Raw genomic sequence first — 43,864 nt, forward strand, 5'->3', positions numbered from 1 at the left:
CCTGGAGCTGTTGGGCGACAAGGACATCATGCCGGGCAGCGGCGAACGCGGCCAGCCTTACAGCGTGTCGCGCATGCGCAATGTGCTGAAGGAAGTGGCGGAAAAGTCGGGCTGGGGCAAGAAGAAGTTCGCCAAGGGGCAAGGCGCGGGCGTGGCCTTCCACTTCAGCCACCGCGGCTACGTGGCCGAGGTGGCCGAGGTCACGGTGTCGAAGGAAGGCCAATTGAGGGTCGACCGCGTGGTGGTGGTCACCGACATCGGCGCCCAGATCGTCAACCTGAGCGGCGCCGAGAACCAGGTGCAGGGTTCGGTGATTGACGGTTTGTCGACCTTGATGCACCCGGAGCTGAACATCGAGGGGGGCCGCGTCGTGCAGAGCAACTTCCACGACTACAATTTGCTGCGCATGCCGGATACGCCGGCGAAGATCGACATCCACTTCCTGAAGACGGATTATCCGGTGACGGGCCTGGGCGAACCGGTGCTGCCGCCGCTGGCGCCGGCCGTGTGCAATGCGATCTTCGCTGCGACCGGCAAGCGGGTGCGTGAGCTGCCGCTCAGCAAGACGGACCTGAGCTGGAGCTGATTGCGTAGGGTGGACCGGCCACGAGAGGCGGCTATGCCGTCCACGCGTTCAAGCGACGTACACGGTTCGATCCAGTTTTATTTCGCGAATTGTCGAGCGATCGTTGAACGCGTGGACGGGGAACCCGTCCACCCTACAACTGCGTACCGCTACGCTGCGCCGCCGCGTGCGCCGGATCGTTGTCCTTCGCCCCGTGGTGCTCGAGAATCTGGGCTGCGCGCGCCGCCTGCGCGGCATCCAGCGTGGTGACGGTGATGATGCACTTGCCGATCTCCAGTCCCGGCGTGTACACATCCTTGTAGTCGGTGCCGCCTTTCACCGCAGGCGAGTCGCCGACCGTGAAATTCGCTTCCGACGGGCCGGCTTCGTCGCCGGTATGGCTGATCTCGATACCGTTCGGATCGAATCCTTCGGCCAGCAGCCCGGCACGGGCGCGCTCGGCTTCTTCGACAGTTTCCACTACACGTACGATCTGGTTCATGGTCGCTCCATTGTTACGGTTACAACAACCGTACCAGAATCGGCGCGCCGACGTCGCCCAGTCCAGGACTGCGGCGACGCGGGCCGCGGCCGGCCCCTTGTCTTCCTTGTATTGATAGACGTGCGCCCGCAAGCAGCCGTCTTCGGTATCCTCGGACGCTGCGCCCGGCCCCGCCGACCTGGTGCTCCGGCCGGTCCTGCACCAGCGGCGCGGCGGCATCCAGGCTGGCCGGTCTTCTTCCCCCGCACACGCTCGACATCGCGGCGCCGGTCGTCGAATCCGCAGCAAACCGGATGAGCACATCGTTCAGGCAGCAAATACCGATAGGTACAGCGGCAGGCTGTCCGATTGGCGCTCTCCACCAGCCTGGAATTTAGTACAATCAGGAAATGTTGTGACGGCCGACACACTGGGACACATTTGCAATCGCCTGAAACCTCTATAAGAACGATGAAGATCTCACAAAGGATTGCCCATTCCCGGCCACTGGCGACCACCGCCATGCATGGCCGCGTCGAAAGCATGCGCCACGCAGGCCAGCAAGTCATCGATTTCTCGATCGCCATTTCGCATTTCCCCGCCCCGGCGAGCGTGCTCGACGCCGTCGGCACAGCCGTCGACGACGTGCGCACCATGCCCTACACCAGCGTGGTCGGCGCCCATGACGTGCGCGCCCGCCTGTGCGGCAAGCTCGCACGCGAGAACGGCGTCAGCGCCCGGCCCGACGAGATCATCGTCACCAACGGCGCCAAGCAGGCCCTGTACGAGGCGCTGTACGCGATGAGCGACCCGGGCGACAGCGTCCTGGTCTTCAAGCCGCACTGGCCGGCCTACGTCGCCACCTGCAAGCTGCTCGGGCTGCGCCCGGTGCTGGTCGACCTGCCCGACGAAGTGACCCCGGCCTTCCTGGCCGCCTGCGAACCGGCGCGCATCGTCATCATCAACAACCCGCACAACCCGACCGGCAAGGTCTACAGCCGCGCCGAACTCGACGCGCTGCGCGACTGGGTCCAGTCCACCGGCGCCCAGGTGATCGTCGACGAAAGCTACGAGCACCTCTCCTTCGGCCCGGCCCACACCAGCCTCGCCGCCTTGTGCGACTGGCGCGCGCTCGGCGTGGTGACCATCTTCTCGGCCTCGCAAAGCTACGCCATGATGGGCTGGCGCATCGGCTTCGCGCTGGCGCCGATGCCGCTGGTGGCGGCCATGCAGACCCTGCAGGGGCCGATCACCGCCGCCGCCTCGCACCTGGCGCAGGTGGCCACCGTCGCCGCGTTCGACGCCGGCGTGCAGCGCCACATGATCGACGACTACCGCGAGCGGCGCGACCTGGTCGTGCGCCAGTTCCGCGACCTGCCCTGGATCGTCATGCACAGCCCGGATTCCGGCCCTTACCTGTGGGGCGACGTGCGCGCCCTGACCGAGGACACGGTCGGCTTCTCGGAAGCCCTGATCGACGAGGAAAGCGTGGCGATCATGCCCGGCGATGCGCTCGGCGTGCCGGGCTTCATCCGTATCGGCTACATCTCCGACGACATCGCCACGCTGATGGAAGGCGTGCGCCGCGTGATCGCCTTCGGCAACAGGCGGGCCGCGCAGCGATGAACCGGCCCCGCCCATCCTTGCGCCTGAACAGCCTGCGCAGCCGGCTGATGCTGCTGGTCGCGCTGGCGATCCTGCCGCTGGCGATCATGACGGTCATCGGCGGCATGCGCGAGCGCGAGCAGGCGGTCCAGGCTTCCGAGGAAAACCTGCGCCGCCTGACCAATCTCGCCGCCGCCAACGAAGCCCAGTCGATCGAGCGCGCGCGCCAGATCCTGGTCGACCTGGCCAGCGTGCCCGACCTGCTCGGCCCCACGCCCGGCTGCAATGCCCTGCTGGCCGACGTCCTCGACCGCAACGAGGGTTATGTGAACTTCGGCCTGATCCAGCTGAACGGCGAAGTCAGCTGCAGCGCGGTGCCGATGCTGCACCCGGTGAACCTGGGCGACCGCAGCCACTTCAAGCGCGCCGTGTCCGAGCGCCGCTTCATCGCCGGCGACTACGTGTTCGGCCGCGTGATCAGGCGCCACACCATCAACCTCACCTACCCGGTGATCGACCACAGCGGCAACGTGGCGGCGGTGGTGTTCGCGGCCATGGACCTGGCCGGCCTCGACACCTTCGTCAACGACATCAACCTGCCGCCCGGCTCGGTGCTGGTGACGGCCGATGCCAACGGCACCATCATCTCGCGCCGCCCCGACCCCGAGCGCTGGTTCGGCACCCGCGTGCCGGCGCGCCTGCGCGAAGCCATGCACAGCGCGGGCCGGCGCGCCCTGGTGATCCAGGACGACGACGGCGTCGAGCGCCTGCACACCTTTGCCCGCGTCGGCGCCGCCACCCTGTCCGACTACACGGTCACGATCGGCATCCCGACCGACATCGTCACCGCCGGCGCGCGCCGCGCCCAGCTGATGTCCCTGGTCGGCCTGGCCGCCACCACCATGCTGGCCCTGCTGGCGGCCTGGCTGGCCGGCGACGTGCTGATCGTGCAGCGCGTGCGCAAGCTGAAGGACACCGCCACCCGCATCGCCGCCGGCGACCTCGATGCGCGCTCGGGCATCGCCTACGAGCGCGAGGAGATCGGCCAGCTGGCCGAGGCCCTGGACGGCATGGCCGCGACCCTGCAGAAAAAGGAATCCGCGCGCGGCTTGGCCGAGCGCGAGCTGCGCGCGGCGGACCAGCGCAAGGACGAGTTCCTGGCGATGCTGGCGCACGAGCTGCGCAACCCGCTGGCGCCGATCAGCACCGGCGCGCACCTGCTCAAGCTGCTGCACTCGGATAACGCCCAGATCACGCAAACCTGCGCCATCATCGCGCGCCAGGTCGAGCACATGACCGGGCTGGTGGACGACCTGCTGGACGTGTCGCGCGTGACGCGCGGCCTGGTCTCGCTGTCGACCGGGGTGCTGGACCTGCGCAAGGTGATCGACGACGCCGCCGAGCAGATCCGCCCGCTGATCGCCACCCGGCGCCACACCGTGGTGCTCGACCTGCCGCTCGACGCCGCCACCGTGAAGGGCGACCACAAGCGCCTGGTGCAGGTGGTGGCCAACCTGCTGAACAACGCCAACAAGTACACGCCCGAGGGCGGCCGCATCGAACTGCGCCTGAGCCAGGAAGACGGCGACTACGTGCTGCGCGTCAGCGACGACGGCATCGGCATGGAGCCGCAGCTGGTGGCGCGCGTGTTCGACCTGTTCAGCCAGGCCGAGCGCACCCCGGACCGCTCGCAGGGCGGCCTGGGCCTGGGCCTGGCGCTGGCCAAGAGCCTGGTCGAGCTGCACGGCGGCAGCGTCCAGGCCGAAAGCGCCGGCCTGGGCAAGGGCAGCACCTTCACGGTGCGCCTGCCGCGCCATACCCAGGACTTGCCGGTATCGATCGCCCAGAGCCGGGGCCAGGCCACCGCCGCCACGCCCCTGAAGGTGCTGCTGGTCGACGACAACCTGGATGCCGCCCACACCCTGCAGCTGTTCCTGGGCGCGGCCGGCCACACGGTGGAGGTGGCGTATTGCGGCGCCGACGCGGTGGATGTGGCGCGCGTGTTCGAGCCCGACGTCTGCCTGCTCGACATCGGCCTGCCCGACTTCGACGGCAACGAACTGGCGCGCCGCCTGCGCCGCATGCCGCAAGCCACCGGCGCCAGCCTGATCGCCATGACCGGCTATGGCCGCCAGCAGGACCGCGAGGCGGCGATGGCGGCCGGCTTCGACTTCTACATGGTCAAGCCGGTGAACACGGTGGAATTGTCGGACCGGCTGGCGGACATCGCGGCGCAGCAGCATCCGCGCTGACGAGGCATCCGTTCCCCCTGCGGACTGCGCACGGTTTGTTGGCAAGAACATGGCAGACCGACAATGCCGTATCATCGGGTCTTCTTGAATAGGAGACCCGATGGAATCGGTAAGTGTGGTGCTGGCAATGCTGCTGGCGGTAATCGGCAGCGGCTACCTGGTGCGCATGCTGCCGTTCGGCCTGCCGCTGCCCCTGGTGCAGATCGGCCTGGGTGCGGTGATTTCCGGTGTATTCGGGCACGGCGTGACGCTCGACCCGGAGATGTTCTTCCTGCTGTTCCTGCCGCCGCTGCTGTTCCTGGACGGCTGGCGCATCCCGAAGGTCGGCCTGTTCCGCGACAAGGGCACGATCCTCGAACTGGCCCTCGGCCTGGTGATCTTCACGGTGCTCGGCGCCGGCTTCCTGATCCACTGGCTGGTGCCGTCGATGCCGCTGCCGGTGGCGTTCGCCCTGGCCGCCATCGTGGCGCCGACCGACCCGGTGGCGGTGTCGGCGATCACCTCGCGCATCCACGTGCCGCACCGCCTGATGCACATCCTCGAGGGCGAGTCCCTGCTGAACGACGCCAGCGGCCTGGTGTGCTTCCGCTTCGCCGTGGCCGCCGCCATGACCGGCGCCTTTTCGCTGGCCAGCGCCTCGCTGACCTTCCTCTGGGTGGCGCTGGCCGGGATTGCCTGCGGCGTGGCGATCACGGTCGCGGTCTCCTTCGTGCAGCGCGTGATTGGCCAGCGCTTCGGCGAGGAACCCGGTTCGCCGATCCTGGTCAACCTGCTGCTGCCTTTCGGCGCCTACCTCGTGGCCGAACACATCCACGCCTCCGGCATCCTGGCGGCGGTGGCCGCCGGCGTGACGATGAGCTATGTGGAGCTGTCGGGCCGCGCGCTCGCCACCACCCGCGTGCGCCGCGCCGTGGTCTGGGACACGGTGCAGTTTTCCCTGAACGGCGGCATGTTCGTGCTGCTGGGCGAGCAGCTGCCCGAGATCATCGAACGCGCCCTGCGCCAGGCCGGCCCGGACGCCGCGCTGACGCCGTGGAAGCTGTTCGGCATCGCCCTGCTCATCAGCCTGGCGCTGATCGTGCTGCGCCTGGTGTGGGTCTGGGTATCGCTGCGCCTGACGCTGCTGAACGCGCGCCTGCAGGGCCAGAAGACCTACAAGCCGAATTTCCGCCTGGTGCTGGCCACCTCGCTGGCCGGCGTGCGCGGCGCCATCACCATGGCCGGCGTGCTGACCCTGCCGCTGGCGCTGCCGGGTGGCGCCGCCTTCCCGGGGCGCGACCTGGCGATCTTCTTTGCCAGCGCGGTGATCATCGTCTCGCTGGTCGTGGCCAGCATCGGCCTGCCGCGCGTGCTGCGCGGGCTCGAGGTGCCGGAAGAATCGACCGAGGAAGCGCAGGAAGACCTGGCGCGCCACAACGCGGCGGTGGCGGCGATCGCCGCGATCGAACGCGTCGGCCACACCCACCTGGGCGACAGCGAACACGCCGACGTGCACGCCAGCGCGGTCGACCACGTGCGCGGCATCTACGAGCACCGTCTGGGGAGCGGCCTGGCGGCAAACGAGCCGGCGCGCATCCGGGTGGCGGAGCAGGCCGAACGCGAGTACCGGCTGGCGGCGCTGCAGGCCGAGCGCGAGGCGATCCTGGCGCTCACGCACCAGCGCAAGGTATCGGACGATATCGCGCGGAAGGTGCTGCGGGAGATCGATCTGGTGGAAGCGCGCTACCGCTGAATATCAGCAAATAAACAACGGGGGTCAGGTCTGCCATCCGGACACGGACTCATGCGTGGCAGGATCGGCGAATCGTCGTCGGCGGCGTGGCGGCTATAGGGGACCGATCCTGTCCGGCACGGTCCCCCGCTGGCAGGGCAGCCGGGACTGCCCTCGCAACATCTATCGCATCATGGACAAAACGCGAGCACCGTGAAGCAGTTGAGCTCTTCGAAACGGCGGCACGACAGGCTGTTACCAGTCGTCTGGCAGTCTTCCTTCCAGGCTGCGCACAGGCCGCAATCCGGCTTGATTGCCCACGAACTCATGGAAAAACCCAGCCCCAGTCCGAACCCCAGTACGCACAAGGCTTTTTTCAAACTAATCATGACGCTTCCCCTTCGTTTTATTGGTTGAAGAACGACGAAAGACGAGATACGCGGCGAGCCTGCCAATGACGCTTCATCCGAAGCAGGCATCGAAGAGCCACTGGCTGAACTCAGCGCTGAGTGTACATATGAATTTTCTGCAGAAGGAAGATTTATTAACAGATAATGCGTGGCCAATAAAAAAAGCCGAAAAAAATCCTCTGCCTTATGCGTATCAGGTAGAACGCCGTCTCCAAGCGCGCAGCAGGGAGTGAGCCTGCGCGAGCCGTTGCGCAAGCAGCTCGTGCCAGGTATCGCCAAGCGCAGCCGCCGCTTCAGGAAAGCATGGACGCGGCTACGTTAGGCCCCGTACAGTACGCCCACCCCAAACGCGTAACATCGCCCGGTATGCACCACTCCTGACCGGTACAAACGATGAGCGCCGAACAAGCCGCAGACAATTCCCTCCCCCTCGCCGACCCGCCGGCTGCCGCCAAGGCCGCCGGCTTGCGCTACGTGAACGACAGCAAGCCCGGCATCCGCCGCGAAAAGGACGGCGAGGCTTTCCGCTACCTCGACGCCAAGGGCGAGCCGGTCGAGGACGACACCACCCTGAAACGCATCAAGTCGCTGGTCATCCCGCCGGCCTGGACGGAAGTGTGGATCTGCTCCCAGCCCAACGGCCACCTGCAAGCCACCGGCCGCGATGCGCGCGGGCGCAAGCAGTACCGCTATCACCCGAAGTGGCGCAACGTGCGCGACGAGGTGAAGTACGAGCGCATGATCAACTTCGGCAAGGCCCTGCCGACCATTCGCGAGGAAGTCGACAAGGCGCTGAAGCTGCCCGGCCTGCCGCGCGAAAAGATGCTGGCGACCATTGTCTACCTGCTGGAAGCGACCATGATGCGGGTCGGGAACGAGGAATACGCGCGCACCAACAAATCCTTCGGCCTGACCACGCTGCGCAACCGCCACGTGAAGGTCGACGGCAGCGACGTCGAATTCAAGTTCCGGGGCAAGAGCGGCGTGTACCACAAGATCCACGTGCACGACCGGCGCCTGGCGCGCATCATCCGCAGCACGCGCGACCTGCCCGGCCAGGAGCTGTTCCAGTACATCGACGAGGAAGGCGAGACACACAGTATCGATTCCTCGGACGTCAACGAGTACCTGCGCACCATCACCGGCGAAGACTACACGGCCAAGGACTTCCGTACCTGGTCGGGCACGGTGCTGGCGGCGCTGGCGCTGCAGGAATTCGAGAAGTTCGACTCCGAGACCCAGGCCAAGAAGAACATCGTGCGCGCCATCGAATCGGTGGCCGAGAAGCTCGGCAACACGCCCTCGATCTGCCGCAAGTGCTATGTGCACCCGGCCGTGCTCGAGTCCTACCTCGAAGGCTCGGTCGTAGAAGCCATGCGCGAACGCACCGAGCAGCACCTGAGCGAAGACCTGCACGCGCTGCAGCCCGAGGAAGCGGCGGTGCTGGCGATGCTGCAGCAGCGCCTGAAGCACGAACAGGAAAAACCGACGCCGCCGGCGCGCAGCCAGCGCAAGGCGGCTTGAGCCAATCTATCGAAAGGAATCCGCATGAACGCAAACGAGCAGGCAGACTTCAAGCACGGCAGCTTCACCATCGAACAGGTGGCCGCCTTCGAACACCAGGTCACCGGCGTCTCGGTGTCCGAGGACAAGCGCATTTTCGTGAACTTCCCGCGCTGGACCGAGGATACAGAGGTCTCGGTGGCCGAAGTCCTGGCCGATGGCGGCGTCAAGCCCTACCCCGATGAGGAATGGAACGCCTGGCGCAATGCGAAGAAGGACGAGATCTCGCCCGAAGACCACTGGGTCTGCGTGCAGAGCATCGTCGCCGATGGCCGCGGCAGCCTGTGGGTGCTCGATCCGGCCGCACCGGCGCAAAGCCACATGGTGTCGGGCGGCGCCAAGCTGGTGCAGATCGACCTGGCCAGCAACAAGGCGACACGTACCATCGCCTTCGACGAAGACATCGCCCCGCAAGGCTCCTACCTGAACGATGTGCGCTTCGCGCCCGATGGCAAGTACGCCTACATCACCGACTCCGGCGTGGTCGGCGCGATCATCGTGGTCGAGCTGGAAAGCGGCAAGCCGGTGCGCCTGCTCGATGGCGACGATTCCACGCAAATGAAGAAGGGCTTGAACGTGAAGGCGGACGGCAAAGTACTGCGCCGCCCGGACGGACGCGGCGTCGAGTTCTCGGCCGACGGCATCGAGCTCTCCGGCGACGGCGCATACCTGTACTGGCAGGCGATCAAGGGCGACACCCTGTACCGCATCCCGACCGAGGTACTGCACACGACCGGCTTGGCCGGCGGCGACGTATCCGGCAGCGTCGAGGAGTACGGCCGGAACGAGGTGGCCGACGGCCTGCTGATCCCGAAAGGCACGAACGTGATGCTGCTGACCTCCGTGGAAGTCGATTCCATCCGCGCGCGCAACCTCGACGAAGGCCCGCAGGCGCCGATTCGCACGCTGGTGCAGGACGCGCGCCTGCGCTGGCCGGACACCTTCAGCCAGGGCCCGGACGGCACGGTGTACGTGACCACCTCGCACATCCAGGATTCCGCCTTCTTCAAGCCGGACGCACCGCCGGCCCTGCCGACCCAGCTATGGAAGCTGAGTCCGAAGAAGTAATCAGCGGATCACGAATCAGCGGATCAGATAGGTCGTCACCTTCCAGCTGCCGTCCGGCAGGCGCATCGGGACCACGGTCTCGATGACGCCGGCGCGGTTGGCGAAGTCGGTGGCGTACTGGATCACCACGTATTCGCCGTCCGGCACGCCGGGCAGGGTCTTGGTGAAGTTGGCCGAGGTCTGCTTGCGCGACTTCACGGCGCCCAGGGGCGCACGGGCGTCGGTACCGACCTTGTTCCACATGTCGCGCGTGATCGCGGACTGCATCACGGGCGCGCCCGCGTCCCAGGCTTCGGCGGCCTTGCCGGCGTCCATCACGGCGAGCCAGCGGGTAGCTGCTTCCGTGGCGGGGGCGATCTGCGGGGCTTCCTGCGCGTACACGCTTGGGGCGGCAGCGGCAGCGACGGATAACACGAATGCGGCGATGGCTTTCAAGACGTTCTCCTTTGTAGATAAGCTTCAAGGGGCTTGCAGCGTAACTTGCACGATATGCAAGCATGAGGATAACAGAAGCCGCGCGCCCCGCCGCTCGTCGGTAATCACGCTGTCATATTTGCTACCTAGACTGGCATCTTCGATCCACTCCGTGGCCCCGCATGGACAAGAAGGTGCAACCCGAATCGCCGCCCCAGCCCGCCCTGGACGACGGCGCCCCATTCCTGAACCGCGAACTGTCGCTGCTCGAATTCAACCGCCGCGTGCTGGCGCAGGCCGAGGACGAACGCGTGCCGCTGCTGGAACGCCTGCGCTTCCTGTGCATCGTCAGCAGCAACCTCGACGAATTCTTCGAGGTGCGTGTGGCCAGCCTGCTGGCGACCCAGCAGCTCGAAAGCGGCCCCGACTCGGTCGCCGACAACCTCGACGTCACCCTGGGCCGCGCCAGCGACGAATGCCGGCGCCTGATCGCGCGCCAGTACGCGCTGCTGAACGAGACCATCCTGCCGCGCCTGTCCGAGCAGGGCATCCGCCTGCTGCGCCGCAGCGACCGCAACGCCGCCCAGCGCGCCTGGGTCAAGAACTACTTCGACCGCGAGGTGCGGCCCCTGCTCACGCCCGTCGGCCTCGATCCGGCCCACCCCTTCCCGCGCGTAATCAACAAGAGCCTGAACTTCATCGTCGAACTGTCGGGCAAGGACGCCTTCGGGCGCGGCACGGGCATCGCCATCATGAAGGCGCCGCGCGTGCTGCCGCGCGTGATCCGCCTGCCCGACGAACTGTCGGACACGCCGGGCGCGTCCTACTGCCTGCTGTCCTCGGTGATCCAGGCCCACTTGCCCGATCTGTTTACGGGCCGCGAAGTGGTGGCCTGCTCGCAGTTTCGCGTCACCCGCAACAGCGATTTGTGGGTGGACGAGGAAGAAGTCAAGAATTTGCGCCAGGCCTTGCAGAGCGAACTGCACAGCCGCCAGTACGGCTTCGCGGTGCGCCTGGAAGTGGGCCGCAACTGCCCCGCCCACCTGTCCGACTTCTTGCTGGAGCAGTTCTGCATCGACCGTACGCGCCTGTTCCAGGTCGACGGCCCGGTGAACATGAGCCGCCTGCAGGAAATCGCCAACAATGATGGCCGCCCCGAGCTGAAGTTCCCGCACTTCGCGGCGAGCTACCCGGTGCGCCTGGCGAACCACGACATCTTCGCGTCGCTGGCGCGCCAGGACCTGCTGCTGCACCACCCTTTCCAGTCCTTCCAGCCGGTGATCGACTTCATCCAGGCTGCTGCCAGCGACCCGGCGGTGGTGGCGATCAAGCAGACCATCTACCGCGCCGGCATGAACTCCGACCTGATGGAAGCCCTGATCGGCGCCGCCCGGCGCGGCAAGGAAGTCACGGTCATCGTCGAACTGATGGCGCGCTTCGACGAGGAAGCCAACATCAACTGGGCCGAGCGCCTGGAAAACGCCGGCGCCCAAGTCGTGTACGGCGTGGTCGGCCTGAAGACCCACGCCAAGATGGCGCTGGTACTGCGGCGCGAACCGGCCGGCCTGCGCCGCTACGCCCACCTCGGCACCGGCAACTACAACCCGACCACGGCGCGCTTCTATACCGACTTCGGGCTGCTGACGTCGAACGCCGAACTGACCGCCGACGTGAACGAGGTCTTCATCCACCTTACGAGCCTGACGCGGCCGAAAGCCTTGTCCAGCATCTGGCTGGCGCCCTTCTCGCTGCAAAAGGACATCGTGCGCGCGATCCGCAACGAGGCGAGCATCGCGCGCGAAGGCAAGCCGGCGCGCATCATCGCCAAGATGAATTCGCTGACCGACGAAACCGTGATCCGCGCGCTGTACGACGCCTCGAGCGACGGCGTGCGCATCGAGCTGATCGTGCGCGGCGCCTGCGCCCTGCGGCCGGGCGTGCCGGGGCTGTCCGCCAACATCAAGGTGCGCTCGATCGTCGGGCGCTTTCTGGAGCACACGCGCGTCTACTACTTCCGCAACAACCTGAAGCACGACGTGTATCTGAGCAGCGCCGACTGGATGAACCGCAACCTGCTGCGGCGCGTGGAAGTGGCCGTCCCGGTGCAGTCGCCGGCGCTGAAGAAGCGCGTGCTGCGCGAGGGCTTGCATCCCTATTTGAAGGACAATGCGACGGCCTGGGAGCTGGGCAGCGACGGCCACTACCGGCGCCGCAAGCCGCGCGCCGGCCAGGCGCCCTGCAGCGCGCAACAGGTGTTGATGGACATGCTCGGCGCCGCCGCGCCGGCCGAACCCGACAAGGAGAGCAGACATGGAACTGATCCTGTGGCGCCACGCCGAAGCCGAACCCGGCGATCCTGACGCCCAGCGCGCGCTGACGGCGAAAGGGATCCGTCACGCCGCGCGCATGGGCGCCTGGCTCGACCGCCAGCTGCCCGAAGGCTGCCGCGTGTTCGTCAGCCCGACGGTGCGCTGCGTGCAGACGGCCGACGGGTTGGGGCGGCGCTACACGATTCACGAGGCGCTGGGGCCGGAATCGACGCCGGAAGCCATGCTGGCGGCCTGCGGGTGGCCGAATCACCGGTTTCCGGCATTGTTGGTCGGGCACCAGCCGCAATTGGGGGAGACGGCGGCACTGATACTGGCGGGGGAAAGCCAGCCGTGGAAGATCCGCAAGGGGGCGGTGCTGTGGCTGCGCGGGCCGGAGCCTGAAGCGGACGGCGATCCGGCGTTCATCAAGCTGGCGGTGGGGCCGGAGTTGATCGGCAAGCTGCGCTGATTCGCTCATCGCGACACGATCGGGCGGGTGTGATTTGTGGCGACACGTTCCGGCGGACGCATATGCTTTCGTAGGGTGGGCACCTGTGCCCACGCTGTCTCATCGATTGTGACCACGGGACGTTTGGGTCACCGCCCTGCCGGACGCGATCTCGGTTTGCATCGGTACCATACCGCGTGGGCACAGGTGCCCACCCTACGAACCCAAAACCGCCCGCATCACACCCCGCGTAACACGAACTTGCGGCCCAGCTCCTCCCACGCCGCGCGCTCGCGCTCCAGCCACGCGCTCAGCGTGGGATGCCGCTCCAGCCAGTCCACCTCCACCGCCAGCTCGATGCGCGATCCCATCGCCAGCTTGACATCATCGAGCTCCTCGTCGACCCGCGCATGCATGCACGCCACGGCCAGCCGCATCGCCAGCACCATGCGCGCAAACGCCGGTTCCGACAGGGACTCGCGCACCTTGCGCAGGTTGCCCTTGTGCCCCAGCACCAGGGTCGCCATCAGACGCTGCTCGCGCGTGGTGAACCCCGGCAAATCCGCATGCTCGACGATGTAGGCCCCATGCTTGTGCGCCCCCGTATGCGACACCGCCAGCCCGACCTCATGCAGCAAACAGCTCCAGCTCAGGTAATCGAGGCAGCTTGCATCCACCGCCTCCAGCTGCAGGTAGAAGTGGCGCGCGATATCCGCCGCACGCCGCGCCCGCGCCGAATCGACGCCGAAGCGGCGCATGCAGTCGCCGATCGCCAGCGCGCGCCGGTCCTGGTGCTTCGAGCGCAGCTCCAGGTCGGACAGCACGCCCAGGCGCAGCCCCGCATTGATCGCCGTGAGCCGGGTCACGCCGAATTCCTCCATCGCCCCGATCAGCGCACTGGCGCCGCCCACCACCGCCACTACGCGCTCGCGCTTCAGGCCGGCCAGCGCCACCGCGTCCACGTGGCCGAAGCCGATCAGGAGTTCGCGCAGCGCATACAGGCTGGGCAGCGACAGCATGCCGTCGCCGATCCCGCTCTTGGCAATCGTGTCGGCAATCGCGCGCATGGTGCCGGACGAGCCATAGGCCGGGCCGCCGGTGTAGCCGTGGTAGCTGGGCGCGGCGTCCTCGAACACGGCGCGCGCTGCGGTCACCGCGGCGCTGAAGGCGGCGCGGGTGATGCGGCCGTCGCCGAACCATCTCCCGGCCTGGGGCTGGGTGCCGATGCTGAAGGATTCCACCTGAACGATGCTGTCGCCATGGCCGGCAATCACTTCGGTCGAGCCGCCGCCGATGTCGATCACCAGCCGCGCCTCGTGCGGCCTGGCCAGCGCGCGCGCCACGCCCATGTAGATCAGGCGCCCCTCTTCCTCGCCCGAGATGATCTCGATCGGGCGGCCGATGGCGGCCTCGAACTGTTTCAGCACGCTCGCCGCATTCGTCGCCACGCGCAGGGTATTCGTGCCGACCACGCGCACCGCATCGAGCCGGTATTCGGCCAGGATGGCGGCAAAGCCCTGCAGGCTGCGCACGCCGATGCCGATGGCGGCATCGTTCAGGCGCCCGTCGGGCTGCAGGCCGGCGGCCAGGCGCACCGGATCGCGCGCGCTGCGCAGGATGCGTATGTCACCGCTGTCGCCGGCCGGCTCGCCGACGTGCAGCCGAAAACTGTTCGATCCGAGGTCCACTGCTGCGAACATGGTGGGCTTTCAAAAAGTGGTCAATGCAGTATATCGGGCAAAGTCCGAACCGGCCGGACGAATCAGGCGCAGGCGGCTTGCGGCAGCGCCAGGTAGCGTTCGGCCAGGTCTTCGGCGGCGAGCGGACGCGAGATGAAGTAGCCCTGCACCTCGTTGCAGCCGAGTTCGCGCAACACCTGCAGCTGGGCCGCCGTCTCCACGCCTTCGGCCACCACCGCCATGCCCAGCGCATGCGCCATCGAGACGATCGCTTCGAAGAACACCCGCCCCTCTCCGCCGCCGTCGAGTTCCGCCGTAAAGGCGCGGTCGACCTTCAGCACATCCATGCGCAGGGTGCGCAGCTGCGACAGCGAGGAGTAACCGGTGCCGAAGTCGTCGATGTGCAGCTTGACGCCGAGCGCGCGCAGGGCCGCCAGCTCGGCCAGGATCTCGTCGCGGTCGCCCATCATGGCCGACTCGGTGATCTCGACTTCGAGCAGCGCCGCCGGCACGCCGTGGCGCGCGAGGGCTTCCTCGATGCGGGTCTTGACGCCGCCGCGCTCGAACTGGCGCGCCGAGACGTTGATCGACACCGGCACCAGCAGCGCGCCTTCGCGCTCCCAGGCCGCCAGCTGGGCGCAGGCCGCTTCGATGACCAGGTCGCCGATCGGCACGATCAGGCCGCTGGCTTCGGCAAACGGAATGAACTCGCCCGGCGCCACCATGCCCTGCTCGGGATGGCGCCAGCGCAGCAGCGCTTCCATGCTGAGCAGGCGGTTTGACGCCGGGTCGACGCGTGGCTGGTAGTGCAGCACGAACTGCTCCTGTGCGATCGCCTCGATCAGTTCCTGCTTCAGGCGCGCGCGCTTCTGGATGCCGCCCGAGAGCTTCTCGTCGTAGAAGCGGTGTTGGCATTTGCCGTCGTGCTTGGCCGCGTACATGGCGATGTCGGCGTGCCGGATCAGGGTGCCGGCATCCTGGCCGTCGCGCGGGAACATGGCGATCCCGATCGAGGCGCCGACACTGGCCTGCAGCCCTTCCCCCAGCGCGAACGGACGCGCAAAGGCGGCGACGATGCGCTCGGCCACGGCGGCCACCTGGAAGGCATCGCGCGCCGGCCGCATCAGCACCACGAACTCGTCGCCGCCGAAGCGCACGACTTCGTCGCCCGGACGCAGCAGCGCTCCCAGGCGGCGCGCCGCCGCCGTCAGCAAGCCGTCGCCGACCGCGTGGCCGTGGGTGTCGTTCACCTGCTTGAATTCGTCGAGGTCGACGAACAGCAGCGCCAGCCCGCCTTCGTGCGCGGCGGCGTCGAGCAGGGTCGGCACGTGGTTCAGCAGCCAGCTGCGGTTGCGCAGGCCGGTGAGCGAATCCTGGTTCGCCAGGCGCTCCATCTCGGTTTCGTACTTCTTGCGCTCGCTGATGTCCTGCAGCGTCACCGCCAGGCCGTCGCCCACGCGCACCAGGCGGCGCCGGCCCCAGGCGAATGCCAGGCGCGTGTCCGCCGGCATGCGCCGGTCTTCCTCGTAGAAGCCGGTCGCCATCGCGGTGCGGTAGGTGGCCACGATCTCGTCGCCGGAGACGCCGCGGTCCATGGTCGATACCGCGCGCCCGACCAGGTCGCGCCGCGTCATGCCGTAGAAGGACGCGCCGCGCTCGTTGCAGTCGACGATGCGGAAGTCGACGATCTGGCCCTTGCGGTCGCGCACCGGCGCGGCCATGTAGAAGCCGTCGTTGGCGCTTTCGGTGGCGGTGCGGTAGGCCAGGCGCACCGCTTCGTGCTCGCGCGCCCGGCTGGCCGCGCGCAGCGACAGCAGGCTGGCCAGGCCGGCCATCAGCGCCAGCGCGATGCTGCCGGCCACGGCGCGGTCGCGGCTCTCTTCCCAGTACAGCTGGGCGGCGGCGCTGCCGTCGCGCTGCGACAGCGCCACCATCGCCACCACCGGATACACGGCCGAATCGCGCCAGCCCATGGCACGCGCGACGCCGTCGCCGAAGCCTTCATGGCCCACCAGGCGCGGGCCGTCCCGGTGCGCGCCCAGGCTGGTCTTGTTCAGGGTGCGCGGGCCGCCGGGACGCCCGGTCTCGTCGCCCGCCTGCTCGATCCAGAAGCGGCCATCGGTGTCGGCCATCGCCAGCAGGCCATCGGCGCCGAGGGTCGACTGGCCGACGAAGGAAGTGAAATAGGCGGCATCGACCGCCATCACCACGATCCCATCGAATTCCTCATCAAGCCGGTCGAGGCGGCGCGTGAACAGCACCACTTCGCGCGTGGCGTCGAAGCCGGCCGGGGCGATGTCAACCCGCAGCGCGCTCGAATTGCTGTTCTTGTGCCGGGTGAAGAAGGCGGCGTCCAGCAGGTCCTCGGGCAGGCCGTTGCGGCGCGTGCTGGAGCGCACCTTGCCGTCGGCGCCGACGATGGCGACCGAGACAAAGGCGTGGTCGGTGAACATGCCGTCGGCGCGCATGTCTTCCAGCAGGGTCTGGCGCTGGCCATGCTCCCAGCTGTGCTTGAGCTGCATGGTGATCTGGTCCATCTGCGCGATCGAGCGCGTGACGTACTGCTCGTAGGCCTGGGCGTAGGTATCGGCTTCCTTCAGCAGCAGCAGGCGCGCACGCTCGGCGTCGCCGTCGGCGCGCAGGATGGTCACGGCCCAGAGTGCGGCGGCGCAGAGGACGGCGAGGACGGGCCAGACGATGGCCAGGAGGGTGTTGGTGCGGGATGGGCTGGAAGCGGCTGGTATCTTCATGCGCGGTCAAGAGGCTGCGGGTGTCGTACCCGCTGGCCTGTCGGCCGCCATGGCGGGCAGCGCAGCTTAAGCCGTCAATATGACCGCTTGATGACGCTCTACCAAGTCGTAGGGTGGACCGGGCCGCGAAAGGCGGGTTCCCCGTCCACGCGGTGATCGGTAGAAGCTGCGTTTTCGTGCCGGATGATTCAGCCGCAAACGATCACCGCGTGGACGGCCAAGCCGTCCACCCTACGGACTACCTACCGTATCGAGTAGCCAGGTTTGCCCTAGCTGCGCGGCGGCTGCATGCCCTGGAACTCGCTCACCGCTTCGCGGTACTGGCGCGACTCCTGCAGGCGGTTCATGTAGCGGATCGGGCGGCGCGCCTTGCGCTCGATGGCATAGCCGCTCAGCGTGCCGCGCGCGCCGCACTTGGCGCGGCAGGTGGCCAGGCCGGCCGCATCGCGGTCGTCGAGCACGATCTTGCCCCCCTGGACGCTCACCTTCAGCGTGCACGCCGCCTCGCCCCCGGCCGGCATGCTCTGCTGGCGGTAGACGAAGTCCTCGCCCTCGCGCCCGGCGATGCCCCAGACGCTGCAGGTATGGCCATTGGCGAATTCGAGGTAGGCGCGCAGGTACACATGGTCGGCATCCTGGCGCACGATCTCGACCACGTCCTCGGCCAGGTAGCGCTCGGCCGGGCGGTCGGCGCCGGCATTGATCGTGTTCATGAAGCGGCGCTTATAGACACCCTCGATGCTGCCGGCCAGGTCGTCGGCGGCGAAAGACGATGCCGCAGGCAACGCCAGCAACGCGGCGCAGACCAGGCCGAGTTTCGCCATCCTGCGCTTCATGGCTGGCCTCCGCGCTGCTCCGGATGGTTGAACACCTGGCGCAGATAGGCCAGGAAGGTCTCGTCGGTGCACTGCGATTTACCCGGCGTATCGGACAGCTTGGCCACCGGCTGGCCGTTGCAGCGCACCAGTTTCATGACGATGTTCAGCGCCTTGTACGGCGTGTCGTTGGTGAGCTGGGTGCCGATGCCGAAACCGAGCATCACGCGGTCGGCGAAGTGGCGGTACAGCGCCAGCGCCTTCGGCACCGTCAGCGCGTCGGAGAACACCAGACGCTTGGTGCGCGCATCGATGCGCAGCCTGGCGTAATGGGCCAGCGCCTTTTCGCCCCACTCCATCGGGTCGCCCGAGTCGTGGCGCAGGCCGTCGAACAGCTTGGCGAAGTAGAGATCGAAGTCGTTCAGGAAGGCGTCCATGCCGACCACGTCGGTGAGCGCGGTACCCAGGTCGCCGCGGTATTCCTGGACCCAGTCTTCCAGCGCCGCCTTCTGGAAATCGCGCAGGCGCACGCCGAAGGACTGAAAGGCCTGCATGTATTCGTGGGCCATGGTCCCGATCGGCACCAGGTTGTACTTGCGCGCCAGGTAGACGTTCGAGGTGCCCTTGAAGAACTGCGGCAGCTCGCGCGCCAGCGTCTCGACGACTTCGTCCTGCCACTCGCTGGAGAAGCGGCGGCGCACGCCGAAATCGAAGAAGGCGAAGCCGTTGGTGCGCTTCGGCTCCTGGTCGAACGCGCGGAACTGCGCGATCTTCTCGGCCAGGCGCACGCGCGCCTCGCGCAGCGCGTGCTCCTTGTCGAAGCGGCGGAAATACAGCTCGTTGACGATGTAGAGGACAAAAATCTCGAAGCCCATCACGTGCACCACCGGCCCCACGGCGCGGATGCGCAGGTGCGGGCCATCGGTTTCCACGGTGATGAACTTGCGCTGGAAGCGGAACACCGTGAGGAAGTCGGCGAAGTCGCTCTTGATGAAGCGCAGGCTGCGCAAATAATTGATCTCATCTTCGCTGAACAGCATCTCGCACAGGTGGTCGAGTTCGCGCTCGACCTCTTCCTTCAGCTCGGCCAGCGGATAGGCCGGCTCGTTACGGCAGCGGAATTCGTATTCGCCGTGGGCGTTCGGGTGCCGGTGCAGCAGCGCCTGCCACATGGTGAATTTGTACAGGTCGGTTTCGAGCAGGCTGCGAACGATGGGCTTCATGGTGCGATCCTTGGACTTCAGGTTTTCTTTTTTTGTCGGCGTTTCGGCGCCAGCATGGTGCCGCTGCAGCCGGGTGTGCCGCAACGGCATGCGAACTTCTTCTTCAGCGCCGGCGTGTGGCGCTCGTCGTAGATGAGGGCGTAATTGTAATTCAGTTCCTGTCCGGGCTCGATGGGATGCAGCGCATGGATGTAGACGCGCCCGTCTTCCTCGTAGGCTTCGCAGTTCGGGCTGCAGGCATGGTTGATCCAGCGCGCCTCGTTGCCGCGCCGCCCGCCGTCGATCACGCGGCCGTCGGCCAGGCTGAAATAGAAGGTGTGGTTGACCGGCCCGCCGGCTTTCGCGGCGCGCTCGGTGGCTTCGTCCCAGCTGATGCGCTCGCCCTTGTATTCGACGATGCGCTCGCCCGGCTCGATGTGGCGGCGGGCAAAGACGCCGTTGCCGTGGATGGGGGACTGCTTCACTTCATAGGCTGGATCGGCCTTGGCTGCGGATGTGGTCGGCATGTGGGAGGTGTGAATAGGACAGCAACGTGTACGAACAACATTGTTAGTATTATTGTACGGGTTTCGAATCCGTGCCGCACACTCGAGCCGCAGGCAGGCGGTGTCCAACCATCAGGCGCCCGGGAAGACGCCGCCACGGACTGCGCCGCGGCGGCGGCGCGGCGTGCGGTCAAACGCGCACGAGTTCGACGCGGCGGTTCTTCGCCTTGCCTTCTTCGGTCGTGTTGTCGGCCAGCGGCTGGTCCGGGCCCTTGCCGACGGCGCTCAGGCGGTCGCCGGCGATGTGCTTCGCGGTGATCGCCTGGACCACCGATTCGGCGCGCGCCTGCGAGAGCTTGCGGTTGTGGGCCGCATCCCCGGTGGCATCGGTATGGCCTTCGACACGCAGCTTCAGGCCAGGCTCGCCTTGCATCAGTTTGACGATCTCGTCCACCGCCGGCTGGCTTTCCTGGCGCATGACCTGGCTATCGGTATCGAAGTTCAGGTAAAGCGCGACGTGGCCGTCCTTCTTCAGGGCGCTGGAGAGCTGGGCGGCGGGCAAGGCCTGCACCTGCTGTTGCATTGCCTTTTCTTCGACGGTCACGACGCCGACCTCGCCGCCGTGAACATAGAGCGTGAACCAGATGTTCGTCTGCGGCGTGCGGATCAGCCATTGCTCGAAATTAGGCGCATCTGCGTCCGTGCCCGCATCGATATAGGGAAGGTTCATCTTGCCGTACACGGCCTGGTAACTCCCGCCATTGCGCTCGATGAACTTCTCGTCCCTCGGATGGACGGTGTCGACCCGCGTTGCACCGAGCGATTTCAGGGCCGTTTCATAGTTGCGGTGTGCGGCCAGCTCGGACCACTTCATGTCGCTCAGCGAAAATTTTCGGCGCATGACCTTGCCTTCGACCCGGCGCAGTTCTTCGCCGGCGATCACATAGGCACGATCGAAATCGAGATCGCTGTCCACGATCACATCATTTGGTTTCAGCTCCGCAGGCATGGCGACATACGGGAAAGGCGGCAGTTCCTTGGTCGTCACCGGGACCGATTGCAGGTCGAAGGGCTTGGCCGCCGCCGTGGCGGGCGCCGCTTCGGCAGGCGCCGGCGCCGCGCCTGGCGTCTCTGCCGCCTGCGTCGTGGCCGCAGGCGCCTGATTGGCGGCGTCCTGGGCGTCGTTCTGGTGGCGTTTGCAAGCCGTCAGGGTGGCGGCGATCATCAAGGGCAAGGCAAGAATCGAGAGACGCTTCATGGCGGTTTGTTCGGTATAAAAAAGTTAACAGGAACGCCAGAATAGCAGAGTTGGGGGCACATTTGGCGAGTGCATCGGCGCGCCGTACGTGCGACCCAACGACCAGCCGAAAGACATGCCTGGCGCGCCTGATGACAGGCCGCCGGGACAGGGCATGCGGCCGGCCGCTTGTCGGGAGCCGGCCGCGCGTCACACGGGTAGCCGTCCTTGCGCCACCAGCGCGCGGGTGCGACCCAGCGTCGACAGCAAGGCACTCCTGTAACCATTCTCGCTGTCCATCAGCGCCTGCTCCGCCTGTTCTTCCGCGCCGCCCGGTGTCTTGCCGCGCAGGCCGAGATAGCAGTAGAACCGCAACTGCAGCGCGCCGCCGGCGTCTTCGAACAGCTCGTTGACGATCACGCCTTCGCGCGGGCCGCCCGCCTGGAAGAACGAGACTTTTTGCGCATCGTCGAAGCTGATGATTTCGCGCAGCTCCTGTCCGCCGATGGTGGCCTCGCGCACGATGTGGCCGGCGCCCTCTTCCACGACCTCGCAACGCGTGCACAGGCCAGGCGGCAGGAACAGCCGGGCGTCGCGCGCCTTGCGTACCAGGCCGGCCCAGGCCTGCTGCCGGGTCAGGGGATGCTCGCCGTCCGGATTCACGGCGACGGTGGCGGTCGAATAGATCATGGTGTTCTCCTTTGTACGAAGGTGTTCAGGCAGCGGCGGCCATGCCGGCGGCGAATGCGCGGTAGGTATGCAGCGGCCGTCCCAGCATGTCCGTCAGGCGTTCCACGTCGCCAGCCTGCGGCACCATGCCGTCGCTGACGAAGCGCTCGGCCATCAGGCGCATGTCGTAGGCCATCCACGATGGCATGAACCCGCGCAGGTTCTGTTCGAAGCCGGCGCTATCGTCGCCGGCGTAGGCGACCGGACGCCCCAGCACATCGGTCCAGATGGCGGCGACACTCGCGCCGGTGAGCGTGTCCGGGCCGACCAGGTTGATGCGTTCGAGCGGCAGCGGGCCGGCGGCGCGGTCGCGGCGCACCAGCTCGATGGCCGCGATCTCGGCGATGTCGCGCGTATCGACCATGGCCAGTCCTTTCGAACCGATCGGCATCGGGTAGACGCCGTGGTTGACCACCACGTCCTTGATCGTGACGTCGTTGTCGATGAAGTAGGCCGGACGCAGGATGGTGGCCGAGAAGCCCATGGCCTCGATCATGCGCTCGATGCCATATTTGCCGGCGAAGTGCGGTACGTTGACATACACGTCGCTGCCAATCACCGACAGGTAGACCACGTGCTGGACGCCGGCTGCGCGGGCCAGGTTCAGCGCGACGAGCGCCTGGGTGAACTCGTCGGGCGCGACGGCGTTCAGCAGGAACAGGGTCGAGACGCCCGTGAAGGCGCCGCGCAGGGAATCGACATCGAGCAGGTCGCCCTGGACGACCTCGACGCCGGCCGGGAAGCTGGCCCTGGCTGGATCACGCACCAGGGCGCGGGGATGGATGCCGCGGGCGACGAGTTGGTCGACGACCTTGCGGCCGATATTGCCGGTGGCGCCGGTAACGAGAATGGTCATGGTCTGTACTCCTTGAGATGGGTTAAAAAGTGTCGGTTGACGCTTCCCATACTAGGCGTCCCACTGACGTAACGATAGACGGTAGAATTGGACATCCTGTCTCACTGGTGGAACATATGGACTTGCTTGCTCTTGCCGATTTCAACCTCGTTGCCCGTCATGGCGGCTTCGGCCGTGCCGCCCGCGCCAGCGGTCGGCCGAAAGCCACATTGTCGCGCCGCGTCGCCGAACTCGAAGGCAGCCTCGGCGTGCGCCTGCTGGAACGCGGCGCGCGGGTCCTGAAGCTGACCCAGGAGGGACAGGCGCTGTACGAGCGCACCGGCGCCCTGCTCACCGAGATCGACGAAGCCGCCGCCGAAGTGGCCTCGGGCGGCGCCGCGCCGCGCGGGCGGCTGCGCGTCAGCGCCCCACTGTTGTTCTCGCAAACCGCGATGGGCAAGCTGGCCGCCTCCTTCGCCCTGGCTTATCCGGAAGTGCGGCTGGAAGTGACGACCGAGGACCGGGCTGTGGACATGGTCGAGGAAGGCTACGACCTGGCGATCCGCGTGAATCCGGCGCCGGACGCGAACCTGGTCGGCCGCATCCTGCTGCACGACCGCCTGGCCGTGGTGGCGCCGCCGGCGCTGGCGCGGCCGCAGGACGGCACGCCCGTTCCGGCGGTCGTGCGCGGCGCCGCAAGCGGCGCATCCTGGCCCCTGAAGGAAGCCGGCGCACAGCTCGCCATCGACCCCGTGCTGCGCCTGTCCTCACTCATCATGGTCCGCGACGCCGTGCTCGCCGGGGTTGGGGTGGCCTGCCTGCCGGTCTCGTTGGTTAGTTACGATATTAGCGAAGGCAGCTTGGCGCATTGGGGCGACCTGGATGCGCCCGAGATCGCCATCTGGGCGCTGTATCCGTCGCGCCGCCTGCTCAGCACGCGCGTGTCCGCCTTCCTCGACCACTTGAAGGCGGCCTTCCCGCAAGGGGCGCCGGAAGAACTGGCGGCCCATATCGCGCGCTCATGACGCCGGCCGGGCGGCGTCGGCGCGGATGAAGTCGACAAAGGCGCGCAGCGGCGCCGGCAGCAGGCGCCGCCCGGGATAGTAGAGAAAGGGGCCGGAGAACTGCGGCCACCAGGGTTCCAGCACGGGTTCCAGCCGACCGCTTTCGATGTGGGGCCGCAGCCAGTCCTCGAACAGGTAGACGATGCCGCTGCCGGCCAGCGCCGCATCCACCGTCAGGTCGATGGCGCCGCCCACCTGCACCAGCAGCTGTCCGGCGGGGTCGATGGTCACCGTCTCCCCGCCCTGCTCGAAGCTCCAGCGGATCATGGCGCCACTGGCAAAGCGTGCACGCATGCAGGTGTGATCCAGCAGCTCGCGCGGATGCGCAGGCCGGCCGCGCCGCGCCAGGTAGTCCGGCGCGGCCGCCGCCGCCATGCGCTGCACGCGCGGGCCGATCGGCACGGCGACCATGTCCTGTTCCAGCCTTTCCTCATACCGGATGCCGGCGTCGCAGCCGGCAGCCAGCACGTCGACGAAGCTCTCGTCGGCGATCACTTCCAGGCGGATTTCCGGGTAGGCCGCCAGGAAGCGCGGCACGATCGACGGCAGCACCAGCCGCGCCGCGCTCACCGGCACGTTCAGGCGCAGGGTGCCGGTGGGCGTGTCGCGAAAGCCGTTGACGACGTCGAGCGCGCTCTCGACTTCGCTCAGCACCGGCTCCAGGCGCGCCAGCAGGCTCAGGCCCGCCTCGGTCGGCACGACGCTGCGCGTGGTGCGGTTCAGCAAGCGCACGCCGAGCCGGTTTTCCAGGCGGCGCACCGCATCGCTCAATCCCGAGGCGCTGCTGCTGGTAGCGCGCGCCGCGTCGCGAAAGCCTTTGGCACGCGCCACCGCGACAAAGGCGGACAGGTCACCGAGATCGGCTTTCATCGCGCATCCTTATTGTTCGTTTTTACGTACAACCCATCCTGACTATACCGGATTGTCATGCGAGTGTTCCGGATTTATCGTGGCTACACCAACAACGAACCGGAGCACACCATGAACAGCATCGACAAGGCAGGCAGGTATCAACTCGGCGAGCGCAGCGTGCGCCGCCTCGGCTACGGCGCCATGCAGCTGGCCGGCCCCGGCGTGTTCGGCCCGCCGCGCGACCGCAGCGCCGCCCTGGCCGTGCTGCGCGAGGCCGTGGCGCTGGGCGTGAACCACATCGACACCTCGGATTTCTATGGCCCGCACATCACCAATGAACTGATCCGCGAGGCGCTGCATCCCTACGCCGACGACCTGACCATCGTCACCAAGATCGGCGCGCGCCGCGATGCCCAGGGCGCCTGGCTGCCGGCGTTTTCGAAAGAAGCACTGCGCCAGGCCGTGCACGACAACCTGCGCAACCTGGGGCTGGACGTGCTCGACGTGGTCAACCTGCGCGCCATGTTCGACGTCCACGGTCCGGCCGAGGGCTCGCTCGAAGAACCCCTTAGCGTGCTGGCCGAATTGCGCCAGCAGGGATTGATCCGCCACGTCGGCATCAGCAACGTCACGCCGCGCCAGGTCGAGGAAGCGCGCCGCCTGCTGCCGATCGCCTGCGTGCAGAACATGTACAACCTGGTGCACCGCCAGGACGATGCGCTGATCGATGCCCTGGCGCGCGACGGTATTCCGTATGTGCCCTTCTTTCCGCTGGGCGGCTTCTCGCCGCTGCAATCCGATGCCCTGTCGAGCGTCGCCAGGGACCTGGGCGCGACGCCGATGGCGATGGCGATCGCCTGGCTGCTGCGCCGTTCGCCGAACATCCTGCTGATCCCGGGTACCTCGTCGGTAAAGCATGTGCGCGAGAACCTGGCGGCGGCCGACCTGGTACTGCCGGACGAGGCGCTGGCCAGCCTGGAGCGCATCGGCACGGCATAAGCACTGCACCGGCGCGGGCAATACAACGCGCGCTGGGCCAATATCCACATGACGCCAAAGGAAGCCGCGTGCCGTCGAAATCCTGGGCGCGCGCACCCTGCTCAGCGGCCACGCCTGGGACGAACCCTTCGAACGGGCGCTGGCCGCCAGCGAGGGCAGGCCCTTCTGCCTGCTGACGCCGCGCATCGGCGAACCGGTGCGCCTGGAGGATGCGGCGCCGGCGTTCACGCCGTGGTGGGAAGGGATCGAATGAACGCTGCTTCCGCCTGCTTCGCCGGCCGTATTGGTGGGTTCGAGAACCCACCACATCAACGCATGATCATCCTCGGCACGTGTCGATAAAGTACGCGCCGGCATGGTGGGTTCGAGCCGCACGCGGACCTGCCCCCTTCGTCGGCCGTACTGGTGGGTTCAAGAACCCACCCTACAGCGAACCAGCTGGTAGACGTAGGGTGGGTTCTCGAACCCACCACATCACCGCACGATCAGCCGACGTCCTCTTCGCGAAACTCCATGCCGGCCGTCGTATCGTCGCGCGCCGCTTCGGCCTTGCGCAACTCCACGCGGCGGATCTTGCCCGAGATCGTCTTCGGCAGCTCGCGGAACTCGATGCGGCGTATCCGCTTGTACGGCGCCAGCCGTTCGCGCGCAAAGGCGAAGATCTCGCGCGCCAGTTCGCGCGACGGTTCCACGCCCTGGCGCAGCGTGATGAAGGCCTTCGGCACCGACAGCCGCACCGGATCGGGGCTCGGCACGATGGCCGCTTCCAGCACCTGCTCGTGCTCGATCAGCACGCTCTCCAGTTCGAAAGGGCTGATGCGGTAGTCGGACGACTTGAAGACGTCGTCGTTACGGCCGACGTAGAAGTAATAGCCGTCTTCGTCGACGGTCGCCGTATCGCCGGTGTGGTAGAAGCCGGCGCGCATCACTTCCGCCGTCTTCTCGTCGTCGCCCTCGTAGCCGAGCATGAGCGCGATCGGCCTGGCATCCAGCTGTACCGCGATCTCGCCCTCTTGCGCGGGCTGGTCGTCGAGGTCCAGCAGCGCAATGCGGTAGCCCGGCAGCGGCCGGCCCATGGAACCCGGTTTCACCAGCTGGCCCGGCGGATTGCCGATCTGCGCGGTGGTCTCGGTCTGGCCGAAGCCGTCGCGGATGCGGATGCCCCAGGCGCGTTCGACCTGCTCGATCACCTCCGGGTTCAGCGGTTCGCCGGCGCCGACCAGTTCGCGCAGCGGCGGCTGCCACTGGCTCAGGTCTTCCTTGATCAGCATGCGCCAGACGGTCGGCGGCGCGCACAGCGAGGTCACGCCGCAGCGCTGCACGGTTTCCAGCGCGGCCTTGGCACTGAAGCGCTCGTAGTTGTAGATGAAGACGGTGGCGCCGGCGTTCCATGGTGCGAAGAAGCAGCTCCAGGCGTGCTTGGCCCAGCCGGGCGAGCTGATGTTCCAGTGCACGCCGCCCTTTTCCAGGCCGATCCAGTACATGGTCGACAGGTGGCCGGCCGGGTAGCTCTGGTGGCTGTGCAGCACGAGTTTTGGGCGCGCCGTGGTGCCGGAGGTGAAGTACAGCAGCAGCGGGTCGCCGGCGCGGGTGACGCCTTTCGGCGCGAACACGCTCAGCACCTGGCGGCACTCGGAAAAGTCGCGCCAGCCGTCGATGCTGCCGCCCACCGCGATGCGCGTGAAGTTGCCGTTGATGCTTTCGAACTTGTGGGCCTCCGAGACCTGCGCGATCACGTGCTTCACTTGTCCGCGCTCCATGCGGTCCTGCAGGTCGGCGGTCGAGACCAGCATCGTGGTCGGCACCAGCACGGCGCCGAGCTTGATCCCGGCCAGCATGATCTCCCAGAGCTCGACGCGGTTCGGCAGCATCAGCAGCACGCGGTCGCCGCGCCTGACGCCGCAGTCTTCCAGGTACTGCGCCACCTGGCTCGATCGCGCGGCCATGTCGGCGTAGGAGATCTTCTGCTCGCTGCCGTCTTCTTCCACCACCCACAGCGCGGGGGTCAGGTTGTCCCTGGCTTCCTGGTCGAAGAAGTCGAGGGCCCAGTTGAAGTTGTCGAACTGGGGTGGCTGGTAGCCGGCGTAGGCGGTGTCGTAGTCGGTGCGGTGCTGCTGCAGGAAATCGCGCGCCTGCGCGAAACGCTGGTAAGGGGTCATCTTGTCTCCTGTACGCTGATGTCGATAAACGGGTCTTGGCCCGGTGATGCGTTTTTATTGTCTGTTTGCGTACATTGTGCCACGGTTGCGCGGCCGCAGCGCCGGGCCTATTGTGGGCCGCCGAAGGCTGCCATGCAGGTAAAGGAATACCGCGTCGCGCCCGGCGCCACCTTCCCGGTCATCGGGTCCATCCTGCCTTCGGTCACCAGGTACTGCATGTCCTTGCCCACCTTGCCCAGCACCACCCCCGGCATGCCGGCGTCCGGGTCCTTGTCGAGCGCGATGCCGGCGCCGGCCAGGGCCGCAGTGAAATCGTCCAGCCGCTTGTTGCAGATGTCGCCCTGGATCATGGCGACCCCGAAGCCGCCAGCAACCGTGACATTGCGCAGGCATGCCTTGCCCAGCGTGACGGGACCGGCGATGCGCTGGCCTTCGTCGCGCGCGAGCGGCTCCGCAGTCTGGTTGAACCAGTCGACCGCCTCCTTGTACGCCTCTGGCGCCGGGTTTGGCATGTCGCAGGACAGGAAGCGCAGCCTGGCGTGATCCGGGGAAGCGGCTGCGATGCTGCAGGGTCCTGCCAGCAAGCAGGCCAGCAGCGAGCAGGAAAGCCAGGCGCCTGCCGGCTTGGGATTTGTTTCCGTCATCGTGGTCGGGATCCCTGGTTTATTGGCTGGCGCAGGCATCGGCCGGCAGTGGGAGGCTGGCGTCGACCAGGTTCAGTGCGCCCTTGCCGTCGCCGAGCGGAACCGGCATGAAGCGCTGGACCTCGAGCGACTTGTCGCCCGGGTCGGTGGCCCCGTACATGTTGTCGCCCATCGTGCAGACGAAGCCGTCAGGCCGCAGGGCCAGGATGCTGGAGTAAGAGGACAGCGAGGCGATGTTGGCAAGGCTGGGCTGGCGGCGCTCGCCGGGCGTGGGAAACAGCGCGCGGAACCAGGTCACGGCCAGGCCCTGCCGGGTCAGCGCGGAAGGCGCGCGGCCGCCGCCCAGCATCGTCGCCCCGTCCAGCGTGGCGATCCGGCGCGCAACGAAGGCATCCGGTTTGTTGTCGGGATTGTCGTCTTTCGGCGTCGCCGGGTCGCGGCTCCAGCTGCTGCCCCAGGCCCACACGCTGCCGTCGGCGCGCAAGGCATACGTGCTGTCGGCGAAGGCCGCGATGGCGATGGCGCCGCTGAAGAATGGCGTCGGCCCCGGGTTGTCGCAGAGCTTCGCCGAGGGCTCGGGCTGGTACGAAATCGCACCGGCGGACGCACTACCCCAGCCAATGACGACGCCGTCATCGCGCAAGGCCACGCCGTGGAACTGGCCAAGCGCGATCGCCTTGATGCGCTCCAGGCCGGCAACTTTCGTCGGGAACGCGCCCAGGCCCCAGCAATAGACCTCCCCGTCGCGGGTGACGATCGCGCTATGGGAATCGGTTGCCGCAATCGCCACCGCTGGCGGCAAGCCGGGAATGCGCATCGAACGCTCGACGAACATGCGTTCCTTGCGTGCGGCTTCGGCTTCGGCGCAGGGATTTTTTCCATGCCCTCCGGTGAGGATGGCAGCGGCCTCGCACGGCCCCAGTGTGGGCTGCAGCAGGTAGACCTGGCGCACGCGGTAGGGGCTGAAGCCCCACTCGTAGACGCTGCCGTCGCGCGTAATGGCGCTGCTGTGTTCCCAGCCCGCCGCTACCGCCACGGCGGGTGGCAGGCCTTCCACCGGGCGCGGGAAGACGGGCGGCCCGCGCTTCGCGTGGCCGAACTCTGTGCCCCACCAGAGTACGCGGCCGTCGCTTGTCAGACCGAGGTTGTGGTAGCGGCCGGCGGCGACGGCGGGCTGTGCTGCTGCCGGCAAGGCGTGGGAAATCGACGTCATGCAGGTGATGGCACCCGCCAGCCGGCGCAGATGGGGAATCATGGTCATGCCTTTGCCTCCGTGCGCCTGGCCGTGGTGGTGGCTTGTCGTTATTTGTTGTCGATTATGCACATTGTGCCACGGCTCAGCAGCGGTGTGCATATCGCATACCCATGGCGCGAAGGAGATTGTTGACGGTGACCGTAGGGTGGGCACTTTGTGCCCACGCGCAAGCCGACGAGATGCTGGCTCAGTCAGGACTGCGCAGGATGATCATGGTTGGCGTCTCGAATGCTCATTCGAAACGTTTCGACCATCGCCCAATGCCTCATCAAATCGAGCCCACAATGGGCGAGATTTCGCGTGGGCACGGGGTGCCCACCGTACGGTCAACGTTCCGAACACTATCAGGCGGCGCAGGATGCAGCGCCGCCGATACGTCAGTTCGGCGGCACCGGCGTGCGCCGCATCTGCACCGCGAACTCCCCTTCCGGCTGCATCATGTCGATCACGCGGCAGTCGCCGCACATCTTCAGGCGATCCAGGTTGCCGGCAAAGGCGCTGTGCTGCGACAGGCGCGACAGCATGTTCTCGACCATGTGCAGCGTGCCGAAGGGCTTGCTGCAGCGGATGCAGTGGAAAGGCTGGGACTCGTTCAGGACGACGGTCTTGCGGCGCGCCTCGCCGAAGCTCATGCGCGGCACCAGGGCGATCGCATCCTCCGGGCAGGTGTTCGCACACAGGCCGCACTGCACGCAGTTCTGCTCGACGAAACGCAGCTGCGGCGAATTCGGCGTGTCCATCACCGCCGACGCCGGGCAGACGCCGACGCAGGCCATGCACAGGCTGCACTTCTTCGTGTCGACGGCAATCGCGCCAAACGGCGCGCCGGTCGGCAGCGCTACCTGCTCCGGCTGCCGGGGCGCATGGCGGTGCAGGTGGTCCAGCGCGTAATCGAGGGTATTGCGCTTGTCGGCGGCCAGGTTGAAGGTCGCGCGCCGGGCCGGGGCTTCGCCGCGCGGCGCGTAGCCGAGGGCCACGCCCAGTTCCCCTGGCGTATTCACGCGCAGCAGCTGGAAGTGCGGGCCGGCATAGCCCAGGCCATCGAGCACGGTGTGGGCAATGCCCATCTGGTGGTCGAGGGCGGCGCCGTACTGCGGCGCTTCCTCGCCCGTCATCAGCACCGTGACGCCGGCCGCGCCATAGGCCAGCGCCGAGAACCAGACGTCGATGCCGGTCGATGCGGTATGGTGCAGCGCCAGCGGAATCACCCGCCCGGACAGCATGCCCTCGCCCTGCACGGCTTCCAGCAGCGGCAGGCCGGCTTCGCTGTGCAGCAGCAGCACCGGGTCCTGGCCGCCGGCCTCGAAGTAGGCGTTCAGGGCGGCCTTGATGCGGCTGCCCGTGTGGGCCGCGGTAGGGAAAGCGTAGCTGATGGCGCCGGTCGGGCAGACCGTGGTGCAGGCGCCGCAGCCGGCGCACAGGTAGGGATTGACGCGGATCTTGTCGCCGGCGCTGGCGATCGCCTGGGCCGAGCAGATGGTCACGCAGGCGTTGCAGCCCTGCTGGCCGTTGCGGCTGTGGGCGCAGATGCGCTCCTTGTAGCTGAAGTATTTCGGCTTGTCGAAGTCGCCGGTCATTTCCATGATCTCGGCGGCGGCCGCGCGGCGTGCGGCCTCGTCTTCGCCGGGCGCGTAATAGCCGTGCGGGTGCTGGTGGGTGGCGATCAGGGGGCTGGGGCAGAGGTCGAACACGAGGTCGAACTTGGCCGCTTGCGGCGGCTGCCCGGCCGCCTGCCAGCGCGCTTCGAAGGCGCCGAGCCAGCCGCCAACGCCGACGGCGCGCGCCGCGAATACGGGGTAGCCGCGCCCGACGGGCGTGTCGTCGCCGTCGAGCAGCAGCACCGTCACCGACAGCGCCGTGGCCAGGTGATCGGCCCAGGGCAAGGCCTGGGCGGCGCTGCCGACGACCAGGGTACGGCCGCCCGAGCGGTAGCTGACCGAGGAGACGGCCTCGACCGGACCAATGGCATCCGCCGCCAGGATGGCGGCGGTCTTGGCGAGAGCATTGCGGCGTTCCTGCATGGGATCGCCGGCCTGCCCTTCTAGGAATCGGATGTTCATGCTTGTCCTTGCAGGGATTGCTGGGGTGTGGCCGGTAGCGAGACGTGCGAAGCGGGTGCTGTCATTGCGCCGGCGTCTTGCACTTCGGTATCGAATACATTATCCGCGTCGGCGGACGCAACGCCCACACGCTTGGTATCGGCACCGCTGTCCGTCTCCGCATCCGGCGCGGCGCCGGCCTGCACCGCGTGTTCTCCGGCGGCCGGCGCCGCTTTGGCAGCCGGCTTTTCCGCATCCGGATAGCGCAGCGCACTGCGCGCATGGTCGAGCGCCGCCAGCATCGCGGCCGACACCGGGCTCGGCTTGTTGTAGTCGTCCATGTACATGTCGAGGCCATCCATCACATGGAAATGCGGATCGGCGAACAGCCTTTTCAGCGCCAGGCGCTGGACCGACTTGTCGACGTCCTTTGCGACGAAGCTGGAAAAGTCGGCGTCCGGGGTCAGACGCGCAGCGTCTGCGAGCGTCGGCAGAGGCCGGTCCTGTGGCGGCGCGTCGGCCTGGACGGGAACGGGTGCAGTAATGGGTGCGGAAACGGGAGCAGAAACAGGCGTAGAAACGGGTGCGCCAGGTGCCGGACGTGGCGCCTCCGCTTCGCTGCCGGTCGCTTTCAGGCGCGACCAGCGCTTCAGGAATCCTTCTTCGGGCATCGCTCGTCCTGTCCCGCGCTAGCCGTGCTGGCGGCCGCGGCGCGGCTTCGGCTGGTAGTTGTCGCGCAGGTAGCTGGCCAGCCAGGCGTAGATCTCGGCCGGCATGGTCACACCGTCGGCGGATTCGCCGGAGTCGAACATGCGGGTGCCCTCGACGTAGCTGACCGAGGCGCGCACCGGCATGGCGCGCCCCTCTTCCATGCGCCACAGCACGAACACCTTCGATTCGGGCGCCATGGCGTTTTCGTAGTAGCCCTCGTGCTCGTCGGTGTAGAGCTCGAGTTCGAGCCCGGACACCAGGTAATAATCGCGCTCCGGGGTTTCGCTGAGCACCTGCAGCGGCGGCAGGTCGCCGCGGTTCGGCACCACGCCCACGGCCGCCCAGGCGTCGTCGGCCCAGATATGCTGGACGGCGCGGCGCTGCATGATCACCGCAATCGGCATGCCGGCTTTCTTCATCGGTTCTTCACCTGGTCCGAGTTGCCGCGGTCGACCGCCGGCGAAGCGCCTTGCGGTACCGACTGGGTCGGGCGCGTCTTGACGTCCTTGCTCGGCGCCGCCGTGCCCAGCTTTTCGCTCTTCACCGGCACGTTGGCCGATTGCAGGGCTTGCGGGCTGAGCGGCGCGGCGCCACGCCCCGGCGCCGCCGCCGACGTGCCGGGCGCAGCGCCGGCCGGCGCCGGCGCCGCCACTCCGGCGTTCGGCGGCGTCACGCCCGACGAACCCACGCCGGGCCTGCCGTTCGCCGGAGGCAGGGTTTGCGGCGGCTGGATGCCGGGCGCCGGGGCCTGGGCGATGGCGGTCGGCGGGTTGATCTTCCAGCCCTTGGCCGGCGCCTGGGCACGCCAGCGCGCGCTGAGGGCGTCCATCGAGGCGGCCAGTTGTTCCTTCTCCTTGGCCGCCTTGGCGTCGGCCTCGGCCTTCTTGTTGGCGGCCGCCTGGGCCTGCTCGGGCGTCAGCTGCGGCTTCGGCAGGGCCGCCCAGGCGCCCTGGGACAGCAACAGGCCGGCCAGCAGCGCCCCGCTCAAGGTCGTGCGTTTCATTGCTTGCCCTCCATCTGCTTCGGCGCCGGCCCCTGGGGCGCGGCATTGCTGGCCGCGCCCTTGTTCAGGTCCTGGGCCGTCGGTCCGCCGGCCGGACGGTTGTCGCCGGTTGGCGTCTGGGTGGCGCCCATCTTGCCTGACGGGTCGGTCACGCCCGAGTTCGGGCCCTGCCCGGTTTCGCGCGTGGTGCCGCCGACTTCGGCGCCCGAGGTATTCCCGCCCGAGCCGCCCGCAATGCCGGGGGTGCCGCCGGCGTAGGTGGCATCGGTCACCGGCTTGGCCGAGCGTGCGATCACTTCGCCGCTGGTGCCGCCGCCGGACGTCACCTCGCCCGGAAACTTGGTCTGGATGACGCCGTTGCTGGCCGGCGCCGTGTTGCGGCTGCAGCCGGCCGCCAGCAGCAAGGCCGCCAGCGCGCAGGAAGTGAGATAAATCGTGTGCTTCATGACAGTCCTCAGTGTGCAGGCCCGGGCCGCGGCGGCGACGGCTGCGTCTTCGATCCCGTCGACGACGAAGGTGGCGTCGGCGGCGGCGCGCCGCCCGGTGCGATGCCCTGCTTGGCCTGTTCGTACCAGAGCGAGTGGTGGGCCTTGGCCCAGGCTTCGTCGACGGTGCCGTGGCGCATGGCCTCGTAGGCGCCCGGCGTGCCCCAGGTGCCGATGTAGATATGGCCCATGGCCGCCACGATATAGAGGGTGGCGCCGATGATGTGCAGGTAGTTCGCCACCTGCAGCATGTAGCGGGTCTGGCCGAAGGTGATGAAATTCAGCACCAGGCCGGTGATCGACATCACCAGCCCGAGCAGGGTGACGCCCATCCAGAACCAGGCCTTCTCGCCGGCATTGAAGTAGCCTGCCGGCGGGTGCTTGTGCGATACCAGCCCCCCACCCTGCTTTACCCACTCCATGTCGCTGCGGTGTAAGAAGTTACGGCGCAGGAAAGTGAAGAACATCACGACCGAGCACAGGACGAACAGGGGTCCGATGAAGTTGTGGATGTATTTCGACAGGTACGCGAACCAGGAAAAGACATCGTGTCCCATCCAGGGCAGCATGACCTTCTTGCCGAAGGTGAGGATCAGGCCGGAAATCGCCAGCAGGATGAAGCTGATCGCGGTGGCCCAGTGCACCTGCATGTCCCAGCGCGAGAAGCGCTGCAGCTTGCGCCCGGAACGCGGTTCCTCGCGCGCCGGCCCGACGGTGTTGTAGAACAGGACGATCAGCAGCGGCACCACGATCAGCAGGGTGCCGGCGATCGAGGCGATCGGCCCGTTGCGCAGGTGGCGCCAGGTATTCCCGCCGCGCTGGACGATGACGTTGGCTTCGGTGCTGCCGTACTGGCCGAGGTAGTGGCGGTCCATGTGCACCCGCCCCGACTGCTTGGACGTGAGGCCGGGCTCGGCGGCCTGGGTGTCGCCCTCGACCTGCAGCATGGTCTGCTCTTCGGCGTAGGCTGGCTGGGCGCGGTTGTTCGGCACCGCGGCCAGGGCCGAGCCGAACATCAGGGCCGCCACCAGGGCCAGCATGGCGCGCAGGACAAACAGGTTCGCTCGCATGTCGGCTCCTCAGGGATTGGCGCGGTTGTATTCGTTCTGCTTCTGGTTGCGGTTCTGGATCGCCGCAGACCAGGCCAGGCGGTCGTTATGGAAATGCGTTTGCGGATGGCGGTTGTCGGTCTTGCCCGCGTATTCGCCGCGGATCCACTCCGGGTGCTGGTCGACTTCGAGGCAACCGGTCAGCAGCAGCGGCAGCACGGCGATCAGGTAGCAGGATTTTTTCATTGCGGGAACCTCCCGCCGCCGTTCTGGGCGTCGCCCACGTCCTGGTTCACGCGCGGCAGGTCGCCCTTGGCCTGGACTTCGCCGCCGCGTTTCGGACGGCCGTAGGCGATCTTCCAGCCCCACAGTTCCGGGCCGTAGCCACGGGTTTCCACGCGCTGGCGGTAGATGTCGGCGATCAGGTTGGCTTCGCCGCCGAGCAGGGCCTTGGTGCCGCACATTTCGGCACACGCCGGGAGCTTGCCTTCGGCGATGCGGTTGCGGCCATACTTCTTGAATTCGGCTTCCGAGGTATCCGGCTCCGGACCGCCGGCGCAGAAGGTGCACTTGTCCATCTTGCCGCGGTGGTTGAACAGGCCGGTTTCCGGGAACTGCGGTGCGCCGAACGGGCAGGCGTAATAGCAGTAGCCGCAGCCGATGCACTGGTCCTTGCTGTGCAGGACGATGCCGTCCTCGGTGTGGTAGATGCAGTTGGTCGGGCACACGGCCAGGCAAGGCGCGTCGGTGCAGTGCATGCAGGCGATCGACACCGAGCGCTCGCCCGGCACGCCGTCGTTGATGGTGACCACGCGGCGGCGGTTCACGCCCCACGGTGTTTCGTGTTCGTTCTTGCAGGCGGTAACGCAGCCGTTGCAGTCGATGCAACGCTCGGTATCGCAAATAAATTTCATCCTCGCGGCCATATCAGCTCCTCTTTCTTCTCCGCGTACACATCAGGCACGCACAACCCGGCACATCGATACCTTGGTTTCCTGCATCATCGTCACGGCGTCATAACCGTAGGTCCAGCCGGTGTTCACGGCCTCGCCGCGCACGGTCGGCGCGCCGTCCTCGGGGTAGTGTTTTTCCAGGTCCTCGCCCATCCACCAGCCGCCGAAGTGGAACGGCATCCAGACCAGGCCGATCGGCACGCGCTCGGTGACCATCGCCATCATTTTGAGGCGGGCGCCCGTCGGGGTCTCGACCCAGACGAATTCGCCGACGCGGGCGCCGATCTGCACCGCGTCGTGCGGATTGATCTCGACGAACATGTTCTGCTGCAGCTCGGCCAGCCAGGGATTCGAGCGGGTTTCCTCGCCGCCGCCCTCGTATTCCACCAGGCGTCCCGAGGTCATGATCAGCGGGAAGTCCTTGCTGAAGTCCATCTGCTGCACCGATTTGTACAGCGTCGGCAGGCGCAGGAAGTTCGCCTTGTCGTCGTAGGTTGGGTACTTGGCCACCAGGTCGCGGCGCGGCGACAGCAGCGGCTCGCGGTGGGTCGGGATCGGATCGGGGAAGTTCCAGACATTCGCGCGGGCGCGGGCATTGCCGAACGGCGCGCAGCCGTGGGAAATGACCACGCGGATGATGCCGCCGGACAGGTCGGTCTTCCAGTTCTTGCCCTCGGCCATGGCCTGCTCGGCCGGCGTGAGTTCGTTCCACCAGCCCAGCTTTTTCAGGAAGACGTGGTCGAACTCCGGGTAGCCGGTGTCAAGCTGGCTGTCCTTGTTGGTCGAGCCGTCCGCCGCCAGCAGGCTCTGGCCGTTGTGCTCGACACCCCAGTTGGCGCGGAACGGCAGGCCGCCTTCGGCCACGCTCTTGCTCAGGTCGTACAGGATGGGCGTGCCCGGGTGCTTCATTTCCGGGGTGCCCCAGCACGGCCACGGCAAGCCGTAGTAATCGCCCTTGCAGGGGCCGTGGTCGGCGCGCAGCGTGGTTGGGTTAAAGGTGTGCTTGTTCTCCATGTGGAGCTTCAGGCGCTCGGGCGAGCAGCCGGTGTAGCCGATGGTCCAGCATGAGCGGTTGATCTCGCGCAGGATGTCCTCGACCACTGGTTCGTTCTGCACCACCTTGATGTTCTTGCAGAGTTCGTTATGGAAGCCGAGCTTCTTCGCGAACAAATACATGATCTCATGGTCGGTCTTGCACTCGAACAGCGGCATGATCACGCGTTCGCGCCACTGGATCGAGCGGTTCGAGGCCGTGCACGAGCCCTGCGTCTCGAACTGCGAGGCGGCCGGCAGCAAATACACGCCATCGGTGCGGCCGTGCATCGAGGCCGTCATGCTCGGGTAAGGGTCGACCACCACCAGCATGTCGAGCTTCTGCATGGCCGCCTTCATGTCGGGCAGGCGGGTCTGGCTGTTCGGCGCGTGGCCCCAGTAGAACACGGCGCGCAGGTTGCTCGGCTGATCGATGTACTCGTTGTGCTCGTTCACCGCGTCGAACCAGCGAGAGACGGTGATGCCGGGCTTTTCCATCAGCTCCTTGGAACCGAAGCGCGACTTGATCCACTCGTAATCCACGCCCCAGACATTCGAGAAATGCTTCCAGGCGCCTTCGGCCAGGCCGTAGTAGCCGGGCAGCGAGTCGCCGTTCGGGCCGACGTCGGTGGCGCCCTGCACGTTGTCGTGGCCGCGGTAGATATTCGCGCCGCCGCCGGGAATGCCGATGTTGCCGAGTGCCAGCTGCAGGATCGACAATGCACGCACGTTGGCGGTGCCGACGTGGTGCTGGGTGATGCCCATGCACCAGACCACCGACGACGGACGGTTCTTGGCCAGCATCTCGGCGGCCAGGCGCACGCTTGCTTCCGGCACGCCGGTGATGTCCGAGACTTTATCCGGCGTCCATTTCGCCACTTCCTTGCGCACGTCGTCCATGCCGTAGGTGCGGGCGGCGATGTATTCCTTGTCTTCCCAGCCGTTGTTGAAGATGTGCCAGAGGATGCCCCAGACCAGCGGGATATCGGTGCCCGGACGCACGCGCACGTAGTGGTGGGCGAAGCGCGCGGTGCGGGTGAAGCGCGGGTCGATGACGATCATCTTCGCGCCCAGTTCCTTGGCGTGCAGGAAGTGCAGCATCGAGATCGGATGGGCCTCGGCCGGATTCGAGCCGATGAACAGCACCGCCTTGCTGTAGTGCAGGTCGTTGAACGAATTCGTCATCGCCCCGTAGCCGAAGGTCTGGGCCACGCCGGCCACGGTGGTCGAGTGGCAGATGCGCGCCTGGTGGTCGCAGTTGTTCGAGCCCCAGAACGACACGAACTTGCGCAGCAAATAGGCCTGCTCGTTGTTGTGCTTCGAGCTGCCGATGACCATCAGGGCGTCGGGGCCGGCCTGCTGGCGCAGTTGCAGCAGCTTGTCGCCGATTTCGTTGATTGCCTGGTCCCAGGAGATGCGCGTGTACTTGCCGTTCACCAGCTTCATCGGGTAGCGCAGGCGGTGTTCGCCGAAGCCGTGCTCGCGCACCGAGGCGCCCTTGGCGCAGTGGGCGCCCATGTTGATCGGCGAATCGAAGGCGGCTTCCTGGCGCACCCAGACGCCGTTCGCCACCACGGCGTCGACCGAGCAGCCCACCGAGCAGTGGCTGCAGACGGTGTGCTTGATCTCGGTCTTCACGGGGGCGTCGGCCACCGGATCGGCGGCGGACGCCGGCTCGATCACGTTCAGCGGCAACTGGCGCGCCAGGGCGCCGGCGCCGGCGGCGACGCCCGCCCCGACCAGGAATTTGCGGCGCTTCAGGCCTTTGACGGCGGAACTCTTGACTAACGACATGGCAAATCTCCGGGGCCGCTCACCAGTAGGCGGCGGTCTGGTAGTAACGACGGATGTGGTCCGTTTCGTGGTAGCCGCGCTTGGTGGCCACCTGCGCCGGCTTGGCCGCCTCGGCAGGCTCGGGTTTGGCTTCGGCGCCGCCGGCGACGGCCGCCAGGGCGCCCAGCGGCGCGGCTTTCAGGAAGCTGCGCCGCGACGGGTCGGGTTTCTTGTGGGGCGTTTCCGGCTGTGCGGGGTCCATGGCGTATTCCTCGTTGCGTGCGTTTGGCTCAGTCATCGAAGCCCTCTTCCACCACAAAGGCGTCGGCCTCGATCGCCAGCAGCGCGCCGACAAAGGCGGCCACCAGGCGGTAATAATTGGCGCCCTCGGCGCCGGCGATATCGCTCAGGCAGCGCTCATACCAGGGTGCGATGCGCGCCTCGAAGAACGCCTGCTGCTCGTGGTGCGAGCGGCGCGGGATGCCGGCGCCGCCCGCGATCAGCACGCGCATGGTTTCGCACAGGGCGCCCAGGTGGTCCTCGAACTCGCCGACGCCGCGCATGCGCTGGATGCCGAAGCGCGCCAGGTCGCCGCGCAGCTCGGCCAGCGGGGCGTCGTTCATGAAGCCCGACAGGTAGAGCGAACCGTAGGGGTTGATCTTCGGCGTGCCGTCGCTGATGAACAGGGCATCGAACTCGTCCTGCACCGCGCCGGCATCCATCACGCTGGATGCGAGCACCAGCTTTTCCCAGGCCTGTTCCAGGGCCGGGTCGCCGCCTTCCGACAGGATCGGATCGGCCGCGGCCAACTGGCCCAGCAGCGCTTCGCCCGGCGGCGCCAGCAACAGGCGCGCGGCCAGGGCATACAGGTCGGCGCGGGCCTGGTCTTCGCTGGACAGAGGAAGCGCCACAGGAACGGAAACCGTGGCGCGGGCGGCATCGCTTGCCGGATGAGATACGTGGTCAGGTGATGCCGACTGCATGGACACTGAGGGTCTCCGTTATTAAATCTTCATCGAAAGTGTAGTCCCTCAGCCTGCAAAGGCGCGCACGGTTGGAAATCCTTTGCATAAGTCGGCCCTCGGCCGTCCGCCATTTAACGCATGCCGGCGGCGTGCATGATCATGCGTATGAGTGAGGCCACCAGGAACAGGGCCGCGACCCCGCCGGTCCACAGGCCCAGCATCCATGCCAGGCGCCGCAGCCAGAGCGGCATCGGCCGCGTACGCAGGAAAGGCAGGCCGCGCATCAGTGGTAGCCCGCATCGGCCTTGACCTTGCCGCGAAACACCCAGTACGACCAGACCGTGTACATCAGGATGACGGGCAGGATGAGCAGCGTGCCGACCAGGGCAAACCCCTGGCTGGCCGGCGGCGAGGCGGCTTCCCAGATCGTGATGTAGGGTGGGACGATGTGCGGCCAGATGCTGATCGCCATGCCGGTGTAGCCGAGGAAGACCAGCGCCAGCGCCGCCACGAAGGGCCAGCGGTGCGGCCTGCCCTTGAGCGAGCCGAGCAGCAGCGCGATGGAGAGCAGCACGAGGATCGGCACCGGCGCCAGGAACAGGGTATTCGGGAAGGTAAACCAGCGGTCGGCCACGGCCGGGTCGCGCAGCGGGGTCCAGATGCTGACCACCACGATGGCGCCCAGCAGCAGCAAGGCAAAGGGTTTCGCCACCTGCACCATGCGCGCATGCAGCTCGCCCTCGGTCTTCATGATCAGCCAGGTGCTGCCCAGCAGGGTGTAGGCGATGATGACGCCGAAGCCGGCCAGGATCGGGAACGGCGCAATCCAGTCGAGCACGCCGCCGGCGTAGCTGCGGCCCGAGACGGTGATCCCGTCGAGGAAGGCGCCGAGCGAGACGCCCTGAAAAAAGGCGGCCGTGATCGAGCCGCCGATGAAGGCCTTGTCCCATAAATGGCGGCGATTGTCCCTGGCCTTGAAGCGGAACTCGAAGGCCACGCCGCGGAACACCAGCCCGACCAGCATGAAGATCAGGGGCAGGTAGAGGCCCGAGAGGATGATCGAGTAGGCCACCGGGAAGGCCGCCAGCAAGCCCTCCCCGCCCAGCACCAGCCAGGTTTCGTTGCCGTCCCATACCGGGGCCACGGTATTCATCATGGTGTCGCGGTCGCGCTTTTGCTTCACGAACGGGAACAGGATGCCGATGCCGAGATCGAAGCCGTCGAGCAGCACGTACATGAAGACGGCGAAATAAATGATGACGGCCCAGATGACCGAGGTGTCGATACCCATGCGTCAGCTCCTCTTTCCGGCGTCGCCCAGGCCCAGGCCGGCGCCGTCCCCGGTGCCCTCATCGTCGTTGCCGACGTCCGCCGCCGACATCGGCCGGCTCGGCGTGCGCTCCTCGCCCGGCCCGCCTTCGGGCGTGCGCTGCAGCTCGAAGTGCTGCGGCCCCTTGCGCATCATGCGCAGCACGTAGATGGTGCCGGCGCCGAACACGAAGAAGTACGCCACCACGAAGATCCCCAGCGTCAGGGCCAGGGCCGGGGCGCCGTGCGGCGACACCGCGTCGGCCGTGCGCAGCACGCCGTACACCACCCAGGGCTGGCGCCCGACCTCGGTGGTGACCCAGCCGGCCAGGATCGCGACCAGGCCCGCCGGGCCCATGCACAGGGCCGCGCGCAGGAACAGGCGCTTCGTGAAGATTTGCCCGCCGCGCCGCAGCCACAGGCTCCAGGCCCCGAGCGCGATCATCAACAGGCCCAGGCCCACCATCAGGCGGAAGCTCCAGAACACGATCAGCGAATTCGGCCGCTCGTCCTTCGGAAATTCCTTCAATCCCGGGAACTGCCCTTCCCAGCTGTGCGTGAGGATCAGGCTGCCGAGGTGCGGCACCTCGAGCGCGAAGCGGGTGGTCTCGGCTTCCATGTCGGGGATGCCGAAGAGTTTCAGGCCGACCGCCTCGCCGGGCGTGTTTTCCCAGTGCCCTTCCATCGCCGCCAGCTTGGCCGGCTGGTGCTCAGCCGTGTTCAGGCCATGGAAGTCGCCGATCACGGCCTGGATCGGGGCGACGATCAGGAGCATCCACATGGCCATCGACAGCATCTTGCGCACGGCCGGATTGTCGCGCCGCCGCAACAGCTGCCAGGCGCCGACCGCGCCGACGATCAGCGCCGTGGTGAGGTAAGCCGCGACCACCATGTGCATCAGGCGGAACGGGAAGGATGGGTTGAAGATGATGGCCAGCCAGTCGGCGGGCACCATGCGGCCGCCCTCGATGGCGTAACCCTGCGGCGTCTGCATCCAGCTGTTGGCGGCCAGGATCCAGGTGGCCGAGATCAGGGTGCCGATGGCCACCATGGCGGTGGCGACAAAGTGCAGCTGCGGACCGACGCGGTTCCAGCCGAACAGCATCACGCCGAGGAAACCGGCTTCGAGGAAGAAGGCGGTCAGTACCTCGTAGGCCAGCACCGGCCCCATGATGCTGCCGGCGAATTCGGACATGGTGCTCCAGTTGGTGCCGATCTGATAAGCCATGACGATGCCCGACACCACGCCCATGCCGAACATGACGGCGAAGATCTTCAGCCAGAAGTGGTACAGGTCGACATACACCTGGCGCTTGGTGCGCAGCCACGACAGTTCGAGCACGGCCAGGTAACTGGCGAGACCGATGGTCACGGCCGGGAACAGGATGTGGAAGGACATCGTGAAAGCGAACTGGATGCGTGCCAGATCCAGGGCCGAAAAGCCGAACATGGATGCTCCTTGAGACGACGGTGTCCAGAATCTAGCACGGTCGACGGTGCGCACAATTGCCGTCCTGGCCACGAAACCGGCGGCGTCAAGGCCCGTGTTGCCGGGCTTTTGCAGGCATTCATCGAACCTTTCCGCAACACAGCGTGGACCGAAAGGCTGGGTTGGGAAAACGACCGGGACTATAATCCCGGTATTGACTGCCATCCCACTTTCCAGCCGATGACCCAGGACATCTCTTCCACCGTCTCCGCCCCGATCAGCATTGGCGCACTGAAGGCCAGCTGCAGCGCCTGCAGCATGCACCAGCTGTGCCTGCCGATGGGCCTGGAAAACGCGGACATCGACCGCCTCGACAAGATCATCGGCCGCCGCCGCCGGCTCGAAAAGGACGAGCGCCTGTATGCGATGGGCGAACCCTTCCGCAGCCTGTACGCGGTGCGCTTCGGCCACTTCAAGACCTACCAGATCAACGCGGCCGGCGAGCAGCAGATCACCGGCTTCCAGATGGCCGGCGAGCTGCTGGGGATGGACGCGATCAGCGGCGACCGCCACCATTGCGACGCGGTGGCGCTGGAAGACAGCGAGGTGTGCGAGATTCCGTTCTCGCGCCTGGAAGAACTGTTCGGCGAAGTGCCGGCCCTGCTGCGCCACTTCCACCGCATCATGAGCCAGGAAATCACGCGCGAGCAGAACGTCATGCTCCTGCTCGGGAACATGCGCGCCGAGCAGCGCTTCGCCGTGTTCCTGGTGAATTTGTCGGCGCGTTATGCGGCGCGCGGCTATTCGTCGACCAGCTTCGCGCTGCGCATGTCGCGCGAGGATATCGGGAATTACCTCGGCTTGACGATCGAGAGCGTCAGCCGCCTGCTGTCGCGCTTCAAGAAGCAGGGATGGATCGCGGTCGACAAGCGCGAGGTGACGCTGCTCGAACCGGCGCGGCTGCGTGCGATCGCGGCCGGGACCGAGCAGTGCACGCCGATGGCGTGACGTTCCTTAGAACGTGACCTTCACCGACGGCGCGCTGCGTTTCGCTTCGCCGTGGAAGACCGCCTCGATGTTGTTGCCGTCGGGGTCGAGGACGAAGGCGCCGTAGTAGCCGGGATGGTATGTGGCGCGCTCGCCGGGGGCGCCGTTGTCCTTGCCGCCCGCTTGTAGCGCGGCCTGGTAAAACGCGTCGACCATCGCGCGGTCGGCGGCCTGGAAGGCCAGGTGGTGACGTCCGGTGAGCTCGCCCTGCGCCGCATCGCTGGCAGGCGTGGAGACGAACAGCTCGTCGGCCCAGAAATAGTCGTCGCCCTCGCCGCCCAGCGGGATGCCCAGCACCTCGAACACGGCGCTGTAGAAGCGTTTCGAGGCGGCCAGGTCGCGCACCACCAGTTGCAGGTGGTCGATCAGGCGTCCGCGGTGCAATTCCTGGGTTTCCATGGTGCGTCTCCTTGAAAACGGTGGTGCAGGAATTATGCCGCAGTTTCGTAGGGTGGGTTCTCGAACCCACCAGTTGTAACCGGCCGTCCGAATGTGCACACGTGGTTGTGGGGGGGTGG

At 67.0% G+C, this 43,864-nt stretch carries 41 protein-coding genes (1 of these 41 running past the window's edge); 11 read left to right on the forward strand and 30 right to left on the reverse strand.

Annotated features, from left to right (window positions below; translation table 11 throughout):
• Window positions 1–586: the final stretch of a molybdopterin cofactor-binding domain-containing protein gene (locus tag QPK31_RS07805; protein ID WP_290422384.1), read on the forward strand. 1,646 nt of this gene lie to the left of the window's left edge; only the last 586 of its 2,232 coding nucleotides appear in the window; its start codon lies beyond the left edge, outside the window; the stop codon is at window positions 584–586.
• Between the two features lie 133 nt (window positions 587–719).
• Here the strand turns inward: QPK31_RS07805 and QPK31_RS07810 are convergent, their stop codons facing one another.
• Entirely contained in the window at window positions 720–1,067 is a 348-nt protein-coding gene (locus QPK31_RS07810; protein WP_290422385.1) for a hypothetical protein, read from the reverse strand.
• Window positions 1,068–1,517: 450 nt separating this feature from the next.
• Here QPK31_RS07810 and QPK31_RS07815 point away from each other — a divergent pair, with 450 nt between their 5' ends.
• The 3 genes from QPK31_RS07815 to QPK31_RS07825 all read left to right on the forward strand — a co-directional run bounded on the left by QPK31_RS07815 (window position 1,518) and on the right by QPK31_RS07825 (window position 6,635).
• Window positions 1,518–2,672 carry a pyridoxal phosphate-dependent aminotransferase gene (locus QPK31_RS07815; protein ID WP_290422386.1) on the forward strand — a complete coding sequence of 385 codons (1,155 nt, stop codon included), beginning with the start codon at window positions 1,518–1,520 and terminating at the stop codon, window positions 2,670–2,672.
• Window positions 2,669–4,903 carry an ATP-binding protein gene (locus QPK31_RS07820; protein ID WP_290422387.1) on the forward strand — a complete coding sequence of 745 codons (2,235 nt, stop codon included), beginning with the start codon at window positions 2,669–2,671 and terminating at the stop codon, window positions 4,901–4,903. Before QPK31_RS07815 ends, QPK31_RS07820 begins: the two co-directional genes overlap by 4 nt.
• Window positions 4,904–5,003: 100 nt before the next feature.
• Window positions 5,004–6,635 (forward strand): Na+/H+ antiporter, encoded by a 1,632-nt coding sequence (locus QPK31_RS07825; RefSeq protein ID WP_290422388.1) that lies wholly within the window; start codon window positions 5,004–5,006, stop codon window positions 6,633–6,635.
• 170 nt (window positions 6,636–6,805) lie between these two features.
• Here the strand turns inward: QPK31_RS07825 and QPK31_RS07830 are convergent, their stop codons facing one another.
• On the reverse strand, window positions 6,806–7,003 hold the full coding sequence (locus QPK31_RS07830; protein WP_290422389.1) for a hypothetical protein: 198 nt from the start codon (window positions 7,001–7,003) through the stop codon (window positions 6,806–6,808).
• Between the two features lie 414 nt (window positions 7,004–7,417).
• Here QPK31_RS07830 and QPK31_RS07835 point away from each other — a divergent pair, with 414 nt between their 5' ends.
• Window positions 7,418–8,548 (forward strand): DNA topoisomerase IB, encoded by a 1,131-nt coding sequence (locus QPK31_RS07835; protein ID WP_290422390.1) that lies wholly within the window; start codon window positions 7,418–7,420, stop codon window positions 8,546–8,548.
• Window positions 8,549–8,572: 24 nt separating this feature from the next.
• A complete protein-coding gene (locus QPK31_RS07840) occupies window positions 8,573–9,655 on the forward strand; it encodes an L-dopachrome tautomerase-related protein (RefSeq protein ID WP_290422391.1) in 1,083 nt (360 codons plus the stop codon).
• Between the two features lie 15 nt (window positions 9,656–9,670).
• On the opposite strand, the gene QPK31_RS07845 is transcribed toward QPK31_RS07840, so the two are convergent.
• Window positions 9,671–10,090, reverse strand: a complete 420-nt coding sequence (locus QPK31_RS07845; protein ID WP_290422392.1) for a DUF4019 domain-containing protein — start codon at window positions 10,088–10,090, stop codon at window positions 9,671–9,673.
• A 161-nt stretch (window positions 10,091–10,251) separates the two neighbouring features.
• Here QPK31_RS07845 and ppk1 point away from each other — a divergent pair, with 161 nt between their 5' ends.
• On the forward strand, window positions 10,252–12,429 hold the full coding sequence (ppk1, locus tag QPK31_RS07850; protein ID WP_290422393.1) for a polyphosphate kinase 1: 2,178 nt from the start codon (window positions 10,252–10,254) through the stop codon (window positions 12,427–12,429).
• Complete coding sequence (locus QPK31_RS07855) at window positions 12,380–12,847, forward strand: histidine phosphatase family protein (protein WP_290422394.1); 468 nt, start codon at window positions 12,380–12,382, stop codon at window positions 12,845–12,847. Before ppk1 ends, QPK31_RS07855 begins: the two co-directional genes overlap by 50 nt.
• Window positions 12,848–13,065: 218 nt before the next feature.
• Here the strand turns inward: QPK31_RS07855 and QPK31_RS07860 are convergent, their stop codons facing one another.
• From QPK31_RS07860 to QPK31_RS07895, 8 genes are all read right to left on the reverse strand, one after another.
• Window positions 13,066–14,526, reverse strand: coding sequence for a Ppx/GppA phosphatase family protein (locus QPK31_RS07860; protein WP_290422395.1), 1,461 nt, complete (start codon window positions 14,524–14,526; stop codon window positions 13,066–13,068).
• Window positions 14,527–14,588: 62 nt separating this feature from the next.
• Window positions 14,589–17,255, reverse strand: a complete 2,667-nt coding sequence (locus QPK31_RS07865) for an EAL domain-containing protein (protein ID WP_290422396.1) — start codon at window positions 17,253–17,255, stop codon at window positions 14,589–14,591.
• 269 nt (window positions 17,256–17,524) lie between these two features.
• Window positions 17,525–18,091: a hypothetical protein gene (locus tag QPK31_RS07870; RefSeq protein WP_290422397.1), complete on the reverse strand. Its 567-nt coding sequence runs from the start codon at window positions 18,089–18,091 to the stop codon at window positions 17,525–17,527.
• A complete protein-coding gene (gene pncB, locus QPK31_RS07875; protein ID WP_290422398.1) occupies window positions 18,088–19,293 on the reverse strand; it encodes a nicotinate phosphoribosyltransferase in 1,206 nt (401 codons plus the stop codon). The genes QPK31_RS07870 and pncB overlap by 4 nt, the downstream gene beginning before the upstream one ends.
• Before the next feature lie 17 nt (window positions 19,294–19,310).
• Window positions 19,311–19,799 carry an SET domain-containing protein gene (locus tag QPK31_RS07880; RefSeq protein WP_290422399.1) on the reverse strand — a complete coding sequence of 163 codons (489 nt, stop codon included), beginning with the start codon at window positions 19,797–19,799 and terminating at the stop codon, window positions 19,311–19,313.
• 169 nt (window positions 19,800–19,968) lie between these two features.
• On the reverse strand, window positions 19,969–21,036 hold the full coding sequence (locus QPK31_RS07885) for an OmpA family protein (RefSeq protein WP_290422400.1): 1,068 nt from the start codon (window positions 21,034–21,036) through the stop codon (window positions 19,969–19,971).
• 189 nt (window positions 21,037–21,225) lie between these two features.
• The gene (locus QPK31_RS07890) at window positions 21,226–21,705 is read right to left on the reverse strand and encodes an AtaL-like protein (RefSeq protein WP_290422401.1); all 480 of its coding nucleotides are present in this window, start codon (window positions 21,703–21,705) and stop codon (window positions 21,226–21,228) included.
• Window positions 21,706–21,730: 25 nt separating this feature from the next.
• Complete coding sequence (locus tag QPK31_RS07895; RefSeq protein ID WP_290422402.1) at window positions 21,731–22,600, reverse strand: SDR family oxidoreductase; 870 nt, start codon at window positions 22,598–22,600, stop codon at window positions 21,731–21,733.
• Window positions 22,601–22,716: 116 nt separating this feature from the next.
• On the opposite strand from QPK31_RS07895, the gene QPK31_RS07900 reads away from it, so the two are divergent.
• Window positions 22,717–23,604 carry a LysR family transcriptional regulator gene (locus QPK31_RS07900; RefSeq protein WP_290422403.1) on the forward strand — a complete coding sequence of 296 codons (888 nt, stop codon included), beginning with the start codon at window positions 22,717–22,719 and terminating at the stop codon, window positions 23,602–23,604.
• On the opposite strand, the gene QPK31_RS07905 is transcribed toward QPK31_RS07900, so the two are convergent.
• Window positions 23,599–24,513, reverse strand: coding sequence for a LysR substrate-binding domain-containing protein (locus QPK31_RS07905; RefSeq protein ID WP_290422404.1), 915 nt, complete (start codon window positions 24,511–24,513; stop codon window positions 23,599–23,601). The two genes, QPK31_RS07900 and QPK31_RS07905, sit on opposite strands and share 6 nt — an antisense overlap.
• Window positions 24,514–24,624: 111 nt before the next feature.
• Here QPK31_RS07905 and QPK31_RS07910 point away from each other — a divergent pair, with 111 nt between their 5' ends.
• Entirely contained in the window at window positions 24,625–25,494 is an 870-nt protein-coding gene (locus tag QPK31_RS07910) for an aldo/keto reductase family oxidoreductase (protein ID WP_290422405.1), read from the forward strand.
• Window positions 25,495–25,979: 485 nt separating this feature from the next.
• Here the strand turns inward: QPK31_RS07910 and QPK31_RS07915 are convergent, their stop codons facing one another.
• The 17 genes from QPK31_RS07915 to QPK31_RS07995 form a co-directional block, all read right to left on the reverse strand.
• Window positions 25,980–27,653 carry an AMP-binding protein gene (locus QPK31_RS07915; protein ID WP_290422406.1) on the reverse strand — a complete coding sequence of 558 codons (1,674 nt, stop codon included), beginning with the start codon at window positions 27,651–27,653 and terminating at the stop codon, window positions 25,980–25,982.
• A gap of 107 nt (window positions 27,654–27,760) precedes the next feature.
• Window positions 27,761–28,297 carry a hypothetical protein gene (locus QPK31_RS07920; protein ID WP_290422407.1) on the reverse strand — a complete coding sequence of 179 codons (537 nt, stop codon included), beginning with the start codon at window positions 28,295–28,297 and terminating at the stop codon, window positions 27,761–27,763.
• Between the two features lie 19 nt (window positions 28,298–28,316).
• Window positions 28,317–29,558 (reverse strand): hypothetical protein, encoded by a 1,242-nt coding sequence (locus QPK31_RS07925; RefSeq protein ID WP_290422408.1) that lies wholly within the window; start codon window positions 29,556–29,558, stop codon window positions 28,317–28,319.
• Window positions 29,559–29,929: 371 nt separating this feature from the next.
• On the reverse strand, window positions 29,930–31,612 hold the full coding sequence (locus QPK31_RS07930; protein ID WP_290422409.1) for a 4Fe-4S binding protein: 1,683 nt from the start codon (window positions 31,610–31,612) through the stop codon (window positions 29,930–29,932).
• On the reverse strand, window positions 31,609–32,262 hold the full coding sequence (locus QPK31_RS07935; RefSeq protein WP_290422410.1) for a DUF3306 domain-containing protein: 654 nt from the start codon (window positions 32,260–32,262) through the stop codon (window positions 31,609–31,611). Before QPK31_RS07935 ends, QPK31_RS07930 begins: the two co-directional genes overlap by 4 nt.
• An 18-nt stretch (window positions 32,263–32,280) precedes the next feature.
• Entirely contained in the window at window positions 32,281–32,721 is a 441-nt protein-coding gene (locus tag QPK31_RS07940; protein ID WP_290422411.1) for a DUF3305 domain-containing protein, read from the reverse strand.
• Entirely contained in the window at window positions 32,718–33,305 is a 588-nt protein-coding gene (locus QPK31_RS07945) for a hypothetical protein (RefSeq protein ID WP_290422412.1), read from the reverse strand. Before QPK31_RS07945 ends, QPK31_RS07940 begins: the two co-directional genes overlap by 4 nt.
• On the reverse strand, window positions 33,302–33,751 hold the full coding sequence (locus QPK31_RS07950; RefSeq protein ID WP_290422413.1) for a hypothetical protein: 450 nt from the start codon (window positions 33,749–33,751) through the stop codon (window positions 33,302–33,304). The genes QPK31_RS07945 and QPK31_RS07950 overlap by 4 nt, the downstream gene beginning before the upstream one ends.
• Window positions 33,752–33,759: 8 nt before the next feature.
• Window positions 33,760–34,860, reverse strand: coding sequence for a formate dehydrogenase subunit gamma (locus QPK31_RS07955; RefSeq protein WP_290422414.1), 1,101 nt, complete (start codon window positions 34,858–34,860; stop codon window positions 33,760–33,762).
• 9 nt (window positions 34,861–34,869) lie between these two features.
• On the reverse strand, window positions 34,870–35,085 hold the full coding sequence (locus QPK31_RS07960; RefSeq protein ID WP_290422415.1) for a hypothetical protein: 216 nt from the start codon (window positions 35,083–35,085) through the stop codon (window positions 34,870–34,872).
• Complete coding sequence (gene fdh3B / locus QPK31_RS07965; protein WP_290422416.1) at window positions 35,082–35,753, reverse strand: formate dehydrogenase FDH3 subunit beta; 672 nt, start codon at window positions 35,751–35,753, stop codon at window positions 35,082–35,084. The genes QPK31_RS07960 and fdh3B overlap by 4 nt, the downstream gene beginning before the upstream one ends.
• A 42-nt stretch (window positions 35,754–35,795) precedes the next feature.
• Window positions 35,796–38,618 carry a formate dehydrogenase subunit alpha gene (locus QPK31_RS07970; RefSeq protein ID WP_290422417.1) on the reverse strand — a complete coding sequence of 941 codons (2,823 nt, stop codon included), beginning with the start codon at window positions 38,616–38,618 and terminating at the stop codon, window positions 35,796–35,798.
• Window positions 38,619–38,637: 19 nt separating this feature from the next.
• Complete coding sequence (locus QPK31_RS07975; RefSeq protein WP_290422418.1) at window positions 38,638–38,895, reverse strand: twin-arginine translocation signal domain-containing protein; 258 nt, start codon at window positions 38,893–38,895, stop codon at window positions 38,638–38,640.
• Complete coding sequence (locus QPK31_RS07980; RefSeq protein ID WP_290422419.1) at window positions 38,888–39,508, reverse strand: molecular chaperone TorD family protein; 621 nt, start codon at window positions 39,506–39,508, stop codon at window positions 38,888–38,890. Before QPK31_RS07980 ends, QPK31_RS07975 begins: the two co-directional genes overlap by 8 nt.
• 185 nt (window positions 39,509–39,693) lie before the next feature.
• The gene (locus QPK31_RS07985; protein ID WP_290422420.1) at window positions 39,694–39,846 is read right to left on the reverse strand and encodes a DUF2474 domain-containing protein; all 153 of its coding nucleotides are present in this window, start codon (window positions 39,844–39,846) and stop codon (window positions 39,694–39,696) included.
• A complete protein-coding gene (gene cydB, locus QPK31_RS07990; RefSeq protein WP_290422421.1) occupies window positions 39,846–40,853 on the reverse strand; it encodes a cytochrome d ubiquinol oxidase subunit II in 1,008 nt (335 codons plus the stop codon). The genes QPK31_RS07985 and cydB overlap by 1 nt, the downstream gene beginning before the upstream one ends.
• 3 nt (window positions 40,854–40,856) lie before the next feature.
• On the reverse strand, window positions 40,857–42,320 hold the full coding sequence (locus QPK31_RS07995; protein ID WP_290422422.1) for a cytochrome ubiquinol oxidase subunit I: 1,464 nt from the start codon (window positions 42,318–42,320) through the stop codon (window positions 40,857–40,859).
• 219 nt (window positions 42,321–42,539) lie between these two features.
• Here QPK31_RS07995 and fnr point away from each other — a divergent pair, with 219 nt between their 5' ends.
• The gene (fnr, locus tag QPK31_RS08000) at window positions 42,540–43,307 is read left to right on the forward strand and encodes a fumarate/nitrate reduction transcriptional regulator Fnr (protein WP_290422423.1); all 768 of its coding nucleotides are present in this window, start codon (window positions 42,540–42,542) and stop codon (window positions 43,305–43,307) included.
• Between the two features lie 6 nt (window positions 43,308–43,313).
• Here the strand turns inward: fnr and QPK31_RS08005 are convergent, their stop codons facing one another.
• Window positions 43,314–43,745 (reverse strand): VOC family protein, encoded by a 432-nt coding sequence (locus tag QPK31_RS08005; protein ID WP_290422424.1) that lies wholly within the window; start codon window positions 43,743–43,745, stop codon window positions 43,314–43,316.
• Between the last annotated feature and the right edge of the window lie 119 nt (window positions 43,746–43,864).

The organism is Massilia sp. YIM B02769 (genome assembly GCF_030411995.1).
GTDB lineage: Bacteria > Pseudomonadota > Gammaproteobacteria > Burkholderiales > Burkholderiaceae_D > Telluria.

What these genes read in the sequence shown, in the direction of transcription:
- QPK31_RS07810 (WP_290422385.1), bottom strand. Translation starts at nt 1,067, where the DNA reads ATGAACCAGATCGTACGTGTAGTGGAAACTGTCGAAGAAGCCGAGCGC.
- QPK31_RS07815 (WP_290422386.1), top strand. Translation starts at nt 1,518, where the DNA reads ATGAAGATCTCACAAAGGATTGCCCATTCCCGGCCACTGGCGACCACC.
- QPK31_RS07820 (WP_290422387.1), top strand. Translation starts at nt 2,669, where the DNA reads ATGAACCGGCCCCGCCCATCCTTGCGCCTGAACAGCCTGCGCAGCCGG.
- QPK31_RS07825 (WP_290422388.1), top strand. Translation starts at nt 5,004, where the DNA reads ATGGAATCGGTAAGTGTGGTGCTGGCAATGCTGCTGGCGGTAATCGGC.
- QPK31_RS07830 (WP_290422389.1), bottom strand. Translation starts at nt 7,003, where the DNA reads ATGATTAGTTTGAAAAAAGCCTTGTGCGTACTGGGGTTCGGACTGGGG.
- QPK31_RS07835 (WP_290422390.1), top strand. Translation starts at nt 7,418, where the DNA reads ATGAGCGCCGAACAAGCCGCAGACAATTCCCTCCCCCTCGCCGACCCG.
- QPK31_RS07840 (WP_290422391.1), top strand. Translation starts at nt 8,573, where the DNA reads ATGAACGCAAACGAGCAGGCAGACTTCAAGCACGGCAGCTTCACCATC.
- ppk1 (WP_290422393.1), top strand. Translation starts at nt 10,252, where the DNA reads ATGGACAAGAAGGTGCAACCCGAATCGCCGCCCCAGCCCGCCCTGGAC.
- QPK31_RS07855 (WP_290422394.1), top strand. Translation starts at nt 12,380, where the DNA reads ATGGAACTGATCCTGTGGCGCCACGCCGAAGCCGAACCCGGCGATCCT.
- QPK31_RS07860 (WP_290422395.1), bottom strand. Translation starts at nt 14,526, where the DNA reads ATGTTCGCAGCAGTGGACCTCGGATCGAACAGTTTTCGGCTGCACGTC.
- QPK31_RS07865 (WP_290422396.1), bottom strand. Translation starts at nt 17,255, where the DNA reads ATGAAGATACCAGCCGCTTCCAGCCCATCCCGCACCAACACCCTCCTG.
- QPK31_RS07870 (WP_290422397.1), bottom strand. Translation starts at nt 18,091, where the DNA reads ATGAAGCGCAGGATGGCGAAACTCGGCCTGGTCTGCGCCGCGTTGCTG.
- pncB (WP_290422398.1), bottom strand. Translation starts at nt 19,293, where the DNA reads ATGAAGCCCATCGTTCGCAGCCTGCTCGAAACCGACCTGTACAAATTC.
- QPK31_RS07880 (WP_290422399.1), bottom strand. Translation starts at nt 19,799, where the DNA reads ATGCCGACCACATCCGCAGCCAAGGCCGATCCAGCCTATGAAGTGAAG.
- QPK31_RS07885 (WP_290422400.1), bottom strand. Translation starts at nt 21,036, where the DNA reads ATGAAGCGTCTCTCGATTCTTGCCTTGCCCTTGATGATCGCCGCCACC.
- QPK31_RS07890 (WP_290422401.1), bottom strand. Translation starts at nt 21,705, where the DNA reads ATGATCTATTCGACCGCCACCGTCGCCGTGAATCCGGACGGCGAGCAT.
- QPK31_RS07895 (WP_290422402.1), bottom strand. Translation starts at nt 22,600, where the DNA reads ATGACCATTCTCGTTACCGGCGCCACCGGCAATATCGGCCGCAAGGTC.
- QPK31_RS07900 (WP_290422403.1), top strand. Translation starts at nt 22,717, where the DNA reads ATGGACTTGCTTGCTCTTGCCGATTTCAACCTCGTTGCCCGTCATGGC.
- QPK31_RS07905 (WP_290422404.1), bottom strand. Translation starts at nt 24,513, where the DNA reads ATGAAAGCCGATCTCGGTGACCTGTCCGCCTTTGTCGCGGTGGCGCGT.
- QPK31_RS07910 (WP_290422405.1), top strand. Translation starts at nt 24,625, where the DNA reads ATGAACAGCATCGACAAGGCAGGCAGGTATCAACTCGGCGAGCGCAGC.
- QPK31_RS07915 (WP_290422406.1), bottom strand. Translation starts at nt 27,653, where the DNA reads ATGACCCCTTACCAGCGTTTCGCGCAGGCGCGCGATTTCCTGCAGCAG.
- QPK31_RS07920 (WP_290422407.1), bottom strand. Translation starts at nt 28,297, where the DNA reads ATGACGGAAACAAATCCCAAGCCGGCAGGCGCCTGGCTTTCCTGCTCG.
- QPK31_RS07925 (WP_290422408.1), bottom strand. Translation starts at nt 29,558, where the DNA reads ATGACCATGATTCCCCATCTGCGCCGGCTGGCGGGTGCCATCACCTGC.
- QPK31_RS07930 (WP_290422409.1), bottom strand. Translation starts at nt 31,612, where the DNA reads ATGAACATCCGATTCCTAGAAGGGCAGGCCGGCGATCCCATGCAGGAA.
- QPK31_RS07935 (WP_290422410.1), bottom strand. Translation starts at nt 32,262, where the DNA reads ATGCCCGAAGAAGGATTCCTGAAGCGCTGGTCGCGCCTGAAAGCGACC.
- QPK31_RS07940 (WP_290422411.1), bottom strand. Translation starts at nt 32,721, where the DNA reads ATGAAGAAAGCCGGCATGCCGATTGCGGTGATCATGCAGCGCCGCGCC.
- QPK31_RS07945 (WP_290422412.1), bottom strand. Translation starts at nt 33,305, where the DNA reads ATGAAACGCACGACCTTGAGCGGGGCGCTGCTGGCCGGCCTGTTGCTG.
- QPK31_RS07950 (WP_290422413.1), bottom strand. Translation starts at nt 33,751, where the DNA reads ATGAAGCACACGATTTATCTCACTTCCTGCGCGCTGGCGGCCTTGCTG.
- QPK31_RS07955 (WP_290422414.1), bottom strand. Translation starts at nt 34,860, where the DNA reads ATGCGAGCGAACCTGTTTGTCCTGCGCGCCATGCTGGCCCTGGTGGCG.
- QPK31_RS07960 (WP_290422415.1), bottom strand. Translation starts at nt 35,085, where the DNA reads ATGAAAAAATCCTGCTACCTGATCGCCGTGCTGCCGCTGCTGCTGACC.
- fdh3B (WP_290422416.1), bottom strand. Translation starts at nt 35,753, where the DNA reads ATGAAATTTATTTGCGATACCGAGCGTTGCATCGACTGCAACGGCTGC.
- QPK31_RS07970 (WP_290422417.1), bottom strand. Translation starts at nt 38,618, where the DNA reads ATGTCGTTAGTCAAGAGTTCCGCCGTCAAAGGCCTGAAGCGCCGCAAA.
- QPK31_RS07975 (WP_290422418.1), bottom strand. Translation starts at nt 38,895, where the DNA reads ATGACTGAGCCAAACGCACGCAACGAGGAATACGCCATGGACCCCGCA.
- QPK31_RS07985 (WP_290422420.1), bottom strand. Translation starts at nt 39,846, where the DNA reads ATGCGCGGCCTGCCTTTCCTGCGTACGCGGCCGATGCCGCTCTGGCTG.
- cydB (WP_290422421.1), bottom strand. Translation starts at nt 40,853, where the DNA reads ATGGGTATCGACACCTCGGTCATCTGGGCCGTCATCATTTATTTCGCC.
- QPK31_RS07995 (WP_290422422.1), bottom strand. Translation starts at nt 42,320, where the DNA reads ATGTTCGGCTTTTCGGCCCTGGATCTGGCACGCATCCAGTTCGCTTTC.
- fnr (WP_290422423.1), top strand. Translation starts at nt 42,540, where the DNA reads ATGACCCAGGACATCTCTTCCACCGTCTCCGCCCCGATCAGCATTGGC.
- QPK31_RS08005 (WP_290422424.1), bottom strand. Translation starts at nt 43,745, where the DNA reads ATGGAAACCCAGGAATTGCACCGCGGACGCCTGATCGACCACCTGCAA.